The sequence below is a fragment of the Dokdonia sp. PRO95 genome (assembly GCF_000355805.1).
GTDB lineage: Bacteria > Bacteroidota > Bacteroidia > Flavobacteriales > Flavobacteriaceae > Dokdonia.
In genome coordinates, this window is the sequence record NZ_CM001837.1 from 2,589,114 (window position 1) to 2,646,784 (window position 57,671).

55 protein-coding genes (2 of these 55 cut by a window edge) are annotated in these 57,671 nt (G+C 37.7%); 29 read left to right on the forward strand and 26 right to left on the reverse strand.

Going from position 1 to position 57,671, the window contains the following annotated elements; translation table 11 throughout:
• Positions 1 to 658, forward strand: the 3' portion of a protein-coding gene (locus tag D017_RS11680) for a DUF2461 domain-containing protein (RefSeq protein ID WP_343215422.1). 59 nt of this gene lie to the left of the window's left edge; 658 of the gene's 717 nt are visible here — the last part of the coding sequence; the start codon falls outside the window, past its left edge; the stop codon is at positions 656 to 658.
• Positions 659 to 821: 163 nt separating this feature from the next.
• Here the strand turns inward: D017_RS11680 and D017_RS11685 are convergent, their stop codons facing one another.
• Both D017_RS11685 and D017_RS11690 read right to left on the reverse strand, forming a co-directional pair.
• Positions 822 to 1,241 (reverse strand): hypothetical protein, encoded by a 420-nt coding sequence (locus tag D017_RS11685; RefSeq protein ID WP_035336681.1) that lies wholly within the window; start codon positions 1,239 to 1,241, stop codon positions 822 to 824.
• Between the two features lie 139 nt (positions 1,242 to 1,380).
• Positions 1,381 to 2,676, reverse strand: coding sequence for an OmpA family protein (locus D017_RS11690; RefSeq protein ID WP_035336682.1), 1,296 nt, complete (start codon positions 2,674 to 2,676; stop codon positions 1,381 to 1,383).
• Between the two features lie 275 nt (positions 2,677 to 2,951).
• Between D017_RS11690 and D017_RS11695 the strand changes: the two genes are divergently transcribed.
• Positions 2,952 to 3,548 carry a nitroreductase family protein gene (locus tag D017_RS11695; protein ID WP_051583897.1) on the forward strand — a complete coding sequence of 199 codons (597 nt, stop codon included), beginning with the start codon at positions 2,952 to 2,954 and terminating at the stop codon, positions 3,546 to 3,548.
• 76 nt (positions 3,549 to 3,624) lie between these two features.
• On the opposite strand, the gene D017_RS11700 is transcribed toward D017_RS11695, so the two are convergent.
• From D017_RS11700 to D017_RS11710, 3 genes are read right to left on the reverse strand one after another with little or no spacing between them, the layout of a single operon-like run.
• Complete coding sequence (locus D017_RS11700; protein WP_035336684.1) at positions 3,625 to 4,089, reverse strand: hypothetical protein; 465 nt, start codon at positions 4,087 to 4,089, stop codon at positions 3,625 to 3,627.
• An 11-nt stretch (positions 4,090 to 4,100) separates the two neighbouring features.
• A complete protein-coding gene (gene raiA / locus D017_RS11705) occupies positions 4,101 to 4,406 on the reverse strand; it encodes a ribosome-associated translation inhibitor RaiA (RefSeq protein WP_035336685.1) in 306 nt (101 codons plus the stop codon).
• A 27-nt stretch (positions 4,407 to 4,433) separates the two neighbouring features.
• Positions 4,434 to 5,333 (reverse strand): mechanosensitive ion channel family protein, encoded by a 900-nt coding sequence (locus D017_RS11710; protein WP_035336687.1) that lies wholly within the window; start codon positions 5,331 to 5,333, stop codon positions 4,434 to 4,436.
• A 162-nt stretch (positions 5,334 to 5,495) separates the two neighbouring features.
• Here D017_RS11710 and D017_RS11715 point away from each other — a divergent pair, with 162 nt between their 5' ends.
• The 3 genes from D017_RS11715 (at position 5,496) to D017_RS11725 (ending at position 9,169) form a co-directional block, all read left to right on the forward strand.
• Positions 5,496 to 6,851 carry an NAD-dependent succinate-semialdehyde dehydrogenase gene (locus D017_RS11715; RefSeq protein WP_035336688.1) on the forward strand — a complete coding sequence of 452 codons (1,356 nt, stop codon included), beginning with the start codon at positions 5,496 to 5,498 and terminating at the stop codon, positions 6,849 to 6,851.
• Between the two features lie 466 nt (positions 6,852 to 7,317).
• Positions 7,318 to 7,818 carry a gluconokinase gene (locus tag D017_RS11720; RefSeq protein WP_035336690.1) on the forward strand — a complete coding sequence of 167 codons (501 nt, stop codon included), beginning with the start codon at positions 7,318 to 7,320 and terminating at the stop codon, positions 7,816 to 7,818.
• A 4-nt stretch (positions 7,819 to 7,822) separates the two neighbouring features.
• The gene (locus D017_RS11725) at positions 7,823 to 9,169 is read left to right on the forward strand and encodes a gluconate:H+ symporter (RefSeq protein WP_035336691.1); all 1,347 of its coding nucleotides are present in this window, start codon (positions 7,823 to 7,825) and stop codon (positions 9,167 to 9,169) included.
• A gap of 89 nt (positions 9,170 to 9,258) precedes the next feature.
• Here the strand turns inward: D017_RS11725 and purB are convergent, their stop codons facing one another.
• The 7 genes from purB to D017_RS11760 form a co-directional block, all read right to left on the reverse strand.
• Positions 9,259 to 10,602 carry an adenylosuccinate lyase gene (gene purB / locus D017_RS11730; protein ID WP_035336693.1) on the reverse strand — a complete coding sequence of 448 codons (1,344 nt, stop codon included), beginning with the start codon at positions 10,600 to 10,602 and terminating at the stop codon, positions 9,259 to 9,261.
• A 77-nt stretch (positions 10,603 to 10,679) separates the two neighbouring features.
• Positions 10,680 to 12,020 carry a DUF58 domain-containing protein gene (locus D017_RS11735; protein WP_081804686.1) on the reverse strand — a complete coding sequence of 447 codons (1,341 nt, stop codon included), beginning with the start codon at positions 12,018 to 12,020 and terminating at the stop codon, positions 10,680 to 10,682.
• Between the two features lie 2 nt (positions 12,021 to 12,022).
• Entirely contained in the window at positions 12,023 to 13,090 is a 1,068-nt protein-coding gene (locus D017_RS11740; RefSeq protein WP_081804687.1) for a MoxR family ATPase, read from the reverse strand.
• Entirely contained in the window at positions 13,090 to 14,307 is a 1,218-nt protein-coding gene (locus D017_RS11745) for a DUF4350 domain-containing protein (RefSeq protein ID WP_035336694.1), read from the reverse strand. The genes D017_RS11740 and D017_RS11745 overlap by 1 nt, the downstream gene beginning before the upstream one ends.
• Positions 14,304 to 15,086: a DUF4129 domain-containing protein gene (locus D017_RS11750; RefSeq protein WP_225969302.1), complete on the reverse strand. Its 783-nt coding sequence runs from the start codon at positions 15,084 to 15,086 to the stop codon at positions 14,304 to 14,306. The genes D017_RS11745 and D017_RS11750 overlap by 4 nt, the downstream gene beginning before the upstream one ends.
• Positions 15,087 to 15,102: 16 nt before the next feature.
• Complete coding sequence (locus tag D017_RS11755) at positions 15,103 to 16,044, reverse strand: hypothetical protein (protein ID WP_035336696.1); 942 nt, start codon at positions 16,042 to 16,044, stop codon at positions 15,103 to 15,105.
• Positions 16,045 to 16,047: 3 nt separating this feature from the next.
• On the reverse strand, positions 16,048 to 17,040 hold the full coding sequence (locus tag D017_RS11760; RefSeq protein WP_035336697.1) for a stage II sporulation protein M: 993 nt from the start codon (positions 17,038 to 17,040) through the stop codon (positions 16,048 to 16,050).
• 35 nt (positions 17,041 to 17,075) lie between these two features.
• On the opposite strand from D017_RS11760, the gene D017_RS11765 reads away from it, so the two are divergent.
• The 3 genes from D017_RS11765 (at position 17,076) to D017_RS11775 (ending at position 19,206) form a co-directional block, all read left to right on the forward strand.
• On the forward strand, positions 17,076 to 17,801 hold the full coding sequence (locus D017_RS11765; protein ID WP_035336698.1) for an RDD family protein: 726 nt from the start codon (positions 17,076 to 17,078) through the stop codon (positions 17,799 to 17,801).
• Positions 17,801 to 18,418: a trimeric intracellular cation channel family protein gene (locus tag D017_RS11770; RefSeq protein WP_035336699.1), complete on the forward strand. Its 618-nt coding sequence runs from the start codon at positions 17,801 to 17,803 to the stop codon at positions 18,416 to 18,418. Before D017_RS11765 ends, D017_RS11770 begins: the two co-directional genes overlap by 1 nt.
• 404 nt (positions 18,419 to 18,822) lie before the next feature.
• Entirely contained in the window at positions 18,823 to 19,206 is a 384-nt protein-coding gene (locus D017_RS11775) for a CoA-binding protein (protein ID WP_035336702.1), read from the forward strand.
• A gap of 45 nt (positions 19,207 to 19,251) precedes the next feature.
• Here D017_RS11775 and D017_RS11780 read toward each other — a convergent pair whose 3' ends face one another.
• Positions 19,252 to 20,685, reverse strand: a complete 1,434-nt coding sequence (locus D017_RS11780) for a sodium:solute symporter (protein ID WP_035336704.1) — start codon at positions 20,683 to 20,685, stop codon at positions 19,252 to 19,254.
• Positions 20,686 to 20,772: 87 nt separating this feature from the next.
• On the reverse strand, positions 20,773 to 22,008 hold the full coding sequence (locus tag D017_RS11785) for an ABC transporter permease (protein ID WP_035336706.1): 1,236 nt from the start codon (positions 22,006 to 22,008) through the stop codon (positions 20,773 to 20,775).
• A 554-nt stretch (positions 22,009 to 22,562) separates the two neighbouring features.
• On the opposite strand from D017_RS11785, the gene D017_RS11790 reads away from it, so the two are divergent.
• The 6 genes from D017_RS11790 (at position 22,563) to D017_RS15590 (ending at position 29,865) form a co-directional block, all read left to right on the forward strand.
• Entirely contained in the window at positions 22,563 to 22,946 is a 384-nt protein-coding gene (locus D017_RS11790) for a hypothetical protein (RefSeq protein WP_225969303.1), read from the forward strand.
• A gap of 178 nt (positions 22,947 to 23,124) precedes the next feature.
• Positions 23,125 to 24,507 (forward strand): histidine--tRNA ligase, encoded by a 1,383-nt coding sequence (gene hisS / locus D017_RS11795; protein ID WP_035336708.1) that lies wholly within the window; start codon positions 23,125 to 23,127, stop codon positions 24,505 to 24,507.
• A gap of 153 nt (positions 24,508 to 24,660) precedes the next feature.
• Positions 24,661 to 27,087 carry a YfhO family protein gene (locus tag D017_RS11800; RefSeq protein ID WP_035336710.1) on the forward strand — a complete coding sequence of 809 codons (2,427 nt, stop codon included), beginning with the start codon at positions 24,661 to 24,663 and terminating at the stop codon, positions 27,085 to 27,087.
• Positions 27,087 to 28,370, forward strand: coding sequence for a glycosyltransferase (locus D017_RS11805; protein WP_035336711.1), 1,284 nt, complete (start codon positions 27,087 to 27,089; stop codon positions 28,368 to 28,370). Before D017_RS11800 ends, D017_RS11805 begins: the two co-directional genes overlap by 1 nt.
• Positions 28,371 to 28,379: 9 nt before the next feature.
• The gene (locus D017_RS15585; RefSeq protein WP_343215423.1) at positions 28,380 to 29,129 is read left to right on the forward strand and encodes an oligosaccharide flippase family protein; all 750 of its coding nucleotides are present in this window, start codon (positions 28,380 to 28,382) and stop codon (positions 29,127 to 29,129) included.
• Entirely contained in the window at positions 29,119 to 29,865 is a 747-nt protein-coding gene (locus tag D017_RS15590; protein WP_343215424.1) for a polysaccharide biosynthesis C-terminal domain-containing protein, read from the forward strand. The genes D017_RS15585 and D017_RS15590 overlap by 11 nt, the downstream gene beginning before the upstream one ends.
• A 99-nt stretch (positions 29,866 to 29,964) precedes the next feature.
• Here the strand turns inward: D017_RS15590 and D017_RS11815 are convergent, their stop codons facing one another.
• The 4 genes from D017_RS11815 to D017_RS11830 all read right to left on the reverse strand — a co-directional run bounded on the left by D017_RS11815 (position 29,965) and on the right by D017_RS11830 (position 35,607).
• Positions 29,965 to 30,522, reverse strand: a complete 558-nt coding sequence (locus D017_RS11815; RefSeq protein WP_035336713.1) for a hypothetical protein — start codon at positions 30,520 to 30,522, stop codon at positions 29,965 to 29,967.
• 195 nt (positions 30,523 to 30,717) lie between these two features.
• The gene (locus D017_RS11820) at positions 30,718 to 32,907 is read right to left on the reverse strand and encodes a DUF4139 domain-containing protein (protein WP_035336714.1); all 2,190 of its coding nucleotides are present in this window, start codon (positions 32,905 to 32,907) and stop codon (positions 30,718 to 30,720) included.
• A gap of 93 nt (positions 32,908 to 33,000) precedes the next feature.
• The gene (locus tag D017_RS11825; protein ID WP_035336715.1) at positions 33,001 to 33,414 is read right to left on the reverse strand and encodes a thiol-disulfide oxidoreductase DCC family protein; all 414 of its coding nucleotides are present in this window, start codon (positions 33,412 to 33,414) and stop codon (positions 33,001 to 33,003) included.
• Between the two features lie 15 nt (positions 33,415 to 33,429).
• The gene (locus tag D017_RS11830; protein ID WP_035336716.1) at positions 33,430 to 35,607 is read right to left on the reverse strand and encodes a DNA mismatch repair protein MutS; all 2,178 of its coding nucleotides are present in this window, start codon (positions 35,605 to 35,607) and stop codon (positions 33,430 to 33,432) included.
• A gap of 118 nt (positions 35,608 to 35,725) precedes the next feature.
• On the opposite strand from D017_RS11830, the gene D017_RS11835 reads away from it, so the two are divergent.
• Positions 35,726 to 36,391: a uracil-DNA glycosylase gene (locus tag D017_RS11835; RefSeq protein WP_035336717.1), complete on the forward strand. Its 666-nt coding sequence runs from the start codon at positions 35,726 to 35,728 to the stop codon at positions 36,389 to 36,391.
• Between the two features lie 251 nt (positions 36,392 to 36,642).
• Here D017_RS11835 and D017_RS11840 read toward each other — a convergent pair whose 3' ends face one another.
• From D017_RS11840 to D017_RS11865, 6 genes are all read right to left on the reverse strand, one after another.
• Positions 36,643 to 37,494 (reverse strand): substrate-binding domain-containing protein, encoded by an 852-nt coding sequence (locus tag D017_RS11840; protein ID WP_035336719.1) that lies wholly within the window; start codon positions 37,492 to 37,494, stop codon positions 36,643 to 36,645.
• Between the two features lie 4 nt (positions 37,495 to 37,498).
• Positions 37,499 to 39,553, reverse strand: coding sequence for a polyphosphate kinase 1 (ppk1, locus tag D017_RS11845; RefSeq protein ID WP_035336722.1), 2,055 nt, complete (start codon positions 39,551 to 39,553; stop codon positions 37,499 to 37,501).
• A gap of 112 nt (positions 39,554 to 39,665) precedes the next feature.
• Positions 39,666 to 40,556, reverse strand: coding sequence for a nucleoside phosphorylase (locus D017_RS11850; protein WP_035336724.1), 891 nt, complete (start codon positions 40,554 to 40,556; stop codon positions 39,666 to 39,668).
• 3 nt (positions 40,557 to 40,559) lie between these two features.
• Complete coding sequence (locus D017_RS11855) at positions 40,560 to 41,489, reverse strand: hypothetical protein (RefSeq protein WP_035336725.1); 930 nt, start codon at positions 41,487 to 41,489, stop codon at positions 40,560 to 40,562.
• A 47-nt stretch (positions 41,490 to 41,536) separates the two neighbouring features.
• Positions 41,537 to 41,869, reverse strand: coding sequence for a translation initiation factor (locus tag D017_RS11860; RefSeq protein WP_035336728.1), 333 nt, complete (start codon positions 41,867 to 41,869; stop codon positions 41,537 to 41,539).
• Positions 41,870 to 41,871: 2 nt separating this feature from the next.
• Positions 41,872 to 42,822: a 2-oxoglutarate and iron-dependent oxygenase domain-containing protein gene (locus D017_RS11865; RefSeq protein WP_035336731.1), complete on the reverse strand. Its 951-nt coding sequence runs from the start codon at positions 42,820 to 42,822 to the stop codon at positions 41,872 to 41,874.
• Positions 42,823 to 43,073: 251 nt separating this feature from the next.
• Here D017_RS11865 and D017_RS11870 point away from each other — a divergent pair, with 251 nt between their 5' ends.
• Positions 43,074 to 43,712 carry an SDR family oxidoreductase gene (locus D017_RS11870; protein WP_035336733.1) on the forward strand — a complete coding sequence of 213 codons (639 nt, stop codon included), beginning with the start codon at positions 43,074 to 43,076 and terminating at the stop codon, positions 43,710 to 43,712.
• 103 nt (positions 43,713 to 43,815) lie between these two features.
• Here the strand turns inward: D017_RS11870 and D017_RS11875 are convergent, their stop codons facing one another.
• A complete protein-coding gene (locus tag D017_RS11875; protein ID WP_035336734.1) occupies positions 43,816 to 44,865 on the reverse strand; it encodes an NAD(P)/FAD-dependent oxidoreductase in 1,050 nt (349 codons plus the stop codon).
• 81 nt (positions 44,866 to 44,946) lie between these two features.
• Here D017_RS11875 and D017_RS11880 point away from each other — a divergent pair, with 81 nt between their 5' ends.
• From D017_RS11880 to D017_RS11930, 11 genes are all read left to right on the forward strand, one after another.
• Positions 44,947 to 46,950, forward strand: a complete 2,004-nt coding sequence (locus D017_RS11880; RefSeq protein ID WP_035336736.1) for an alpha-ketoacid dehydrogenase subunit alpha/beta — start codon at positions 44,947 to 44,949, stop codon at positions 46,948 to 46,950.
• Positions 46,951 to 47,171: 221 nt separating this feature from the next.
• Positions 47,172 to 47,333 (forward strand): DUF1328 domain-containing protein, encoded by a 162-nt coding sequence (locus D017_RS15210; RefSeq protein WP_013752004.1) that lies wholly within the window; start codon positions 47,172 to 47,174, stop codon positions 47,331 to 47,333.
• Positions 47,334 to 47,407: 74 nt separating this feature from the next.
• On the forward strand, positions 47,408 to 47,893 hold the full coding sequence (locus D017_RS11890; RefSeq protein WP_035336738.1) for a lipocalin family protein: 486 nt from the start codon (positions 47,408 to 47,410) through the stop codon (positions 47,891 to 47,893).
• Between the two features lie 35 nt (positions 47,894 to 47,928).
• Entirely contained in the window at positions 47,929 to 48,639 is a 711-nt protein-coding gene (locus tag D017_RS11895; RefSeq protein WP_035336740.1) for an OmpA family protein, read from the forward strand.
• An 85-nt stretch (positions 48,640 to 48,724) separates the two neighbouring features.
• On the forward strand, positions 48,725 to 49,843 hold the full coding sequence (locus tag D017_RS11900; RefSeq protein WP_035336741.1) for an FAD-dependent oxidoreductase: 1,119 nt from the start codon (positions 48,725 to 48,727) through the stop codon (positions 49,841 to 49,843).
• Positions 49,843 to 50,550: a methyltransferase domain-containing protein gene (locus D017_RS11905; RefSeq protein WP_035336743.1), complete on the forward strand. Its 708-nt coding sequence runs from the start codon at positions 49,843 to 49,845 to the stop codon at positions 50,548 to 50,550. The genes D017_RS11900 and D017_RS11905 overlap by 1 nt, the downstream gene beginning before the upstream one ends.
• Positions 50,547 to 51,599 (forward strand): type III polyketide synthase, encoded by a 1,053-nt coding sequence (locus D017_RS11910; protein ID WP_035336744.1) that lies wholly within the window; start codon positions 50,547 to 50,549, stop codon positions 51,597 to 51,599. Before D017_RS11905 ends, D017_RS11910 begins: the two co-directional genes overlap by 4 nt.
• 3 nt (positions 51,600 to 51,602) lie before the next feature.
• Positions 51,603 to 52,391 carry an SDR family oxidoreductase gene (locus tag D017_RS11915; protein ID WP_035336745.1) on the forward strand — a complete coding sequence of 263 codons (789 nt, stop codon included), beginning with the start codon at positions 51,603 to 51,605 and terminating at the stop codon, positions 52,389 to 52,391.
• Positions 52,388 to 52,822: a hydroxymyristoyl-ACP dehydratase gene (locus D017_RS11920; protein ID WP_035336747.1), complete on the forward strand. Its 435-nt coding sequence runs from the start codon at positions 52,388 to 52,390 to the stop codon at positions 52,820 to 52,822. The genes D017_RS11915 and D017_RS11920 overlap by 4 nt, the downstream gene beginning before the upstream one ends.
• Positions 52,822 to 54,093 carry a beta-ketoacyl-[acyl-carrier-protein] synthase family protein gene (locus D017_RS11925; RefSeq protein WP_035336748.1) on the forward strand — a complete coding sequence of 424 codons (1,272 nt, stop codon included), beginning with the start codon at positions 52,822 to 52,824 and terminating at the stop codon, positions 54,091 to 54,093. Before D017_RS11920 ends, D017_RS11925 begins: the two co-directional genes overlap by 1 nt.
• A gap of 54 nt (positions 54,094 to 54,147) precedes the next feature.
• Positions 54,148 to 54,396, forward strand: coding sequence for a phosphopantetheine-binding protein (locus tag D017_RS11930; protein ID WP_035336750.1), 249 nt, complete (start codon positions 54,148 to 54,150; stop codon positions 54,394 to 54,396).
• A 1-nt stretch (position 54,397) separates the two neighbouring features.
• Here the strand turns inward: D017_RS11930 and D017_RS11935 are convergent, their stop codons facing one another.
• Positions 54,398 to 55,156: a hypothetical protein gene (locus tag D017_RS11935; protein WP_035336752.1), complete on the reverse strand. Its 759-nt coding sequence runs from the start codon at positions 55,154 to 55,156 to the stop codon at positions 54,398 to 54,400.
• Between the two features lie 202 nt (positions 55,157 to 55,358).
• Here D017_RS11935 and D017_RS11940 point away from each other — a divergent pair, with 202 nt between their 5' ends.
• A complete protein-coding gene (locus D017_RS11940) occupies positions 55,359 to 57,215 on the forward strand; it encodes a DNA topoisomerase IV subunit B (RefSeq protein WP_035336754.1) in 1,857 nt (618 codons plus the stop codon).
• Positions 57,216 to 57,317: 102 nt separating this feature from the next.
• Positions 57,318 to 57,671, forward strand: the 5' portion of a protein-coding gene (locus tag D017_RS11945) for a hypothetical protein (protein WP_035336755.1). It continues 57 nt past the right edge of the window; the window shows 354 of its 411 coding nt (coding positions 1–354); it begins with the start codon at positions 57,318 to 57,320; the stop codon falls past the right edge of the window.

A 57,671-nucleotide genomic window follows, 5' to 3' on the forward strand; every position in this document is an offset into this window, starting at 1 on the left:
TTTATCTTTTCTTGAATCATTACGTGAGAATAATTCGCGTGAGTGGATGACAGAGCATAAGAAAGAGTACCAAGCTAGTGAGAAAGCCTTAAAGCAGGTTTATGCATCTATAGTGAATGGACTTAATGAAACTGACGAAATTGAAAAACTCAAAGTGTTTCGTATCAATAGGGATGTAAGGTTTAGTAATGATAAAACACCTTACAACGTGCATCGCTCAGCAAGCTTTAGTAGGGCTGGAGCACACCGTCGTGGTGGGTATTATCTGAGAATTGAGCCCGGTAATAAATCTGCAATAGCAGGCGGCTTTTTTAATCCAGAACCAGCAGATTTAAAGCGCATACGCACAGAATTTCATCTAGATGCTAGTGAGATACGTGAGATACTCTCAGATATCGCTTTCGCGAAAGCGTTTGGTGGCTCATTTGAGACACGGAATGCGGTTAAGACAGCACCTAGGGGCTTTGACGTAAATGATCCCAATATTGATCTCATAAGACTTAAAAACTTTGTAGTTAGGAAGAATTTTACAGACAAAGAAATCACCTCTCCAGATTTTACGAAGATTGCTTTAAATCACTTCAGACTACTGCGACCTTTTTTTGATTATATGAGTGATGTATTGACAACTGATCTCAACGGGGAGTCATTACTTTAGATTTATTTCTGTTTATTCTTATTTTTGACTCTTCTTCTATTTACGAAGTAGACTATAATTAATAGAATAGGTAAAATTATAAAAATAAAAAGCTCAATAGGCGATGAGGGATCTATTGGGCTATTATTTTGTGGTTTTGGCACATCAGTTGGTATTTGCATAATTATATGGTATCTGCTATTTCTTTAGGTTTATCAAAGAGTTGCACTTGACTAATAAGACGCTCCCTTATTAAGTTTGCAATACGCTTATTGTAGGCAGACGAGTCGCTATTATATTGCATATACTCATCTACAGTAAAGTGACCTACAATCATACCTCTTACACTATTGCGGAATTTCATATCCTTATTGACCGCATTTTCAATATAAGATAGTCGTTTTTCTAGACTTAAATTATGAAAGACATTCTTCCTCTTTACTATGTATGACTTAAAAACTTCGATTAGCAGCGGATTTTGAAGTTTTACAATGGGTCTAAGCGTAGCGTTCTGAAAACGCTCTTCATCACTCATGTGGTCATGTACTCTTGCCTTAGGTATTTCCGGTCTGATCCTTTTAATATCGTTTGGTCTATCATTCATAACGCTTTGTTTTATCTAAAGTTAAGGAATGATAGGTGGGGTAGCAATTGTTATCTTATAACTTCTCAACATATTATTAACGAGCAAAGCCCCCGATAAATCGGAGGCTCTGCAATTAACACTTAAAGTAATCTTTCGACTAGTTAAGTTTAAAAGTAACTCTACGTACTAACTGACGAGCAGGAGCAGAATTTTTATCTACTGATGCATCTTCACCGTTTCCAGTTGCAGTAAGACGGCTAGCAGAAATACCTGCAGCTACCATAATATCTTTTACTTTTTGAGCTCTTCTTTCAGAAAGACCTTGGTTAGATCCAGTGTTTCCAATCTCATCAGCATATCCAACTAATTGAGCAGATACATTTGAATTTTCATTCATGTACTTGATAAGGTAGTTAATAGACTCTAAGCTGTAAGTTTCTGGCTTAGTGCTATTAAATTGGAAGTATACGTTTACATATCCATCGTCGATAAGTTTTCTTATTACATCACCACCACTTTTGATTACTGGCTGTGTTGTGTTCATTTCACCTTTCTTAGCATAACGTGCATCTAAAGAAGATTCTAATTCATCAGGAACTCCGTTTGTGTTCTTGTCTACAGCAATACCTTTAGTATTTACAGCAACACCAGAAACAGTATTTGGCTCACGATCTAAGTAATCAGCAACACCATCTTGATCAGTATCGATAAGATCTGTTTCTACTTTAGTAAGACGGTTTTGTAAGTCTGTAAGCTCTTCTTTTGTAGTATTTGCACTAGAATAGAAATCTGCATGCTTCTCTGCTTTACCTAAGTAAATGTTAATACCAGCAGTAGCGTTTACATAAAAACCATCAAATCCCTTAGTTCCTCCAGCTTGAACACCATCAAATGTTAAGTCTTGACGTACATTACCTACTGCAGTAAAATCAGCAACAAGTGCGATTCTGTTTGAAAGCTTAACCTGTGGAGTTACACCAACCATGAAGCTTAACATTTGGTCTGCATCACCGAAATCTCTTTCAACAGCAGGAGCATCAGTTGTTAGTGCAGAATATCCCATACCACCATGTACAAGTACATTGAAAGTATCTGTCCATTCTCTGAAACCAAGAATGTTACCAGCATTTACAACACCTTCTAAAGAGAAGTTGTAAAGCGCAGTATCAAATTCGCGGCTTTCATCATCATTCTTAAAGCTGTTGTAAGCAACACCTCCTTTAAGTCCAAACTTTTCATTGAACATGTATCTCGCACCACCAGTAACAGTGTAAAGAGATGGAGTGTTAGAGAAAGCTCCAGAAGACAATGGTCTTACAGGTTTGTTTACACCACCAGTAAGCTCTACAGACCACTTATTAAAGTCGTTTGTAGGAGTATCAAGTGTTTCTTGTGCATTTGATGCTAATTGCATTCCAACAAGGGCAACTATAGCAAGTGAAATTTTTTTCATAATAAAGTATTTGTTTGAAATATTCAAGCTGCAAAAATAGGAATATTTATAACCTAGTCAAGGGATTTGGCAATTATTAACTGCTTATTATCACAAACTTAACACAAAGTATATATTTGGCTCATTGTGATAAAATAATCCGCTTTTTTTTGCATTATTTGTAATGAAACCCATAATTATTGATAGAGACTAAATTTAATTTTGATTTTTGTTAATTATTATTAAATATCTGAGCTATGTCGGCTCATAAAAATATTTTTGTAAAAAAAAGAATTATGAAAAAAGCAAATACCGAATTTGAAATACTTCCCATTTTAGCAAGTAGATGGAGTCCAAGGGTTTTTACTAATGACAAGATAAGCGAAGAAGAATTGCGCACAATGTTTGAGGCTGGTAGATGGGCTGCGAGTTCTAATAATTTACAACCTTGGTTAATTATTTGGGGTATTAAAGGAAGTCCTGCTTTTGACCGTATTTTTAATTGTCTTGATGAGTTTAATCAATCTTGGGCAAATAATGCTCAAGCATTATTTTTAGGAGGTTATAAAAAAACTAACGATGACGGTAAAGAGAGTTTTCATGCTTTACATGATTTAGGACTTTTTATGGGTAATGTTTCTGCGCAAGCCGAACATATGGGTATTGCATTACATCAAATGGCTGGTGTGGATTACAAAAAAGCAATGTCTGAATTTAATGTGCCAGATGATTATCATATTGCAACTGGTATTGCTGTAGGATATTATGGAGGGGATATTGAAAAACTTCCAGAAGATTTACAAGGAGAGGAGACAAAAACGCGTTCTAGAAAAAACCAGAAGTCTTTCACTTTTAATGGAAACTTTAATGAAGATACTTTTAAAGGAGAATAATTTTCAAAATTGTTCCTATAACTAAAAGAGCCACATATTTTAATATGTGGCTCTTTTTTATTTACTGCAAACTCAATTAATCAACTTGATGTTCGTTATCAGTATTTGAAGAAATCTCAGGGCTTTCGCCTAAATTGTGTTTTTCAAGACCAGCAGAGTCTACTTCAATAAATTGCATTGCCTGTGATGGTGTTGTAATCTGCTTTGCTCTTGTTCCTTGTATGAGTATAGGGTTTTGTATCGCATTTGGATTATTCTGTATAAATTTAATCCAGTGATCATCACTCATAGTTGCATCTTTTACAAAATTATCAACCTCAGGATGATCTTTAGAAACGAGTTCATTTATACTCACTCCTAGTAAATCTGCCACTTCACTCCACTGCGTTCCCGTAAGTCCTGCATCTGAGATGTTGATTAAATTTAATTTTGCATCGCTACTTTTTGCATAACCAAGCGTCTGTTTTGCAATACTTGATTCAGAAGAGTAGATTACTATTAATTCGTTATTGTCTGTTGCTAGTGTCATATCAGTTGGCATAGTGATTTATATTAGTGGTGAGACTGCATCTTTTCTTTCTTTTTTCTGAGTTGGCGGTCTACTTCATTTATCGCTTCTTTTAACGAAGGATAAAAATCGTCTGAGCTATGTTCGGCAAATAGCCTTGGACCAGGCATACTTATTTGTACTCCCGCTATTTTTCCAGTTTCATCACTTGAAGTGTTTTCGGTTTTGAAGAAAACATCTGCTCTGTGAGCAAATTGATATTTATCTCCTAATTTTTTTAATTCCGCTTTCGCGAAAGCTTCTAATTCTGCACTTGCAGTTACATCGTGGTATTCAAATATTACTTCCATAGTATTGATTTTTATTTATGATAATTATTATTTGTCAGAAAACTGACGAAGGCTAAGTGGAAATTCTTTCGCACCGCCATAGAGTTTAATTTCTTGTATATCTGCCGGCATGTAATATCCAGCATCTTCTAATGCTTCTTTTACATTACGCACCACATTTCCTTTTGTAATTAGTGCTTGTTTTCTAAAGTCCTTAGTATCTACCCAAAAGAAAACTTTTAAGTTTACAGTACTTGTTGCAAGCTCATCTTCAATAACAAAGTTTTCATGTATATCGTCGTTAATAACGCTAGATTCTTTGGCTAATGCTTCTAGTACTGTCTCTTTTGCTCCCTCTATATTATCTTCATAAGCTATTCCAATGATAAAATCCCATCTGAAAAAGCCGTCCTCTGTGTAATTTGTGACAGGTTCGGTAAGCACATCACTATTGGGTATGTAAACATCTTTACCATCAAAGGTTTTTAACTTTGTGTACCTAAGATCGAGGGTTTTTACTTTACCGAAATTTGAACCTATTTCAACAGTATCGTCAACATCAAAGGGTCTATTAAAAGCAAGAATAATTCCTGCAATAAAATTTTCGCCAATATCTTTAAAAGCAAATCCCAAGACAACAGCACTAGCTCCTGCTGCTGTAAGTATTCCGGCTGCTATACCTCCTAGACCTGCAGCTCTAAGTGCAAGCATTATTGCGATTATTATAAAGGTGTATCTTATGGCTGTTCCTAGAAATTTACTCATCAAAGGATCTTCTGTTCTAGCAGAAATTCTTTTTCTAGCAAATCGACCTATCCATCCAGCTATTAAAACTCCTAAAACCACGATAAGAATACCCATCGCAATCTGCGGGAGTTGATCTATAAAGTCGCTCACAGAATTTTGAAATGCTTCTGTAATGGTTGTTTTTGTACTTTGTAAGGGCATAGTTTTGATTGGTTACCTAAAAATACTGCTCTTAGCTGCATTTATTCTTAAAACCTTATCAATTCACATTTTGTTAAGACCTTTTAGTCCCCACAAGTTAAAATGCTCTTAACCTTTATCCTTAAACAATCTGCACGGAGTAACTTTATAAAAAAATGACCTATGAATATAGTATCTACAAATCCGTATGACGGAACAGAAATAGCCAAAATAAAAGCCCTTAACTTAAAAGAGATAGAAGATAAAATTGAAAATGCACAACAAACCTTTCTTTCTTGGCGTAATACCACTTTTGCAGAGCGTTCGGAACATCTTAACAATGTGGCAAAGGAATTAAGAAAGAATGCTCGAGAATATGCAGAAACAATGACTAAGGAAATGGGTAAGCCCATTACACAAGCCATTGCCGAAGTAGAAAAGTGTGCTTGGGTATGTGACTATTATGCAGAAAATGCACCATCACAACTAGCACCTAAAGAGATAAAAACAGATGCTTCAAAAAGTTATGTGAGATACGAACCTATAGGTGTTGTACTTGCCGTAATGCCGTGGAATTACCCATTCTGGCAAGTCTTTAGATTCATTGCTCCAGCTCTGATGGCAGGTAATATAGGTGTGTTAAAGCACGCGAGTAATGTTATGCAAAGTGCAGAAAATATTCAAAAAGTGTTTGAACGAGCAGGACTTCCTAAGGGGTGTTTTCAAAACATGGCCGTAGGCAGTGAGCGTATAGAAAATATCGTTCGAGATTCTCGTATTAAGGCAATAACACTTACTGGTAGTAAGCCAGCAGGAGCAGCGGTAGCAAGTACAGCAGCAAGCGAAATTAAAAAATCTGTCCTCGAGCTTGGAGGTAGTAATGCACTCGTAGTTTTTGACGATTGCAATTTTGAGGAGACGGTACAAACGTGTGTACAAGCGCGTTTTCAAAATACAGGGCAGAGCTGTATCGCTGGTAAAAGACTCATCATCCATGAAGGTATTAAAGACAAGTTTTTAGATGCTTTCGCGAAAGCGGTGACAGAATTAAAATCTGGTGACCCTATGGATGAAGATACCTATATTGGAGTAATGGCTCGTGAAGACCTTGCCGAAGAGTTAGAAGACCAACTAAATAAATCAATTGCCGAAGGAGCAAAAATATTAATAGGTGGGCACAGACAGAAGGCTTATTTTGAGCCAACGATAGTTACAGGAGTGACACCAGAGATGACAATATTTAAAGAAGAAACCTTTGGGCCTGTAATAGGAGTCACCGCATTTAAAACTGACGAAGAAGCGTTGAATCTAGTAAATCAATCTGATTTTGGTTTAGGCGTATCTATTTTTACAGAGAGTGAAGAACGCATGGAGACCTTAATACCGCAGTTTGAAGATGGTGCTGTATTTGTAAATGATATGGTCAAGAGTAACCCTAACCTTCCTTTTGGAGGTACAAAAATTTCGGGATACGGTCGCGAACTCTCCATAGATGGTATTCAAGAGTTTGTAAATAAAAAGACGGTATATATTAAATAATAGCCCGCTTTCGCGAAAGCGTAAAACATAAATAGCCGATTCATAATTTTATGAATCGGCTATTTTATTTTAAATAATGTACAATGAATTGTATAGATACATGAACGTTTTAAAGGTTTTATGGATGAGTTTATATATTTCTTGGTTTTAAAGTTGACAAAAGGAATCTAAATGGATTATATAAATAAGAGAGTTTAGCAAGGTGTGCTTTAACGGTGAAACACACGCTACTCAACTTATGGGATTTTTTTAAAAAGATAGATTTATAGTCGAAATGAAACGAAGTGGATAATTTAACTTTATCTCATTCAAGAGCTCTTTATCATCAGTAATCTTATATTAGCTAAACTTATGATACTTTTAAAGTAACACAATCAATACAAGAGATGCTGTGTTCATTATAACACTTCTAAGGAATGATGTTCGTCCTTTATTACATGGACGATCGAGTAAATACCGTATGTTAATGAAGAATGTATACATAGTTATGGGCGTTTCCGGTTGCGGAAAAAGCACCATTGGTAAGATGTTATCTAAGCAATTACGAGTTCCTTTTTATGATGCAGATGATTTTCATCCCCAAGTTAATGTAGATAAAATGGCATCTGGCATACCCTTACAAGATGAGGATAGATGGCCGTGGCTCGACAGTCTGGCTGGAGAGATACAGCAGTGGTCAAGTGATCAAGGAGCGGTTCTTGCTTGCTCAGCACTCAAGGAGATTTATAGGGAACGCCTATTTTCTCAATCTGCTTTTGAAAAAGCAAAACAAAACTTTATCTATCTTGATGCAAACTTTGAAGCACTGAGTAAACGGCTTGCTTCTAGGAAGAATCATTTTTTTAACCCTTCGTTATTACAGTCTCAGTTTGATACACTAGAAGTACCACAATATGGTATTCATGTGGCAGCTACTTTAGCAAAAGAAGACATCATAAAAAGAATACAACAAATTATAGAACAATAGGTTTATGGATTATCAACTACTACTAGCAGTAATTGCTGGGATTTCGGTCTTACTTCTTTTAATCCTTAGGCTCAAAATTCAGGCGTTTCTAGCATTGCTTATTACTTGTATTGTAGTGGGTGTAATTGCTGGCATGGAGCCGAAATCTATTCTCGATTCTGTAAAGAACGGAATGGGGGGAACCTTAGGTTTTGTAGCCACGGTAGTTGGGCTCGGAGCTTTATTTGGCGCTATTTTAGAACGATCAGGTGGAGCACAGCGACTAGCAGAATCCCTACTTAAGAAATTTGGAATAGATAAATCTCCTTGGGCAATAATGCTCACGGGATTTTTTGTCGCTATTCCCGTATTTTTTGATGTAGCATTTATCATTTTAATACCTATCGTTTACGCATTACAGAAGAAAACGGGAAAGTCGCTACTTCTATATGCTATCCCGCTGCTTGCGGGACTAGCAATCACGCATACCTTTATACCACCCACACCAGGACCTATTGCTGTAGCCGAAATTTTAGGAGCCGATCTTGGCTATGTTATAATATTTGGATTTTTAGCTGGTTTACCTGCGGCTGTTATTGCTGGGCCATTACTTGCACGGTATTTATCAAAAAGGATGGACATCACATCTCCAGAAGATATGGTAACCGAAATGGAAGTACCAGCAAATGCACCAAGTGCCGGAACTATTCTGTTAATAATCGCGATTCCTATTTTCTTAATCGTGTGTAATACCGTACTTAACAGTCCGCTATTTGAGGAAGGAGCTTTACCTAGTTGGCTCATTTTTGGAGCAGATTTACTTGGTCATCCATTTGTAGCGCTTATCATTGCAAATGTAGTTGCTTGGTACTTCTTAGGGATTAGAAAAGGATTTACTAAGGATGAGCTTCTTGATATTTCTACAAAATCTCTCTATCCAGCAGGAGTTATTATTTTACTAACAGGTGCTGGTGGAGCTTTTAAACAAATATTAATAGATACCGGTGCAGGCACAATGATTGCCGAAAGTTTAAGTGGCGACTTCTTTCCTCCTGTGGTTTTTGGTTTTCTAGTTGCAGCTATTGTAAGAGTGTTACAAGGTAGCGCAACGGTTGCTATGATTACAGCTGCTGGAATAACAGCTCCGTTGTTAGGACTAACGGAAACTAGCGCGCCACAGCTAGCAGTGCTTGTGATTGCAATAGCATCAGGAGCAAGTATATTTTCTCATGTAAATGACAGTGGCTTCTGGCTTGTAAAGCAATACCTAGGTCTCACAGAGAAAGAAACATTTAAGTCATGGACAGTCATGACCTCCCTTATCGCAATTGTAGGACTTATTGTCTCTACAATACTTTGGTTTATAGTATAGTTGAGATTTTCCTGATACATCAAAAAAAAGGGATAAGCACAATGCTTATCCCTTTTGTAATTTTATAACACTTTCGCGAAAGCGAACTACTATATTCCCGTATAATTTTGAGGAGTAATTGCTTTTAATTCTTTCTTAATTGCCGCGCTTACCTCAAGTGTATCTACAAACTCAGCCATAGACTTCTTTGTAATCTTACTATTTACCCTCGTAAGTGCTTTGAGCGCTTCGTAAGGATTAGGATATCCTTCTCTTCTTAAAATAGTCTGGATAGCCTCAGCTACTACAGCCCAGTTATTTTCTAAGTCGGCAGCGATTTTTTCTTCGTTTATTAATAGTTTGTTCAATCCTTTTACGGTAGAACGTAATCCTATTAATGTATGTCCTAATGGAACACCTATGTTTCTTAATACTGTACTATCCGTAAGATCTCTTTGTAGTCTTGAGATAGGTAGCTTTGCAGAAAGGTGCTCAAAAATAGCGTTTGCAATACCTAAGTTTCCTTCACTGTTTTCAAAGTCAATTGGGTTCACTTTATGTGGCATTGCACTAGAACCTACTTCTCCAGCTTTAATTTTCTGCTTGAAGTAATCCATAGACACATAGGTCCAGAAATCACGATCAAGATCAATTAAAATGGTATTAATACGTTTAAGTCCATCAAATAATGCCGCCATGTGATCATAGTGCTCTATTTGTGTAGTAGGGAAGGAGTGGTGCATTTTAAGCGTGTCATGTACAAATGATTTACCAAATGCTCTCCAGTCTATAGATGGGTATGCTACTTTATGTGCGTTGAAGTTTCCTGTAGCACCACCAAATTTTGCAGCACTAGGAATATCATTTAATAGATTAAGTTGCTCCTCTATACGAACCACAAAAACCTCAATCTCTTTTCCTAGTCGAGTAGGAGAAGCTGGTTGTCCATGTGTACGAGCTAGTAAAGGAACGTTTGCCCACTCATCTACAAGTTGTTTAAGGTGATCTACAACCTCCAATAGTTCTGGAATATATACTTGATTCATCGCGTCTTTAAGAGACATCGGGATCGCAGTATTATTAATATCTTGAGACGTTAATCCAAAGTGGATAAACTCTTTATATGATGCAAGATCGAGTGCGTCAAATTTTTCTTTGATAAAGTATTCTACCGCTTTTACATCGTGGTTTGTTACTTTCTCAATGTCTTTTATTGCCTGCGCATCTTCTGTAGTGAAGTCTTGGTAAATTTCGCGCAAAGCGGTAAAAACACTTTTATCTACATCCTCAAGTTGTGGGAGTGGTAACTCACATAGAGCGATAAAATATTCTACTTCTACTTTTACTCTGTATTTGATAAGTGCGGCTTCAGAAAAGAAAGGAGCTAAAGTTTCTGTTTTTGAAGCATAACGACCATCAATAGGTGAGATGGCTTGAAGTGGTGACAACGACATTTGTTGTGATTTTAGTTAAGGGACAAATATATATAGAAGACTTCGTCTATCCGAATTCTAATGCAAAAATCGACAGATTATAATAGGCCTCTTGCTTTAATTTCTAGATATTTATTAATAGTACTTACCGTGAGATCATCTGGCTTGGTTAATATGGTTTGAATACCGTATTGTTCAAGTCGTGCAACCATTACTTTTTTATCAAGATCTGCTTTTTGGGCAATCGTTTTATGATACACCTCTGGAAGTGTTTCGGCAGGTGTTGCAATAAGCTGATCGAGTTCCGTGTTTTGGAAAAAGATAACTACCAAGACATGTTTTCGCGAAAGCGCTTTTAAATAAGGCAACTGTCTTTCAAGCGCAGTTAGGTGCTCAAAATTTGTATACAATAGTAGTAAGCTGCGCTGTGTGATTTTACGTTTTACTTGGTTGTATAACGCACCATAATCACTGTCTAAAAACTTAGTGTCAATATTGTAAAGCACCTCTAGAATAGTCTGCAGGTGCGTTTTCTTACTACTCGCAGGAAGGTGATTTTTAATAGTCTCTGCAAAGGTGAGCATGCCCACTTTGTCTTTTTTCTTTAGAGCAATATTTGAAAATGCAAGCGTACTGTTAATCGCATAATCTAATAGCGTCAGGCCTTTAAAAGGCATCTTCATCACGCGGCTAGCATCTATGAGCGCATATACAGGTTGCGACTTCTCGTCTTGAAACTGATTTACCATAAGGCTCGCACGCTTTGCCGTTGCTTTCCAGTTAATAGTACGTGCATCATCACCAGGGACGTAGTCTTTAATTTGCTCAAACTCCATCGTGTGTCCCAGGCGGCGTATTTTTTTCATGCCGTGCATAGTAAGTCTATTATCTAGGGCAAGAAATGCATACTTTTTCATCTGGATAAAAGATGGGTACACCTTTACCATCTGATCTTTTTCAAAGCGGTAGCGACGTTTTACAAGTTTGAGCTTTGTGCTCACGTACACATTGAGATGCCCAAAGGTGTACTCACCACGCTCTGTAGGACGCAAAGAATATACAAATGACCTTGTTTCTCGTGCTGGTATCTCAATTACTTTACTAAAATCACGTTTTTGAAACTGCTCTGGTATTTCGTCTATAATATCAAGCGTAACTGCAAATGGGTATTTATTCTCAAGAACTACAGGAAGCTCGTTTGCATCACTGTTTGAGAATTTTTCTGGAAGCTCTCTTACACCTCTAATTTTTCCGCTTGCGCGAAAAAGAACTAATGCATCCACAAAAAATGCGAGTACCAGTACTAGTAGTAAGATATTAGTAATTCCAAAAAGGCTATTAAACCAATAGGAAATTAAATAAAGCACACCTATAAATGCCAGCGCATAGAATAAACGCTGGTGAACAAAAAAACCTTTTATAAATTTTATAATAGCCACTCTTAACGTGGTATTTCTACAGATTGAACAATCATGTCGATGACTTGCTCTGTGGTCATTCCTTCCATTTCACGCTCTGGAGCGAGTATAAGGCGGTGACGCATTACTGGTATAACCGCACGTTTTACATCTTCTGGAATTACAAAATCTCTACCTGCAATGGCAGCAAATGCTTTTGAAGCATTCATAATTGCTAGTGAGGCACGAGGAGATCCTCCAAGGTATAAATGTGGGTGCGTTCTAGATTTTACAACAATCTCTGCAACGTAGTTTAAAATTTTCTCTTCTATAAGTACTTCTTGCGTTTGCTTTCTAAAATCTGCTAGTTTTACAGGATTAAGTACGGCCTCAATACCTTTTTGTGGGGCACCACCTTTACGGTCATGATGGTTCTGCAGTATAGCAACTTCTTGTTCTAGCGTAGGGTAATCTACTTTGATTTTAAATAGAAAACGGTCTAGTTGTGCCTCTGGTAGTGCATATGTACCTTCTTGCTCTACTGGGTTTTGAGTTGCTAGCACCATAAAAGGAGGTTCCATAGTATACTTTGTACCATCTATAGTAATCTGGCGCTCTTCCATAGATTCAAAAAGTGCAGCTTGTGTTTTAGCTGGTGCACGGTTAATCTCATCTATAAGAACAATGTTTGAAAATATAGGACCTTTCTTGAATTCGAATTCGCTAGTTTTCATATTGAGAATCGAAGTTCCTAATACGTCACTTGGCATCAAGTCTGGTGTAAACTGTATACGTCCAAACTGTGTATCAAGAGTTTTTGCAAATAACTTTGCAGTTACTGTCTTTGCGATACCAGGAACTCCCTCGATGAGTACGTGACCGTCAGAAAGTAAAGCCACAATGAGGAGCTCTATAAATTCGTGTTGCCCAATTATAATTTTACCAAGCTCTGCCCGTATTGCTTCGGCGGCATTGCGCAGTTCTTCTAATGGAATCCTGTTAGTAAACGCGATTCCTTCATCTGTTTGATTTACATCTTGCGATGGAGTTGGAGTAGCATTAGTGGTTCCATCTGTTGTATTTTCTGGATCTTGTGGTGTGATATCGTCCATTATTTTTGATTTTTAAATGCTTCTATGCGTTTATTAAGTTCTAATAATTCTTCCTGACTTATAATTTGCTTAGCTCTTAAAGCCACCATATAATTAATCAATGATTTAGTCTGTTCTAGTGTATTGTCACTTTTAGATGCTAGCTTATTGATAAAACCTTCATTAATCACATTTGTATCAAGCGCATAATTACTGCGTATGAACTCTAGAAAATGACTTATTTGATGGCTCACGATGCTCTTGTGATCTTTCTTATCAAGATACATTCCCGCAATGGTCTTTGTAAATGTGAGTGTCTGGTTAGGTAGCGGTTTTATAATAGGGATGGCTCGCTGCTTGCGCCTTCCTTCAAAAACCACCCATAAAAAAGCACCTATAAGTAGGATGTAATATGCCCACTTCAAATATCTATTTTGAAAGAATATATACAACGGACTTGTATAAATAGTTTTACCATTCTTATAGTGATTATCCCAGTAGAGCACATCATCTTGATCTAGATACGAGAGTACATTTTTTGTGTATGTATAATTATCCTCTCTTAGTATAAAATAGTTAGTAAACGTCTCAGGCATAAGATGGATGACAATCTCACCTTTGCCAAAATCTTGTTTAACAAAATTTATTCTAGGTTCTGCTACAGTTATGGTGTCTTTATTAACCATAAGGCCAAATTCTCCTAAGGCAACCGTATTTGTGGTATCTACCTCTTCAAAAAAGCCAGCGGTAGTCTCAACGTCATGATAATATGGAGTTTCTCTACGTAAGCTTGGGTTTACAAGATTTACAAGTGGCTTGCGCTCAAAATTATCATAATCATAATAGAGATCAGTTTCTAGAGACAAGGTATCTAGTATAGTCTCTCCAATGCCTCTCGCTGCAATAAATAGCGTGTTACCCTCACTTACCCATGATAAAAGTTTGAGTGATTCATCTTCACTAAAAAGGATGTAATCATTTACAAACAAATATGTACCATGCGCATCCGTACTATCTGACATAAATTCATAAGGAGGTATGCGCACTTCCTTAAATTTATCCTCTTGCCAGTTATTTTCTAGTAGGTCATGTAACACATACGTTCCGTAAGGGATTTTATCTGTCTTTGTATAACTAGGATACCAGTTTATATCTTCCTTAGTACTTGACTCCATATAAATAACGAGTGCAAGAGCAAGTAGCAGCACACCAGCAATTACTTTAAACTTATTGCTCATAGCTGATTATTTATTTGGGTGAAAGAGGTTTTTGCTTTCGCGAAAGCGGTCTCATCGACCTCAAAATTTCCATACCAGATATAGTCGTAAATATCTGTCACTTTTCTGAACTGGCTTCTTAAACTAAGGTCTTCTATTTCAGACAAATAGTCATGATTTGTCTTTTGTACTTGCCAGTCTATAAGATCTTGTTCACTCATTTTCTGAAGTATACGTAGATAATAAAAACGCACAGCTAGTCTATAATTACCAGCAGCAATTGCCTGCTCAATGAGTTGGTCTAAATCTTGTCGCTGTATCAGTTCTTCATCATCTGATAGTAAGGTCTCAGGAGCTTTTATTTTTTCCATTAATAAGGAACCGCTATCTATTTTCATAAATAGCCATACAAAGAACACTAGTAAAGCTACGATGAGTATGTAGGGTAGTAGCTCTACTATAACTGCCCAAAAACCCGTAGCCTCGTTGCCACCAGTGAGCCAGCGTATGAACGCGTTATATAGATCGTTAATTTTTCTTTTAAAACGTGACCACCAAGTATCTTCTGGAGTCGCTTCTTTATAATTGAACTCATCGTCTTGTTTATATTTATCAAGACTATTTTCAGAGATGGGTAGCGGTGTTAGTTTTTCGTTGTCATAAGTGACAATACCACGAGGATCGTGATAGGTGTTTTCGGGATAGATTACTTCCTCTTCAGCGATTTCCTCTGCTGTAGTTTCTTCCTGAGTTTGTTGTATAGCGGTAGCTTTCGCGCAAAGCGAACACAAAAAGAGCATACATAGCAGCAATACTTTATGCATTATTGCTACCTATATTGTTTATTTGATCAAGACTTCCCGTCTGATTTTTACGCTCGTTAAGGTTGAAGTAAATGAAGTTTACGGAGATGGCGAGTATGGTGTATAAGATATAGTTCATTGCAGAGGCTAGGACCTGTAACACTAGGTAAACATTGTCAAAAAGTGCTGCTGGATCACCCATAGAGCCAGATTGTACACTACTTATGGTCTTGATAAGCGTATAAATAAGTACTGGAACTTGAAAAACGAAGCCAATTACCCCAATTAAAAACCCAAGGATGATTATCGTTATAAAAGTCATCCACCACTCGCCTTTAATTAAGTTTGCACTTTCTTTAATACTTTCTTTTATACTAAGATTCTTGTCTATAATAGCAGGAAAGATGACACTAAGCTTGACATAAACATAAAGCAAAGGAAAGATGGCTAGTACAACAACTAAGACGCCTATGGTTTCTGATCCGGTTGAAAATATGGCGCCACCTAATACAACTGGAACTAACGCTACTACTAGCACAATTAATAAGTTTGTAAAACCTAATCCTAAAAAAGTGCCAGTCTTGGATTTAATGGTATCTACCACTGCAGTGGTGTCTGGAACATCACCTCCAGCGATGTATGCTTTAATATATTCAGAAACGCTTCCGTAAAGCATTGAATTGTAAATTATACCTACAATGGCAAGACATGCAACAGAGATGAAGAAGCTACTCATATCAGATCCGTCACCAAAACTTGTTAAGAAATTTGCTCCCGCCGTCGCGTTCGTGTAGAACCCTACAGCAACAATGAGAAGTATGAACGGTATAGCACAAGTGCGTACAAGTACTTTGAGAAGTGGTTTTGCATTACGGCGTAAAAAGGTGAATGTATCACTTATGATCTGGCCAAGTTCACGCTGTTTTCTAAATTCCACTAGTTTAGTTAAGGTCATTAATTATAAATTTTCAAGATTAGGAACAAGCGCTAGTCTAGCAGCTTCTTCTTTATGTTTTTTAATAGGGTAGTACACGTAATAAAATATGATTAAAGCGAGAGAGCTTGCAATAATTACAATTGCAAGCCAGTCTGGCATTTCTGTATGTCTTGTTACAAACCCTTCTAGAAAACCTGCTATTACAAATAGTGGTATGGTGCTTACAACGATTTTGAGACCATTTTTCATTCCTCTTTTAAACGATTCTAGGCGCGTGTATGTCTGAGGAAATAAAATAGAATTACCTAGCACCATGCCTGCACATCCTGCTATGATTATCACTGAGATTTCTATAGTACCATGTATCCATATGGTACGCACAGACTCCCAGCCTACGCCTTGCTCAAAAAAGAAGTATTGAAAACTGCCTAGCATGATAGCGTTGCGCATGATGATATATAACGATCCTATTGTTAAGAATATCCCATAAACAAAAGCCATCAATGCTACTTTTATATTGTTAATGGTAATTCCTAAAAACATATTGAGTTCACCTTGCTTCTTATAAACACCCATGGGGTCTCCTTTCTCAATATTACTGAGTGTCATGTTTACATAACCATCACCCATAATACTTCTTACAAAAGAGCCATCATTTGCAGCACTATATGCGCCAATAAGGCTAAATAATAAAAAGGTTAAAAAAGCGATAAGCAGTTGTCGCTGGTAGCGATACATAATAAGCGGGAACTCCTCTGTAAAGAATGTTATAAAGCGCTTGCTTGACTCACGCTTTGTCTTGTATATGATTTGATGTGACTGAGAGGCAAGGTGATTTAAATACTCTAAAGTCTTGCTTTGAGGATAAAATGTTTGCGCATAACTAAGGTGATCTGTCACTTCCATGTAAAGACTAGATAGCTCATCTGGATGAATCTGATCTTTGTTGACCAGAACACTTTCGAATGTTAACCATTTATCCTTATTTTGCTTGACAAAAGCAGCTTCACGCATTTTCAACTTGTTATAGAGGTAAAGAAAAAGAATATATGGATAACTTTCAAATAGAAACCGCCCAAAATGTAAGTATTTATCAGAATGTTGCGAGTATAGGCGATCGCATTCTTGCATATCTAATCGATGGTGTAATTTTGATTGCTTATTGGATTCTTTCTTTGTTTTTGATTGCACAATTTGGGTTAGACTCACAGTCTATGGGTGATATATGGGCTTACTACTTAGTCTTGGGCTTACCTATTTTTCTTTATTACATTCTTTTTGAAACATTCTGGGACGGAAAAACACCAGGTAAAGCAGCCATGAAAATTAGAGTAGTCAAGCTAGATGGTTCAAAACCAGGTTTTGGAAGCTACTTTGTACGATGGATTATGCGCATTATCGATATTGCGGGTTCCTCTGGGGGAATTGCCGTGGTAAGTATACTTATAAGCGAGAAAGGGCAGCGCTTAGGAGATATGGCAGCAGGTACTACCGTAATAACAGAAAAGAAACGTGTAAGTCTTTCTGATAGTCTCATAGTAGATATTCCCGTAGATTACGTGCCTACCTATCCTCAAGTGACCGTTTTTAATGATAAAGATGTACAGCTTATTAAAACACTATTTTTAAATGCTAAGCGCAATGGTAATCACAATGTGATTGTAAAACTAGCAGATAGGCTCAGGGAGAAAATGGATGTAACTACTCCAGACGAGAATAATATTCAATTTGTAGAGCGTGTCCTTGCAGATTATAACTACTACACACAGCAATAATGGAGATTACTACAATTATTGATATTCTAGGTACGATCTCTTTTGCGATATCCGGAGCGCTCACGGCCATGCGTAAAAAGATGGATGTCTTCGGAATTCTTATTATAGCACTAGTCACCTCTGTAGGGGGAGGTACCTTGAGAGATATACTCATAGGGAAAACCCCTGTGAGCTGGATGCTTAACATGACGTTTGTATACGTGATTTTTGCTGCTACTATTGTAGCAATTATTTTTAGAAGTCAGCTTAAGTATGTGAGACGTTCTTTGTTCTTGTTTGATACCATTGGTATTGCTTTATACACAATGGCTGGAGTACAAATTGCAAGTGCAGCAGGGTTACATCCCGTAATCTGTGTAGTGCTAGGTACTATTTCTGCATGTTTTGGTGGTGTATTGCGTGATATATTATGTAATGAAATTCCTGTGATTTTCCATAAAGAGATATATGCCACTGTATGTATACTAGGAGGAAGTATCTACTTGTCACTTGAAACCTACGGCATGCCTAAAGTTTATGCTATGCTTGTTGCAGGTAGTATCACTATTCTTATAAGAACCCTTGCTGTAGTAAGGAAATGGAGTTTACCTAGTGTTTATAGAAAACAACACGCATAAAAAAAAGGTTTCTGCGCTAGCAGAAACCTTTTAAAACCTAATAGACTCTTTAGAAAACAGGTTTAAAATATTTTAAAGGCTAATTCAAATAATTTATAAAACCAAATACTAGTTCTAGTGTTGAGACTACAGTATATACTTATAGACGAGAAAAAGTGAGCAAAGTTTCAAGGCAAGGATTGAATTAACAATATTTTAACCAAGGAGGATGTATTTGGCCTGAAAAGCCATAAAAAACAAAATCCCGAGACTCGAGTTCTCGGGATTTCTTTGTTAGGTATCGTTTTTAATAAACACTAACCATCAAAACGAATTAAAAACGTTCCTAACAAATAAGTTAACTTACCCTATAGACGGTTTAAAAGAGTCAACGTTACACCACAATTATTATTTAACTTTACCTTATGTTAAAAGCAACCATGGTTATAGGCGCTTCATTGAAGCCACAGAGATATTCACATAGAGCAATCATACGTCTCAATGCTCAGAATCATCCCGTTATTGCGGTTGGTTTAAGAGGAGGAAAGGTAGGTGATATAGGGATTATCACTTTCGATCAAGCCTTAGAGGCAGTAGATGAGCTTAAAGAAGATTTAGATACTATTACACTATATCTTAATCCGCAGCGGCAAGAGGCTTATTATGACTTCATAATTAACCTGGCTCCTAAGCGTGTCATCTTTAACCCAGGAACAGAAAATCCTGTTCTTTATAAAAAGTTACAAGAGCACAATATCGAAGTTGATGTTGCTTGTACACTAGTATTACTAGCCACAGACCAGTATTAAATTTTTCTCGTTTTTATACGTACGCTTTCGCGAAATCGTAATAAACTACTTTCTTATAAATAATAATCCTAAAAAGGTCAAAGCACCGTTTAAGATTAATATAAAGAACCCAAATTCAAATCCCACACCTGCCGAAAGCGTACTTATGATGTATGCAAGAATAGGCGATGCAATGGCAACTACTGGGACAAACTTGTCTTTTACATTCCATTTTGTAAAGAGTCCGTAAGCATACAGGCCTAAGAGAGGTCCATATGTATATCCAGCAAACGTAAATAGTTTTGCGATTACTGTAGCATCTGCAATTACGTATTTAAATATGATGATCACGGCAATGAGTAAAAGCGACATTACAATGTGGATGCGTTTGCGCACTGCTACTTGCTTTACGGCATCATATTTTTTTTCGATGTCTAGTATGTCTATACTAAAAGACGTGGTAAGTGATGTAAGTGCGCTATCTGCACTTGAATATGCAGCTGCAATTAATCCCAGTAAGAAAACAATAGCGAGTCCTATTCCCAAGCCGCTATTTACAGCAATTGTAGGGAAGAGTTGGTCTTTGTGAGCATCGATTCCATTTTGAGAAGCATATACAGTGAGTAATAATCCTAGTGCTAAGAATACAAGATTTACAATGGTAAGTACGATAGTAAACCAAAACATATTTTTTTGAGCATCACCTAGATTACGACAAGTAAGGTTTTTTTGCATCATATCTTGATCTAGCCCTGTCATTACAATAGAAATAAAAGCTCCAGATAAAAATTGCTTTACAAAGAAGTCACCACTTTTCCAGTCGTCAAAAAAGAATATCTGACTCATATCACTTTCAGAAATAAGATTGACTAAGGCACTTGTACTTAGTCCCATCTGGTCACTTACAAAGTAAATAGCCACACCTACTGCGATAAGCATAAAGAGTGTTTGCAAGGTATCTGTCCACACAATAGTTTTGATACCTGCTTTAAACGTATATAGCCAAATTAAAAGTATAGTAATCGTTACGGTTACAAAAAACGGTACACCCATCTCATCAAAAACGAGTAGTTGCAACACGTTTGCTACTAAATACAATCTAAAACTTGCGCCTATAATTCTGCTCAATAAGAAAAAAGAAGCTCCTGTTTTATAAGAATAAGAACCAAATCTTCCTTCAAGATAAGTATAAATAGAAGTAAGATTCAGTTTATAGTAGAGTGGTAGGAGTACAAGACTTATGACTGCATAACCCACAGTGTAACCAAGTACGACTTGAAAGTAACTAAAGCTTGATGCCTCAATCCATCCAGGTACAGATATAAAAGTAACTCCAGATAGTGAAGCTCCTATCATCCCAAAAGCAACAAGGTACCAAGGGGATTGCTTTCCAGCTTTAAAAAAATCTGTGTTAGAATCTCCTCTACTTGTAAGGTAACTTATAAGCATTAAGACACCAAAGTATCCTCCAATGAGAAGTAAAATATGAATGGGTTGCATACATGAATCGTTAGGTCATACGAATATAGCCTTTTGATAAATAATTGCAGATTGTAAGAATAAAATTATCTAGATAATTACTACGCACTACTCATAACGCAATGACTCTACTGGGTCAAGCTTAGCAGCTTTTATAGCAGGAAATAATCCGGATAGAATAGCAATGACAAAAGTTATAATTGTCGCCGCAATGATTGCTCCCCAAGGGGTTGTAAATACAAATCCAGCAACAGAGGCTATTAGTGCTCCTATACTTATACCAAGTATGATTCCTAGAAGTCCGCCTAGTTGTCCAACGATAATTGCTTCATATAGAAACTGAGCAGCAATTACAGATTTTTTAGCGCCAAGTGCTTTTCTCACACCTATCTCTCTTGTACGCTCTGTTACAGAAACGAGCATAATATTCATAAGGGCGATACATGAGCCAAAAATGGTGATAATACTAATTACCCAGGCGGCAACACCTAGTACACCAGTAATCTCACTAATCTGATTAATCAAGTCATCGCTACGGCCTATACCAAAGTTATTATCCTCTACAGGTGAGAGACCACGTATGTTTCTAAAAGTGAGAATGGCTTCTTCTTCAGCGCTGTCTAGAAGTTCTGTGTCTTCTACCATTACACTTACATTATAGTTGATATTAGCTTGCGTAAACATAGTTCGTGCTACTTGTATAGGGATAAGTACTCGTAAATCTTGATTGTTCCCAAAGGTGGCACCCTTTTCCTCTAGCATCCCGATTACGTTAAATTTGGTACCACGTATACTTATGGTTTTCCCTATAGGGTTATCATCCTTAAAGATATTCTTATAAAAATCACTTCCTAGTATACACACTCGTGTGTTGTTATCGATATCGAAAGAGGTAAAGTTTCTTCCTTTTTCTAGTTTGAGTCCAGAGTTGTTTAAAAAGTTTTCATTCACACCTACCACACTTGCTTCTGGATCTGTTTTGTCACTTTCGTACTTCACCTCAGCACTACGCGTTCCTTGAAAAGAGATAGCCGTAAGCGCAGTAGGGTAGTTATATTGTTCTGTAAATTCTTTTACTTGACGATAGCCTATAATCGGGTTAATGACTTGCTTCTCATCAGAGCGTCTAGAGGTAAACTCATAACGTTGCAGGTTAAAGGTATTACTTCCCATACTTGCAAAATCTGAGCTTATTGTATTCTCAAGCGCCTTTACAAGGCTAAGTATACCTACTAAAGCCGTAATTCCTATTGCAATAATAAAAACGGTTAAGACAGTTCTAAGGAGCTGACTTTTGATACTATCAAAGGCAATACGAAGATTCTCGCGGAAGAGTGAAAACATATTTTTAGATCAGAATTGGTTGGAACAATTTACAATAAGACTATCAAGTAGTCAAAACGTTACCATTATTTCTAGATTCTTTTCAGTTTTAGCCATAAGGAGCATAAACGGTAGTGTGTATTTGCGATCGTTTCTTCCCGCTTTCCGTTGCAATTCCTCAGCATGGCCACGCCATTGCTTGCGGGATTTACACTACAATCGGGGCTATAGAGCACTGTTTTTGCGTAGCGACTCACATGAGAAGAAGATAATGAAATAAGAAGTCTTGTCAAAGTTTCAAAATCTTGCTCGCAACCCCTCATTTTTTAAGATATTTGTGCAATGCCGTTTGGTAATGTTGGTAGTGGATTTGCAGAGATTTGACGGTAAACATCTTCTCAGCAATGATTAATTTAAAATAGCTTTTGGTGGATGTTTATCACATTTTCGCGAAAGCAATAATAAGATTGCTTTTCTCCATGAGAATAATGAGAGACATAATACTGGGAATTAGTTTTGGAGTGTCTATTGCTTTTTTATCCTGGATTGTAGGTATGATAGTGAACTTAATCCTTATGAAAACAAGGTTTTATTCGAAATTATCAAATCTCAATTTTATTACAAGTGAAAAAATTAATAGAAAAATTGGAATTAAAAATATCAAGTGGGTTATTGAAAATACTTTCTTTAAATTTTTTAATCAAAAAATAAAGATTAAAAATAGTAAAACTGATTTTTTCGAAATAAGAGAAGAAATGACAAGAGCAGAAATTAGTCATTTAATGGCATTTATTTTTGTGCTTTTTTTTTGCTTCTATTATAGTCTGAAGATTAATATTGTCTTTGGTTCTATGATTTTTATTATAAATATTTTGATGAACCTTTATCCATCACTATTACAACAACAAAACAAAAGGAGAATCGATAAGTTTACTAAGAGGCACTTATTACGTGAATAATTGAGGATGTACAATTAGTAAAAGTGAATGCAACAGTATTTCTCTATGAAGAGAGAGTCGTGGATGAAAGCAAGAGCAATAACCTCTATAATAAGTAAAGTGTAAGGTGATATTCAAATAGAATCAATTACCAGATTACCAAAATATAAACGTAAAGGATTAACGTCTAACATATAATATGAGTACAAAACCTTCTATACCTAAAGGAACCAGAGATTTTTCACCAGAAGAAGTTGCAAAGCGCAGCTATATTATGAACACCATACGCACGCAGTTTCAGCGTTTTGGTTTTCAGCCTATCGAGACGCCTAGTTTTGAAAACAGTAGCACATTGATGGGAAAGTACGGAGAAGAAGGTGATCGCTTGATATTTAAGATTCTTAATAGTGGTGACTATTTACGTAAGGTGAAGGATGACGCTTTCGCGAAAGCGGACTCAACAGCACTCACACCACAAATCTCAGAAAAAGCACTTCGTTACGATCTTACGGTACCTTTTGCGAGGTACGTAGTACAACATCAAAATGATATTGTATTTCCATTTAAGCGTTTTCAGATGCAACCCGTATGGAGAGCAGACCGCCCACAGAAGGGACGTTTCCGCGAGTTCTATCAGTGTGATGCAGATGTGGTAGGAAGTGATTCTCTATGGCAAGAAGTAGAGTTTGTACAGTTGTACGATGCTGTTTTTAGCGCGTTAAAGCTAGAGGGAGTGACTATCAAGATGAATAATCGCAAGGTACTTTCTGGTATTGCAGAGGTGATAGGCGCGAGTGATAAACTCATAGATTTTACCGTAGCGCTAGATAAGCTTGACAAAATAGGAGAAGAGGGCGTGACTAAAGAAATGCTTGCCAAAGGCATTACTCAAGAGGCGATAGAGAAGGTAGCACCGTTGTTTACACTATCTGGCACTTTTGGTGATCAGCTAGCAACACTTAAAACCTTGCTCGCAGATTCTGAGATGGGAATGGAGGGAATTAACGAACTGCTATTTATCAATGATGCCATTGAGAACTTAGGTTTACAAACCGCAACACTACAACTAGACGTAACCCTAGCTCGCGGACTCAATTATTACACGGGAGCTATTTTTGAAGTAAGTGCTCCAGAAGGTGTAAAGATGGGAAGTATAGGTGGCGGTGGTCGCTATGCAGATCTTACAGGTATTTTTGGGCTTAAGGATATGAGTGGTGTAGGAATCTCTTTTGGTCTTGACCGTATTTACCTTGTAATAGAAGAGCTAGGCTTATTTCCAGAAGAGGCGACAGAAGGTGTAAAAGTGTTTTTTGTAAACTTTGGGGATCAAGAAGCGGGTTATGCAATGCAAGCGATAAGCAAGCTACGCCAATCAGGAATCTCAGCCGAGTTATATCCAGATGCTGTGACTAGCAATAAGCAAATGAAAAAGCAAATGACGTATGCAAATCGTCGTAATATTCCTTTTTTAGTACTAGCTGGAAAAGAAGAGATGGATGCAAAACAATACACGCTCAAAAATATGGCAGAAGGCTCACAAGAGACTGTAAACATAGATGAGCTAGTAGCAGCTTTGAAATAAAATTTTTATTTCCCCAGCCCTAAAGGGAGTGAAAATTATAATGAATAAACCGAGCCACCCTTTAGGGACGGGGAAAGCTCGGTGAGAAATTAAAACAGAGTCACCCTTCAAGAACGGGAAGCTCGGTGACTAACGACTATTGACATAACACCTATGAACATCGATTTTAAAAAACTCCTTCCGCATATTCTAGTTGTACTTGGCTTTATAGTCGTGGCGCTGGTTTACTTCAATCCGGTGTTATCTGGAAAGCGCATTTATCAAAATGATATCAAGCTCTATGAAGGGATGGCAAAGCAACATCGTGATTTTAGAGCAGAGACGGGTGAGGAGACCTACTGGACTAATAGTGCCTTTGGAGGGATGCCTACCTACCAGATGGGAGCGAGGTTTGAGTATGATATGATGGATAAGTTGGACCGTGTGATTCGTTTTTTACCACGCCCAGCAGATTATCTTTTTCTATATTTTATTTCTTTTTATGCGTTAATGCTTGTGATGCGCGTTCCTTGGAAGCTTGCTGTAGTTGGTGCGCTTGCCTTTGGCCTGTCTACCTATCTCATTATCATTATAGGCGTAGGGCATAATTCAAAGGTGCACGCCATAGGTTATTTTCCGCTCGTACTTGCGGGTATTATACTCACGTATCAGAAACGATATCTCTGGGGATTTTTACTCACTGCCGTTGCAATGGGGCTAGAAATACAGGCTAATCACTACCAGATGACCTATTATCTAGGGTTGCTTTGTGTGATTTTAGGGATTGCATACCTCATAGATGCTATCAAGAAAAAACAACTTCCACATTTCTTTAAAGCTTCGGGAATACTAGTAATTGCTGTACTATTAGGTCTCGCTACAAACGCAACCACCTTACTTGCTACTGCAGAGTATGCAGAGACAAGTATACGTGGCGAGCAATTATTAAAAGATGACCTAGCCAAAGACGCAGTAGAAGACGGTCTTGGTTTTGATTATATCACGCAGTGGAGTTATGGTAAGCTAGAGTCTCTCAATCTCATCGCTTCAGATTTTATGGGAACTGGTACTGCTGCCGATTTGGGTCGTGATTCCGCTTTCGCGAAAAAGTTAAGCGAGTTAGGAGTTCCTCCTAATGAAGTAAGTTACTATGCCCAAGGAACGAGATTGTACTGGGGAGAACAACCCTTTGTAGAAGCTCCTCCATATCTCGGTGTAACCGTTTTTGCACTTGCATTATTAGGACTGTTTCTAGTAAATGGAAGATTGCGCTGGTGGTTACTAGCAGGTATGATTGTTTCCTTAGTACTGAGTTGGGGAAAGAACGTAGAAGGAATTACACGTTTCTTTATTGACTACATTCCGTTATACAATAAGTTTAGGGCGGTTACGAGTATACAGGTGATTTTAGAATTACTATTACCTATCGCTGCAATGGTAGGTTTACATAGGTTTTTAAACGACCGAGTAGATCAAGCCGAAAAGCAAAAGAAGTTACTCATCGCTATAGGTTCGCTAGCAGGTCTTTTTGTGATACTCTACCTTTTTAGCGGAAGCTTATTTAACCTACGCTCTGCCGCTGAAGGACAGATGGCCATCGAGCAACCAGAAATATTAAATGCCATAAAAGAAGATCGCCTCGCTGTATTAAAAAGTGATGTGTTGAGGTCTTTACTATTTGTGCTTTTTATAGGGACCGCTTTGTGGTTAACGCTTAAGAAAAAGATTTCAGAAAACATTGCAATAATCACCATTGGTGCGCTCATAGTTTTTGACCTCGTAGGTGTAGATAGACGTTCTGTAAATGAAGAAAACTTTATCACTCAGCGACAGTATGATCAAAACTTTCAGATTACTCCCATAGATGAAGAAATCAGAAAGGATGATAGCTACTTCCGCGTGATTGATCTTGCTCGAGGATTTAATAATAGCCATACTTCATACTATTTCAATTCGCTTAACGGTTATTCAGCTGTACAACCGCGTACGATTGATGATTTATACAATCAGCAGATTGCTCAGGGTAATGCTGAGGTGCTTAATATGTACAATGTAAAATACATCCTTCAAGATAGTGAGCAGGGTATGGGGATAAGCAAAAACCCAGAAGCAAACGGTCCAGCTTGGCTTGTAAATGAGATACAGTACGTGCCAGATTATAATGCAGAGTTTGATGGTCTCACAAAAGTAGACACAAAAAATACAGTACTCATCCGTGAAGAATATCGTGAGGAACTAGGAAAATTCCAGCCTCGTAGAGATAGCACAGCTGTGGTACAAACTAAAGAGGTACAACCTAACAAACTCGTGTACCAAGTAGAAAATGGAAGCGATGGCTTTATGGTCTTTGCAGAGAACTATTACAAAAATGGATGGACTGCAACCGTAGATGGTGTAGAAACTACCATTTTACCAGTAAACTATGCCTTGAGAGGTATAAAGGTGCCTGCAGGCGCTCACGAAGTGGTGATGACTTTTGAGCCACAAGTGGTAAAAACCGGAGGGATGATTATGCTAGGCAGTAGTTTATTACTTTTCTTACTAGTTGCGGGCGGAATATTCTATACGGTAAAAAACCGTGATACAGACGCACAGGCTTAATGAATAACAAGGTACTCATCATCGCATATTATTGGCCACCCGCTGGTGGTCCTGGTGTGCAACGATGGCTCAAGTTTACAAAGTACCTGCCAGAATTTGGCATAGAACCTATTGTTTACGTTCCAGAAAATCCTAGTTACCCTATCATAGATGATTCATTGGTTGCTGAGGTTTCAGATAAGGTGACTGTGATTAAACAACCTATTAAAGAGCCGTATGGGTGGGCGAGTACGCTTTCGCGAAAGCAAACTAAAACCATCTCATCGGGCATTTTACCTAAGGAAGGAAAGCAGAGCTTGTTACAAAAAGCGATGCTCTACGTGCGTGGAAACTTCTTTGTGCCAGACGCAAGAGTAGGGTGGGTAGCACCTTCTGTGGAGTACTTGAAAAAGTACGTCGAAGAAAACGATATTGAAAAAATCATCACTACAGGACCTCCGCACAGTCTACATCTCATAGGCAACCAACTTAAAAGCTGGAAACCCAACCTAACTTGGTTAGCCGATTTTAGAGATCCGTGGACGACTATTGGGTATCACGACAAACTCCTAATGACCGCCAAAACAAAAGCGCGTCACAAGCAGTTAGAAAAGCAAGTACTCACCACTGCAGATCATATCATTGTAACCAGCCCAGGAACAAAAAGAGAATTTCAAGCGATTACCGAAAGACCTATTACCGTTATCACAAATGGGTTTGACGATAGAGTAATCACTCCGCATCAACCTACAGAGCGGTTTGTACTATCTCACATAGGTTCTTTACTCTCAGACCGTAATCCGCAGTTGTTGTGGAAGGTGTTGAGAGCATTATGTGATGAGTTACCAGCCTTTTCTAAAGCGTTAGAAATACAGCTTGTAGGGAAAGTAAGTCAAGAAATCATTGACACAATAACGGCAGCAGGTCTAGAGTCACAATTGAACCTTGTAGGTTATGTAAGTCACCAAGAAGCACAGCGATTACAAGAACAAGCAAATGCCTTGCTCCTCATAGAAATTAACGCCGAAAAGACGAAAGGCATCATAGCCGGAAAACTTTTTGAATACCTAAGCGCACAGCGACCAATAGTTGCTATAGGTCCAAAGGGAGCAGATATAGGAGCTATTATTGAAAAAACAGCAACAGGTAGTTTTGTAAATTACAGTCAAGAGAAAAAGTTGAAATCAGTAATTGAAGCGTTATTTACTGGTGACTACAAGTATGAAAGTAATACAACCGAAGTAGCCAAATACCACAGGAGAGAGCTCACAGCACAACTGAGTTATTTAATAGCGCAACTATAAAAGAAAACTGTGGGAATCGTATTAAAACAATCTTTTCAGAATCTTATCACAACCTACTTAGGTTTTGGTCTAGGTGCCGTAAATACACTGTTTTTGTACGTAAATTTTATGAGCGACACCTATTATGGGTTAGTGAGTTTTATTCTTTCTACGGCTTTTATTTTAGTGCCTTTTCTGGCTTTTGGGGTTCAAAACACGATAGTGAAGTTTTACTCATCTTTTGAGGGAGAAGATCAAGATCGTTTTTTAAGTTGGATGCTGGTTTTACCACTATTTTTAATTATTCCCATTACTGGAATCACGTATTTCTTACATCAACAAATTGCAGATTTCCTTTCGTCAAAAAATGAGATTGTTTCTGGCTACGTGTGGTATATCTTCATTATCGCCTTGTCGTCGGCTTATTTTGAGATATTTTTCTCTTGGTCTAAAGTGCAGCTCAAAAGTACGTTCGGTAATTTTTTAAAGGAGGTTTTTCATCGTTTGGGCGTGACCTTACTTCTTGTGTTACTGGCTTTTTCTATCATAAATGTGGATACTTTTCTAGTGCTTACGGTTGCAATCTATGTAGTGAGAATGATTGTGATGCTGCTCTATGCCTTTGGACAACGAAAGCCTGTTTTTACGCTTTCGCAAAAGCGTAATCCCTCAAAACTTGATAGACAGCGCACCGCTATTATAAAGTACTCCACGCTTATCATAATTGCGGGTTCTGTGGGCGACTTTGCTTATCGATATAGACAAGTTTATGATAGGTAAATATGTGGCGATAGAAAATGTAGCTTACTATGCAGTTGCTATCTACATCGCAACGGTGATAGGTGTGCCTGCGAGGGCAATGCACCAGATTACATACCCGATGGTGGCAGGGATGCTCAATAATAAACAGTGGGAGGATATGCGCATTCTTTACAAGAAAAGTAGCCTGAGTTTATTAGTGATTTCTGGCTTGTTATTTTTACTGATTTGCTGCAACATTAAAAGCCTTTATCTCATTGTAGGTCCAGCTTATGCGACGGCAATTTATGTAGTACTTTGTATAAGTGCTTCAAAACTTTTAGATAACTGTCTCGGTATAAATAATGCTATTGTATTTAATAGTGATTATTATCGTATTGTACTGGCAATAGGTGTTATGGCGGTAATTGTAGCAGTAATTTTAAATATGGTGTTGATTCCCACACTGGGTATAAATGGTGCTGGTGTGGCAACGCTTATCGCAACGGTAGGCTACTCGCTTGCCAAATTACTTGTGGTGCAAGCCAAATTTAAAATGCAACCATTTTCTAAAAAGTCGCTATTAACCTGTGGAGTGATTGCTACCTTGTTTTGTGGATTTTACTTTTGGGATTTTTCTTTTAATCCGCTAGTGGCAATTGTTGTAAAAGGCACTATGTTGGGAAGTATATACCTCATACTTTCTTATAAGCTTGAACTTTCTTTAGATATTAATAACGCGATCGATAGCTTGCTTGGTAATGTGTTTAAAAGATAGAAATTTTACTTAATAACATAGAAAAACCCCGATTTACAATTGTAAATCGAGGCTTTAACAAACCAACCAAAGTTATCGTTAGTATTTGAGGATTAACATTTATCCTCGTACACGTATTTTTTTATTCTTCTTAATCTTTATATTTCTTCCGTTTGCACGCTGTGCTCTGTGTATACGGTAGTTATAATCTACAAGATCTACAATACGACCTCTTCTATTATAAATCACTTTCATATCTCCTACACGATCTAGACGACCATTTGTATATCTTAAGGCAACAGAACCTATCTGTCTTACTTTACCACGACGGTTGTAATCTATGAGATTACGACCTACTTTATAAATTTCACCTTGACGGTTATACTTTACAAAAGTGTTATTTCTGTAAGGATATGTTACACCGTAGGCGTGTCCTGGCGTACCTTGATTAAAACCTCTGCGCCCTTGTGTGCGAGTTTGATATCTATTACCACGTTGTGTAAAATCAAACTGTCCATTTGTATATACCTCAAAGGTGATACCTCGCTCAGTAAATGTGATAGACTGTGGTACATTGTAACGTGGCCCTCTTTCTGTAGTGTGATCGAGATCTGTCACTGTGTTTGCTTGTGCAGTCATTCCTCCTAGAAACAATACTGCGATTAATAGCTTTTTCATAATATAAAAGTATTAGGGTTGATACGTTACCGTCTTTCGGTGTACGCTTGCTAGTTAGTTTGCAATCAGCGTGCCAGAAATAGAAAAACCTTGTTACGTACAGTGTTTATAGGTGTTTACGCTTTCGCGAAAAGGTGAGATGAATTATACATTTAGCAGTCTATTATATCTGAGAGGTACGTATTTTTATAATTACTAAAGATTTACTCTTTTATGTTTAGGATATTTTAGTTCGTAACTGAATTCCTTTTTAGAGCTATCTGATGGAGCAAGGTTTATAGTCCATTCGAGCAAACCTGTGTCTTTATCGTAAGCCGCATCTGCGGTTTCGATATCATCTACTTTGATTTCCTTGTTTTGAGATACAGGAACGCGATCTACCATTTTTAGGTTGATAGGTGTATTTTTATTATTTCTCACTGTTGTTGAGTATGCCATATCAACAATACGTTGCGAACCTATAAAAGAAGTCGACTTAAAATTATCTAGCTGTTTACGCTTTACGACGATATTAGGATCTACGCCAAGTGATACAGATAACTCCTCTGTAGTCTCTAGCGGATTGATATACGTCTTACCAGAAAAACTACCTTCAAAGTAAATATTTGCTTCTCCAGGAAGTAAACTATAACGCACCCAGTCTTTTATTGAAGCTGTAAGAAATACATTCTCATTTATAGCTGGAGCGACAAAATATTCATAGGTTGCTGGTACTTCAAACTTATCAATTTCTATTACGGTCACATCTCCATCGGAGTCAATTGAGTATTTTTTATTGATTTCAAAAGTTGTGGTGGTTATTCCTTCTGTTTTGGTGTCTCCTGTGGCTGTTAGTTTTGAACTTTCAAATCCATTCTTGGTTTTAATAATTACTACTCCATTTCTCGCCTTAGCACCATAAATCGATGTAGCGCTTAGACCTTTGAGTACGTCTATATTTTTTATGTTACTAGCATCAATTTCATTGATTTCCCTAATTGATTTTTGAGAACTATATGGAATTCCATCAATAATAAATAACGGTGGATTACTTGAATTTATTGACGAATAGCCTCTTATAACAACATTTGTCGAGCCACCAGCCAATCCTGATGTGTTATTTATTGCTACACCCGACGCTTTACCTGAAAGAATATCATTAAGTGTATAATCTTCTTTCTTTGCAGGTTTTGGTGATTGCCCCCTTAGAGACCCAGATGTACCATAAGCAGTAATTACCACCTCTTCAAGTGCATTATCTATTTCTAAGTTTGCATTAATAATACTAGCGTGAATAGGAATTTCCTTAGTTTTAAAGCCTACAAAAGAAAACGCTAGCGTTTCTCCTTCATTTACTTGAAGAGTGTATTTTCCATCAAAGTCAGTTTGCGTCCCGTTTGTTGTTCCTTTTACTATAACATTTGCGCCAGGTAACGGTCCATTATCTTCAGTAACTATTCCTGTGATGGTTTTAATAGTAGGGTTGTATTTATAGTTGTATGCCTTTGTAGCATTACTATTGTTACGGTAATTACGATTTACAAAACGTAAGTATTTTGTGTCAATAGTTGGCTTAAGGTTGTTTGTATTAGGATCTCCTGTTGATAATACAAGGTTGACATCATCCCATTCTATTCCTGTTTTTTGATATAAATGGGCTTTGTATGATAATTGTAAAGGTGCATCGGTAGCAATTGCTTTTAAGTCATATTCTGGATACCAGCCTGCTTCGCTTACATTATAGGTGATTTTAAGGTTCAAAGTCTCTTGCTGTTCACCGTTAAGTTTAAGTGTAATCTGACCTTTGCTTTTTTCTTCTGTGACGTTTAGTTCGTTAAATTGCTTCGTAAGGTCATTTACACGACGTTGTAAGGTTGTTTTTTCAATTTCGGCATCTAGAATTCCATTTTTAATTTCAGTTACGCGTTTTCTGTAGTAAGTAGATAGCTCCTTGATTTTAGCTAGATCTATTTCTGTGGTGTTGCTACCTAGTCGTTGGTTTGAAGTAATTACTTCTTCTTCTTTATGTAAACCACTCATAAGACTATTAAGCTTGAGGATATCTGTCTCAAGTTTAGTTTTTAAACTTCGTAAACTGTCTACTTTCTTTGTATTGAGTTGTTCTGTGAGATAGTTAATCCCGAAATTAATAGAGAGTATCGAGGCGTCTTTTAAGCCAGAAATCTGGATGCTACTTTCATCAATATCGTTTGAGAGATTATCAAATAGAAAGCTATTTGTTCCCTCCATAACCATAACTTCAGTAGTACGTTCTATTTGTGCGCCACTTAGGTAGACAGTTACTTTAGATAGGTTAGTACTTTTAGTTTGTGGTGGGGTAGAAGACGCTTTCGCGAAAGCGTAACTCATCAAACATAAGGCGAGTAATAATGTAGTTCTTTTCATTGGTGTGATTTTTATAGTTGGTCAAATCTATAAGCACACCTATGAAAATAAAATAGGTATTGAGTGAGTGAGTTATCTCAATGAGTAAACTAGCTATTTGGGCTGTTCATAATCCAGAAACTTACTCTTAAGCTCTGGAGTAGGGATCATACAGGCTTCTTTTTTGCCAAACCATTTATAGCGATTACGGGCAATAAAATCATAAACCCCATCACGCAAGAATCTCGGAAGAATTAAAAACACTGCAAGCAAAGGCCAGCCCGCAGATAATTGCTTTGCAATGTGAAGCGCCGCCGTAGATTTTGCATAGGCTTTGTCTTCAGTCACTAAAATGATAGAGTCTATCTTATCAAGATCTATATGATGTTTTGAAGCAAGTTCTTTTCCTATCTCGCTTTGCAATGGAGCATATCTAAATAGATCCTTCTTATCACGCTGTATGATAAAGGTGATGGCCCCGTTGCATAAATTGCAAACTCCGTCAAAAAGGATGATTTTTTTAGTCATACTAATGATAGGCTATTACTTAGCATTCTTCTTTTTGCGTTGTACGAGCTCTAGTTGTTCTAGAGAAACATTTGTGGTAAACATCCCGTAATCTACGGTGGCTTTGCCTTTTTCTATACTATCTATCACTCCCACAGCCTTACCATCAAACATACGCACGCGATCTCCTTCTCTTAAAATAACCTTTGGTTTTACAACCTCTGGTGCTGCTTTCTTAGCCTCTTTCTTTTTCTCACGTATAACTTTTACGTGCTTTTCGGCTTCTTTTTTTGTGGCGATTGCTTTGGCTTTTTCTGCTTTGGCTTGTTTTGCACTTTGTTTTTTACGCTTACTATTTTCTATCTGTACGATTTTCATAAACTCGGCTACGAGTTCGCGTTTTTTCTTATCGTGATAGAATTTCTTGCTTATGCCATCTAGCTTTGTACCTAAGTAAATCAAGCGCTGGTTGCTGTCATACAGTTCTTGGTAAGCCTCTAGTTTGCTTTGTACCTTCTCGTTTATTTCGGCGAGTTGAGCTTTTTCTTTTACGGCTTGTTGTTCTTTCGCTTTAAGCGAACTAGTAGTTTTTGAAAGTTTGCTGCGCTCCTTTTGTAGGTTTGCAATACTCTTGTCAAAACGTATTTTTCCACGCTCTACCTTTTTCTTAGAGCGGTTTATAAGCGAGTAGGGGATGCCATTTTTTTGTGCCACCTCAAAGGTAAAAGAGCTTCCCGCTTCTCCCATATGTAGCTTAAATAGTGGCTCCAGTGTGCGTGCATCAAAAAGCATATTTGCATTTACAATCTCTGGCGTCTCGTTTGCCATCATCTTGAGATTTGCATAGTGCGTTGTGATAATACCAAAGGCCTCACGCTCGTGAAAGACCTCAAGAAACGTCTCTGCCAGCGCACCACCCAGCTCAGGATCTGATCCCGTACCAAACTCATCTATAAGAATAAGCGTGTTTTTATCACACTTCTTAAGGAAGTAGTTCATATTTTTAAGGCGGTAGCTATAGGTACTTAAGTGATTTTCTATACTCTGGTTATCACCTATATCTGTAAGAATCTTATTAAACAGGCACATTCTAGAATACTCGTGTACCGGAATAAGCATACCACTTTGTAGCATTACTTGCAACAGCCCTACGGTTTTTAAAGTGATACTCTTACCGCCGGCATTAGGCCCAGAAATCACAATAATGCGACTCCCTTGATCTAGGTGTATATCTTGCGGATACGTCTTCTCATTTTTTGCATTGTTATTAAGAAGAAGTAGCGGGTGATAGGCATCTTTTATGGTAAGTTCTCTATCTGTAGTAATTTTAGGAAGTAAGCCATTCAGCTTTTCGGCATACTTCATTTTTGCGGCAATTACATCTATGTCGCTCAGTAGCTCTTGATACTCCTCAAATAGTGGGATGAAAGGACGCATCGCATTAGTAAGTTCTTTAAGAATACGTTTTACCTCCTCATCTTCCTCAAAAATAAGATTGTTAAGTTCGCGCTGCGCCTGTAGCGTAGCTTCTGGTTGTATATAAGTGATGCTCCCCGTCTTTGAGCTACCCATAATAGAACCTTTTACCTTACGTCTATGCATCGCAGTTACAGCAAGTACACGCACATTATCTACTATAGTCTCGCGTATGTCATCTAGATAGCCATAACCAGCATACTGCCCTAGTGCGCTAGAGAAGCTTGAGTTTATACGACCCTTAGTTTGGTTAATCGCTCGGCGTAAAGTGCCTAGGGTAGGTGTTGCATCATCGCGCACCTCACCATATTTATCTATAATTCTTGTGACAGCATCTATAATCGCTGTGGTATACTCTGTTTCCCTTACTGTATTATAAAGCGTAGGGTAGAGTTCTTCAAACTTTTTAAAAAACTTGAGGTGAATATTTACCGTTTCAGAGATGCTAGATAGTTTTTTAAAACTCCCCTTCTCAAGGGTACTATCTTCTATGGCTAGGTATTTTAACTCGTGGTCAAGACTATCAAAGCCGTGATTAGGTATCGCACTATCTGCCGTTCTAGAAGACAGATACTCATTAGTCTGATGAAGGCCAAAAAGCGCTTGCTTAGGTGTAGGGTAGGGCTCTATGGTGAGCGCTTTTGCTTTACCTTTTTCTGTCGTACAACGCTCAGAAACCTGCTCACAAACAATATCAAATTCTAAGTCTTGAAGTGTCTTTTTATTGATTTTTATCATAGGGATCTCGCTTTCGCGAAAGCGTAATAGAACCACAACGGCTCTGTAATTATTTCTTTTTTCTCTAGCTTTGAGTTGTCTAATAGCAATGACAAACTCTTATACAAAAATACGGATTATGCACGTAAATATAGAAGACAGCTGGAAGCAAGAACTCACTGCCGAATTTGAGAAGCCTTATTTTAAATCGCTTACCAGATTTGTAAAGGAGGAGTATGCTACACACACGTGCTATCCGCCGGCTGGGGAGATTTTTTCTGCCTTTGATCATTGCCCTTTTGATAAGGTAAAAGTCGTGATTATAGGTCAAGATCCTTATCACGGAGCTGGACAGGCTAACGGACTTTGCTTTTCTGTGCAAGATGGCGTAGCGCATCCTCCATCACTTAAAAATATCTTTAAGGAGCTAGAAACAGATATGGGACCACCTACACCAGTATCTGGTAATCTAGATAGATGGGCAGCACAAGGAGTTTTACTTCTCAATGCAACGCTTACAGTAAGAGCAGGCGAAGCAGGATCTCATCAAAAGCAAGGCTGGGAGCAGTTTACAGATGTGGTGATAGATACGCTTTCGCGAAAGCGTGAAAACATCATTTTCTTACTCTGGGGAGGATTTGCCAAAAAGAAAGGTAGAAAGATAGATGCGTCAAAACATTTTATCCTACTCTCTGGACATCCATCACCACTAAGCGCAAACCGTGGTTACTGGTTCGGTAATAAGCATTTTAGTAAGGTAAATGAGATTTTACTGAGCAAAGGAGAAGCGCCAATAAACTGGTAAAACAAGACATAAAAAAAACGACGCCGAAAATTTGAATTAGCTTTCAGCGCCGTTTACTTTAAAGGTTGAATATTATTCTTCTTCCTCTGCTTCAGGTTCTGCAACTTCATTGCATGAAAATTGCAATAGCAGGAAATTGATAGCAATTAGGATTGCCATCACAATAAAAAAAATGGTCATTAAAAAAAATAAGTAGTTTGTTACCTATAGATACATATCAATGGGAAAGGTTGCGTGCGTACTTAATAAAATTAGAGAGATTTCTTGAAAAGACTCGCATCAAGCTGATTATCTATCATTTTTAAATCTGATAGTCTTGATTGAATACGCACAATTTCCTTGTCTGTAATCTGATCTTGGGACCAAGTGGTCATTGTGAGCCATTTTTGAATATCTTCTAGCTGCTGCTCATATCTATTTGCAAGTGTGCGGTCTATGGAAGGTATATTTTTAAAATCTGCAGATACTGTATTAATAGTTTCTAGTACGACTTTGATAGCATCATTGTTTTCAGAAACAAAATCTTCTCTACCTGCGATTACAAAGCAACTCCAAGGTGTAGGAAAATCACCCAGTCTTTTGAACACTCCTTTATCTACAATAGGTTTTGTAGTAAAGTGTTCCCACATGAAATAATCTGCAGTACCTTCTGTAAGTGCTGTAATAGCGCCATCTAAGGTGTTTATTACTTCAAATTTGAGCTCGTCTGTATTCCAGCCTCTTTGCTCTGCTTGAACGTGAGCCATTACGTGAGATCCAGAGCCATAGCGGCTTATTGCACATACTTTGTTCTCAAGTTCTTCTATGGATTGTAAGGTGCTATTACCAGCAACATGCACCCCCCATTGTAGTGGAGAAGAGACAAATATTTGTAAAATCTTTGATGGATTACCATTTGCGATATCCTTAATGATCCCGCCAGTTAAAATAACTGCTAGATCAATCTCGTTATCACGCAAAGCTTTATTCATAGCACCTGTACCTTCTGGAAAATCTATCCACTGTACATCTACTCCCTGTTCTTTAAACATTTCATCTTCTATTGCAAGATGCCAAGGAAGGTTAAAATGTTCTGGTACTCCACCTATTCGTACTGTAGTCATATGCTTAATTGTGCTTCGCTTTTAGATAGTCAAAAATAGCATATTGTGATCTAATTTTTGGTGTTTCTTTTTCTGCTTTCGCGAAAGCGTTATTCTCTTCTTTATTTTGAATACGAGCCTTTACATTATCTGAAAGCTGAATGTTAAAAATCTCCATCAACTCTTTACGACAATCAGCATCTGTAATGGGCACAAGAACTTCAATACGTCTATCTAGATTTCTTGTCATCCAGTCTGCACTTCCCATAAATAGTTGCTCGTCACCATCATGATTAAACCAGTAAATACGGCCATGCTCCAGATATCTATCTAAAATTGAGGTCATGTAGATATTCTCACTTAGGCCTTTTACTCCAGGAATAAGCGCCGAAAAGCCGCGCACAAGCATTGTGATTTTTACTCCAGCTTGACTTGCTTTGTAGAGTAATTTAATCATATCCTTATCCTCAAGACTATTCATTTTTATTTTTATCTCTGCATGTTTGCCAGACTGAGCAAAATCAATCTCATCATTAATGAGCTTTTCAAAAGTGCGTCGTGTTGTAAAAGGAGAGACAAGCAAATGCTTGTTACGAGGTACAATGAGGTCTCCTTCTAGTACTTTAAAGACTCGGTTTAATTCCTTGCCCAGTTTCTTATCTGCCGAAAAGAAGCCATGATCTGCATAGATTTTTGAGGTTTTTGCATTAAAGTTACCAGTACCTATATAGATGTATCGACGGTTTTTTCCTTCCTCTTTGCGCTTTACAAGTAATATTTTAGAATGTACCTTGATACGCGGGTAGCTATAAATAACGGTAGCTCCTTTCTCTTCAAAAGTGCGTCCCCAAGTAATGTTATTCTCTTCGTCAAAACGAGCTTTTGCTTCTATAAAGATGAACACCTTTTTACCATTATCTAATGCCTTAAGTAGCGCCGAAGTAAGTGGAGACTCACTTGCTACCCGATATAGGGAAATCTTTATTTCTGTTACATCTTTATCTTCTGAGGCTTGCTCTATAAAACGCTCCACATAATTAAATGACATAAACGGAAAATGCACCAGATGATTTCTGTCTCTTAATACCTTAAAGTAATCTGTAGCATTTTCTAGAGCATTATGTTTTATTAATGGCTTTTTTTTAAAATGTAAATCAGGATTTTCGGTAGGATCGGGAAAAGCAAAAAAGTCATTAAAGTTGTGATAGCGACCGCCTGGCATCATGTCTACCTTACCTACACGCAAGAGTTTTCGTAATTTCTTTGCATCATCTTTATCCATAGATGCATCATAAAGTAACCTCGTAGGTTGCCCTTTGTGTCGTCTCTTTAAAGACTCATAAATACGGTCTGCAAGAATACCATCTAGCTCATCATCTAGATATAACTCTGCATCTCTAGATATCTTTACTTCAAAAATGCCACGTATTTCCTCATTAGGGAAAATTGTGTCCATTTTATAGTGGATAATATCGTCTATAAAAGTAAGATAATGCTCTCCACTTTCCTTGAGTAGATGTACAAAGCGATCTACTTTATGAGTAGGGATTGTTACAAATCCCACCTTTGAGTTGTCCTTAAAGAGAACGTAAAAGTATAGTGATTGGTCTTCTAGAAAGATATCATTCTTTGCTCCAATATCAACCTTTTTAATATCAATATGCTCTCTTATGGTAGAAGCGTACCAGCCATCTGCAAGAATTTTGTGCTTGTCTGTATAGGTTTTTGAGGTAAGGATGTGGATATGGTGCTTTTCTAGCTCTGGGATAATCACTTTTCTAAAAGTGTGGCCAAAACGTTGCTGTTGCTCATGCACCGTTGCTTTGATCTCCTTAACAATCTTATTAGGTTTAAGGGATAATTGCTTTCTAATTTCTTTTTTTACTCTTTTGAGTTGGCGCAATTGTGACACGCGAACTCTAAAAAACTCATCTAGATTAGTCGAGTATATCGCTAGAAATTTGAGACGCTCATACAGCGGATTATTCTCTACATCTTCGGCTTCTTGAAGTACACGCTCGTTAAAACTAAGCCAGTTTAAATCTCTATGTCTAAAATTTTCGTCGGTAAGTTTAATCATCTCAGAGTATTTACTCAAATGTACAAAAGCACTCCCCTGAAAGGATTAAGTCTATGTTAAAAGAGGAGCAGTAAATGCTCCTCTTAATAAAATGATATTAACCTAAAACGTATTAATCTTTTGTGAGTGCATCAAGTGTATATTGGATAAGAGCTTCGGTTTGCTCTGTAGGTTTTTCGCTAAAAGTCATATTTGCTCTATTGGCAATAATACAATTGAGAGATACAGCACGGTGTCCTAGTAATTTTGCTAGGCCATATATTCCAGAAGTTTCCATCTCTAGATTAGTAACCTTAAGCTCTTTGCTAGTTGCGCTTTCGCGAAAGCAAAAAGTTCCTAGCTTCTCATTCATGGTAGCGTCTGTTGTTTTGAGTCTTAACACTCTTCCCTGTGGACCATAGAATCCAATGTTTGTAGCAGTAAATCCATCCACCATTGTATCTGAAACAAATTTTGCTGCAAGTTGCTCATCACAAGAAACTACGTAAGGTTCACTCTTTTCTGGAGCCCATGACATGTGCTCTATAAAAGCTTTTTGTATTGCTGGATGCTGTACGTGTTTACTATCATAAAAGTGGAGTAGGGCATCCAGACCTATCGCATAACGGCTCATTAAGAAGGAGTTTACAGGTATATCTGCTTGAATAGAACCACTTGTGCCTATGCGTACAATATTTAAGCTAGTATGCGTTTCGTTGATCTCTCTTGTTTCTAGGTTAATGTTAACCAGCGCGTCAAGTTCGTTGAGTACAATGTCAATGTTATCTGTGCCTATTCCAGTAGAAATAACTGTGATTTCTTTTCCTTTATAAGTTCCGGTGCTTGTTTTGAATTCGCGTTTTTGTGTGGTAAAACGCACACTATCAAAGTATTTTGTCACCGTATCTACACGGTCAGGATCTCCTACTGTTATTATGGTAGTTGCTAGGTGTTCTGGTCGTAAATTAAGGTGGTAAATACTACCGTCTGGATTAAGTATAAGTTCTGATGGTGCTATTGCCATGTATTAAGTTTTTGTGAGTTGATGGTTATCGTCGTTGTAAACATATTCATATTTTGATGCACCTCCTAATGTGCAGGAGTACTTCATTTCTTTAAATACATTAATTGAATTGTCTAGAATGTTATTTGCCTTCTCTGTTAAAATGAGGCGATTGTCTATGTTTTCAAAAAATGGAGACATACGAGTTATCATTTTCTTGATTTGTATATCACCGAAGCCATAGTACCCTTGATAATTGAGCATATAGCCACATAATTGATGTTCTGTCTTGATGTTGTATGTCCTTATGAGTCTAAGCATATTTGTCTCTAGCGTATTGAGACCTGTAATTGCGCTAGGAAAACGTTCTTTATGAGCACTTATGCAATTAGATAAGTAAGTAAAATTAGAATCTTTGGCTCTTTTTGGATCTAACTTAAGTGGGTCTTTACCACAATAAAGTCTCCATAAATCATCTGCAATAAAAAGATCATGATTAGTAAGAAGTACTTTATCTTTATAATGAATCAGTAACTGCTTTTGAGATAGTTGAGATAGGGCAAATAGTTCCTTTTCTCCAGAAACCCTGCCGCTACATACTAGGTAAACATTTGCTTTGTACCCTTGAGATTTTATAAAACTTATGCACGCAAGCATATTTATATGACAAAAAAGATCATATTCAAACCACAATACAATCTCTTCATATTGATGAGCATCTGCAATAATGGCTAGCTGACTACCAAATATTTCGTCATAACCTCCTGCTTGGTCAGGGTAGTTATTTTTAAAAAAATCAACACGTGCTTTTCTAAAAGCCCTACTTGTAAGATCTACTATAGTTTTCCCCTCACAAAGCATCTCTCTCCATACTGCATAATCTCCCTCTATTTTCATGGTTAATAGGCGGTCATTAAGACTGTCACCATTAGTAACGTGCAACGTTTTTTTCATAATACGGAGGGATAATTAAAAAATAAAAACAGTTAAAAATAGATTTATTAACCGCCTACACGCTTTGTTTTAAAGCCTTTCTCTTTTAAAAAGCTCATAATGCGATCTCTATAATCGCCTTGAATGATAATACTTTCATTTTTAAAACTTCCACCTACACCGAGCAAGACTTTAATCTCTTTAGCAAGAATTTTAAAATCTGATGTAGCTCCAGTATAACCTTCAATGATTGTAATGGGCTTACCTTTACGTTTCTCATATTTACAGATGAGAGGATCGTCTTGTATCCAAAGCGTATCTTCAATATCAAGATTTTCGATAGGATCTTTTTCCGGAGTATGATCCGGAAAAAGATTCTTTAATTGATCGCCTAAGTCCATAATTATTCTTTAATCAGTCCTATTTCTACTAGGCGCTGGTGTAAAAAGTCTCCAGCAGTAATATCCTCAAAGGCCTTAGGGTGTTCTTCACTCACACACTCATCAAGACAATTCAGTTTCATGTCTGATCTTGGGTGCATAAAGAAAGGAATACTGTAACGAGCGGTTCCCCATTCTTCTTTTGGCGGATTTACCACTCGGTGTATTGTAGAGCGTAGTTTGTTATTAGTATGGCGCTCTAGCATGTCACCTACATTTATTACTAGCTCATCTTCATTAGGAATCGCGTCTATCCACTCTCCGTCTTTGCGTAACACTTGAAGCCCTCCAGCAGATGCTCCCATTAATAAAGTAATCAAGTTGATGTCTCCGTGTGCTCCTGCACGTACCGCTCCCTTAGGCTCTTGACTAATAGGTGGGTAATGAATAGGGCGCAAGATGCTATTACCATTATTTGCCCAGTGGTCAAAATAGAACTCATCAAGGCCAATGTATAATGCAAGTGCTCTTAATACGTAAATACCTGTCTTTTCTAGCATGCGGTATGCTTCCATACCTTTTTCATTAAATTCAGGTAATTCTTTTACTTCAATGTTTTCTGGATACGCTTCGGAAAGGTTTGCGTCTTCGTCTGCTTCTTGACCAAAATGCCAGAATTCTTTTAAATCTCCCTCTTTCTTACCTTTTGCATGTTCTTTACCAAAAGAAATATACCCACGCTGGCCACCGCCTCCTTCTATTTCATATTTTTTCTTAGTATCCTCTGGAAGTGCAAAAAAGTCCTTTACATTTTTATATAATCCATCTACAAGTTGATCATCTAGAAAGTGATTCTTTAATGATACAAATCCTATCTCTTCGTATGCTTTTCCTATCTCTTGTACAAACTTCTGTTTACGAGAGTTATCCTCGCTTAAAAAGTCTGCTAAGTCTACACTTGGTATATTATTCATCATTATTAATTTACTGTTGTCTTACGAAGATAGTTAAATTTAGGGGGTTAACGGCGTTATTGACAATTTGGGATGCAAAATTGTTAGTAACTTTTTGTGCGCTTTCGCGAAAGCGTATTAAGTCAACTTTAAAGCTATACTATGTTAAATTTATTAGTAATTGATAGTCAAAAAGATAGTTTCATATTAAATCCAAGTTAAACCAAATGCTCTTATGAAGTTAGAGCCTATTATCTTTCTATCTTTAGGTTATGGAAAAGATATTAGTAGCAGGTGCCCACGGTACCACAGGAAAAAAAATAGTTAACCTTTTAAATGAATTTCAATACTTCACACCGATTGCAATGGTGCGTAAAGAGGAGCAAAAATCCTTTTTTGAATCGCAAGGTGTTGAAACAGTTATGGGAGACCTAGAAGAGGATGTAAGTCCAGTTTTTAGTCAACCATATGATAAAGTACTCTTTGCAGCAGGATCTGGTGGAAAAAAAGTAGTTGCAGTAGACCAAGAAGGCGCAAAGAAAATGATTGATGCTTCAAAACAGAATAACATCAAGAAGTTTGTAATGCTAAGCTCCATGGGAGCAGATAATCCAGAAGAGGCAGAAGACTTGCAGGATTACCTAAAGGCAAAACATAATGCAGATGTGTACCTTAAAGAAAGCGGACTCAATTATGCGATAGTGCGTCCAGGAAGCTTAACAAATGATGAGCTTACAAATAAAATTGAGCTACAAGAAAAGCTTGGAAAGCACGGAGAAATAAGTCGTAATGATGTAGCTCAAACGCTGGTGCGCTCTCTTAATGACGATGTAGCAAACAGAGAAACTTTTGAAATTATACAAGGCGATACGCTCATAGCAGATGCCTTAAATAAAGTAGCAGTAGATTAAAAAAAAGTACAGCGGATTATAAAAATGCGACTCCCTTCGGTGAGTCGCATTTTTTTTGCTTTTAATTTCTGGTTATAATTTTTTGTCATGTTTGAGGAGCTCATTAAGAGCTTAATCGTTCTATAATTTTATCAGCAGTTTCATTTGCCGATGAAATTGCACCATCCATATAACCCGGAAAGTTTTTTGCACTTTCTGAACTTGAAATAAATAAATTGTCGTCCCATAGAGACTCTCGAAACAAAGGATTTCCATTATTTTGATGCGGAAATAATGGACTTTCAGATACTACATGAGTGTGTGACTCCTTGCTCCATACACATTCATGGTATGCTGTATACTCTTGAGCACTTGTGCCAAAAACACTCACCAGCTGATTTATAACTAGTTTTTTACGTTCTTCGTCACTCAGTTTTTTATAAGAGGTATTTATAAAGCCACTGAGAGCAAATTTTGATTTTTCAACATTTTCATGATTGTAAAATTCTGTAACTGGTCCTATGTTGCTAAAAAGTGTACTAGGCTTTTGCGCTGCTTCCCAGAATGGAGTAGGGTATGTGATTGCAACCTTTATAGAGTCTTCCATCCAAGTATGTGTTTGCAGTGCGAGCTGCGACAATTGAGATGGTAATGGTGGTGTAAAAGCAATTTGTGAGACCCATAACTTAGGAGGTAAAGCGAGAATTACTGCATCTGCTTCAAAGGTATCTTTACTTAAAACTAGAGCCTTATTGTTTACATACTGCACAGATTTTACAGATTGGTTGAGTAAGATATTTGTACTATCAAGCTTGTTGTAAATTGCGTCAATCAATGCAGAGGTTCCGCCTGCTATTCTATAGCTAGCAGCTTGTGGTGGGATTTCTATTTGCTGAGCTCCATTACTCCCTACGGGTTCGTAAAAAACAGTAGCATCCATGTGCTGTTTAAACCTCGAGATGTTTAACTCTTCTAGGAGACTTACAACCTCTGTGTGATAATCGCCAAACCACGTTGCGCCCATTTCTACGGGAGCTTGCTCTTCATTGTAAAGAGTGTGGATTCTACCGCCTATGCGAGATCTTGCCTCCAGAACGGTATATGGTATTCCTTGTTTTTGTAATCGATATGCAGTAAGTAACCCTGATAATCCAGCTCCTATTATTATAACCATAACACAAAAGTAGAGAAATCATAATCACTAGCGCTTTCGATGACTTAATTTGCTACATTTGAGGTAATAGACAACAACCTAATGGCGACTACAACAAAATCTAACATACCCTTTACTTACAATAGAGCATCTTTAGAAAACGATACCTTACTTAAACTATATAGAGCAATGCTTAAACCTCGTTTGATAGAGGAGCGCATGCTTATTTTACTAAGACAGGGAAAGGTGTCAAAATGGTTTTCTGGTATAGGTCAAGAAGCAATCTCCGTAGGAGTCACTGCTGCGATGAAGCCAGAAGAGTACATATTACCAATGCACCGTAACCTCGGAGTTTTTACTACTCGTGAGATTCCTTTATATAGATTATTTACACAATGGCAAGGAAAGATGAGCGGCTTTACTAAGGGGCGCGATCGTAGTTTTCACTTTGGCACGCAAGAATTTAATATTGTGGGTATGATTTCTCACCTAGGCCCACAACTTGGTGTAGCAGATGGTATTGCCCTTGCACATAAATTGCGCAATGAGAAAGCAGTAACCGCTGTTTTCACTGGGGAAGGAGGTACAAGTGAGGGAGATTTTCATGAGGCTCTCAATGTTGCATCTGTATGGCAATTACCTGTACTATTCTGCATAGAGAATAACGGTTATGGATTATCTACACCTACAACGGAGCAATACAATTGTGAGCATCTTGCAGATAGAGCAAAAGGTTATGGGATGGAATCTCACATCATTGATGGGAATAACATTCTAGAGGTTTACACTAAGATTTCAGAAATTACAGAAGATATACGTAACAATCCGCGACCAGTTTTAATAGAGTTTAAAACCTTTAGAATGCGCGGTCACGAGGAAGCAAGTGGTACCAAGTATGTGCCTGAAGACCTTATGGAAGCATGGGGAGAAAAAGACCCTTTACTTAATTTTGAAAAGTACTTGATGCAAGAAGAAATTCTTTCTCAAGAGACAAAAGATTCTTACGAGCTTTCTATTAAAGAAGAAATCACAGAACACCTAGATAAAGCATATGCAGAGAAGAATATTACTCCTAATCTAGAAACAGAAATAGCAGATGTGTATTCACCGTTTAGCTTTCGCGAAAGCGTACCAAGCAAAGACACAGAAGAGCTTCGCTTGGTTGATGCAATTTCCCAAGGACTGAGACAGTCTATGGAGAAGTATGATGATCTTGTCATCATGGGACAAGATGTAGCCGAGTATGGAGGTGTTTTTAAAATCACAGATGGTTTTGTGGAGCAGTTTGGTCGCGATCGTGTGCGTAACACACCTATATGTGAGAGCGCCATTGTAGAGACTGCTATGGGTCTTGCTATCAATGGTAAAAAGGCGCTGATGGAAATGCAATTCTCAGATTTTGCAACTTCTGGCTTTAATCCTATTGTAAACTACCTTGCAAAATCACACTATCGCTGGTCACAACCAGCAGATGTAGTGATACGTATGCCTTGTGGAGCAGGAGTAGGTGCGGGACCTTTTCACTCGCAAACTAACGAAGCATGGTTTACTCATACACCAGGATTAAAAGTTGTGTACCCAGCGTTTCCTGCAGATGCAAAAGGATTGCTAGCGACTGCGATAGAAGATCCTAATCCAGTCCTGTTTTTTGAACATAAAAAATTATATCGAAGCATCCGTCAAGAGGTGCCAACTAACTATTATACATTACCATTAGGCAAGGCATCTTTAATTAAAGAAGGAGAGCAAGTAACTATTATCACTTATGGTGCGGGCGTACACTGGGCAATTGAGTTGCTTGATAGCATAAATGTCTCTGCAGATCTACTAGACTTGCGCACTTTACTGCCGTTAGATAAGGAAGCTATTATTACTTCTGTACGTAAAACGGGAAGAGTGTTACTACTTACAGAAGACAGCGCCTTTGGATCTGTAATGTCTGATATTTCGGCAATGATTATGGAAACGTGTTTTGAAAGTTTGGACGCTCCAGTAAGACGAGTTGCAAGTATAGATACTCCCATTCCTTTTGATTCTGAACTTGAGAAACAGTATTTACCTGTAGAGCGATTAGCTACCACACTTCAAGAGTTACTAGATTATTAAGACAAGGATAAAAAAATTAAAAGCCCCTAACTACGTCATGTAGTTAGGGGCTTTGTTTTTATACGATGATGTAGGATGTTAATATTTTAAGCAAAAACCAATGTTTGCTATTATTATTGGCGTATTGTTAACAGATACTAGTTAAAAGCTGCTAAAGCATAAAAATAAAACGGTGTATCCAGATACTTTTACATCATACTAATCAATAAAAACAATATATTATGTTACGCTGGACAGTTATTTTTATCATCATTGCAATCATCGCAGCAGTCTTCGGATTTGGCGGAATCGCTTCAGGTGCGGAAAGCATTGCAAAAATATTATTTTTCATCTTTATTGTACTCTTCTTACTTTCTTTAGTAAGTAGATTATTTAAAAGATAAGACTATCTAAACATACTTAAAACGCAGCCTTTCACTTATGAAAGGTTGCTTTTTTTAATTTAACCCTAACTATTATGAAATATATAAAATCAGTAATACTCGTTCTTTTAGTTGCTACTATAGCAAGCTGTGGACCATCTCAAGTGGTAAAGCAATCTAAAAAAACACTTAAAGGAACTTGGACGCTTAACGAAGTAAGTTATGATCGTCAAGGAACTTTTAATATCAACCTTTTTAATGACGCATCACAAGAATGTATGGAAGGAAGTACATGGCGTTTTATTCCTAATAACAACTTTGGAAATTACGAACTTTCTGGAGTAGGCTGTGATACAGAGAAGCGTTACTTCGTATGGAGTATTCCAGATAATGAAGGTGATGATATGAATTATAATATTCTTGTGAAGCCAACGGATGCTAAAATGAAGTCTGAAACTAACGCTGGTTTTAGAGTAGCGCTTTCTTACCTTTCTGAAGACCAATTACAAATGTCACAAACAGTAAGTGTAGAGGGGAAACCTTTCAACATTACAATGAATTTTACCAAAATTGCAGAATAGTCTGTAGTTAACAATCAACCTAAAGAATTAAGATTATGAAAAATATAGTAAGAAATATTACAGTAATAGCACTAGGAGCAGCAATGCTTACAGGTTTCACAAGTTGTGAGGCTACCAAAAATGCAAACAATAAACAGAAAGGTGCTGTTATAGGTGCAACTGGAGGAGCTATCCTTGGAGCAATTATAGGGAATAATGCCGGTAAAGGTGGCAATGGAGAACTAGGAGCTGTTATAGGTGGTGTAGTAGGTGGTGGAGCAGGTGTCCTTATTGGAAACAAGATGGATAAGCAAGCGCAACAAATCGAGCAAGAACTTCCAGGAGCAACTGTAGAGCGTGTAGATGATGGTATCGTAGTAACTTTTGATGAGAACTCAGGAGTTTATTTTGATACAGCAAAATATAACGTGAATCCAGCTAGTCAGACATTACTTAATAAAATGTCTAATATAATGAAGGAGTATAACCAAACTAACGTAATTGTAGCAGGTCATACAGATAGCGTAGGATCTGATGTAAATAACATGACGTTATCTCAAAACAGAGCAAATGCTGTGACTAACTATATGGTAAGTACAGGATTATCTGCAGGAAGATTTACAACGGTATGGTACGGTGAAGCGCAACCAGCAGCTAGTAATGATACCGCAGAGGGACGTGCTCAAAACAGACGTGTACAACTTGCTATTGTTCCTAACGAAGAGATGAAGCAGGATGCCATGAAAGAAGCAAACGGAGGGAACTAATTCCTTCTGTTAAACAGAAATCACAAAATCCTCAAAACTTATGTTTTGGGGATTTTTTATGCGATCTAATCTGTAAATTCACATAGTGGAACAAGATTGCGATATCATAATAATAGGTGGGGGTCTTGCTGGACTCACAGCCGCTGTACACTTACTGCAAGCTGACTTCTCTGTGATGCTTATTGAGAAAAATTCATACCCTAAGCATAAGGTCTGCGGTGAGTATGTTTCAAATGAAGTATTGCCATATTTAGACGCGTTGGGTATTTATCCCATAAACAATTGCGCTAAGAAAATAAATCGTTTTCAATTTTCTGGACTCACTGGCAATGCACTTGAAATCAAACTTCCTTTAGGAGGTTTTGGTATCAGCAGGTATGCACTAGATCTAGCCTTGTATGAACGAGCTATAAGCCTAGGATTGGTATTTGAGCAAGCAACCGCTACAAATGTTACTTTCGGAAGAGAGCAATTTGAGGTTACCACAAAAGATAAAAGTTTTAGAGCACCCTATGCTCTTGGAGCCTATGGTAAGAGGAGCGGATTAGATATTACGCTTTCGCGAAAATTTATAAGTACAAAATCCCCTTGGATGGGTGTAAAAGCACATTATGCTGGAGAATTCCCAGAAGATTTGGTGGCATTACACAATTTTTCAGGAGGTTACTGTGGATTATCAAAAGTGGAAACAGATGCAATAAACGTTTGTTACCTCGCAGATGTAAATTCATTTAAGAAGCATAAAGATTTAGACACATATCGAGTTGAGGTATTAGAGCAGAATCGTTATTTAAAAGAATTTTTCGCGCAAGCGGAACCAATTTTTGAAAAACCACTCACCATTAGTCAGATCTCATTTCAAGATAAATCTGCGGTGGAGAATCACTTATTAATGATAGGTGATAGTGCAGGACTCATACATCCTTTATGCGGTAACGGTATGGCAATGGCAATTCATAGCGCAAAGATTGCAAGTGAGTGTCTTAGTAACCATATAAGTACTTCAAAAAAGCGGGAGCAGCTAGAAAAAGAATATACGAAGCAGTGGAAGCGAACCTTTGCGACTAGAATGCGCAACGGGGCGCTTATACAACGTGGCTTGCATAACGCAACAATAACTAGACTAGGAGTAGGAATACTTCAAAAATCACCTAGATTATTGAGTAGCGTGATACAGTCAACACATGGAAATCTTATAACATAATGAATTTTAAAAATCGTAGTACTACTCCTGAGTTAATGGATGATCCCAGTCTTCCAGAGGTAGACTTACATCTAGCATTAAAGGATCTCGCTACGGTAAATAAATACCTAGGTGGTAATCATATTACGATAACAGCGCTAGAAGATTTAATAAGCGCACATCCTGCGAAAAAGAAATGGAACGTTGTAGATGTGGGCTGTGGTGATGGAGAAGTATTAAGACACATAGCAAAGCATTTTAAAAATAGTGCTGTTGATATTTCATTTTTTGGGGTTGACATTAATGATAAAAGTATTGATAGTGCCCGAGAGAAATCTAAGGACTTTGATAACTTAAGCTTCAGCCGTCAAAATATATTAACGATAGATGATACTACGTTTGAATGTGATGTGATTATCTGTACCTTAACAATGCACCATTTTTCTGATGAACAACTACTTGTGTTTATGGAGAAATTTAAAAAATTGGCAAGTATTGGTATCATAGTAAACGATTTACAGCGAAGTAAGATAGCGTACCGTTTATTTCAGCTTTTTAGCGGTATATTTATGAAAAGTAAGATTGCTAAATACGACGGAAGAGTGAGCATTGCCCGCTCTTTTAGAAGAAAAGAATTAGAAACCTATTCAAAACAACTTGCACTAGACGACTATTCCATACAATGGAAATGGGCGTTTAGATATTTGTGGGTGATAAAAACTATATGAGCGTAACCATTACGACGGTAGCAAAACAGTTACCACAATATTCACGTACTACAGCAGAGATAATGCCTTTTCTAGACATATGGCTAGATGGGCAAGAAGATCGTTTTAAACGAAAGGTTAAGAAGATTTTTGGTAATGCAGCAGTAGATAAGCGCTATAGCATTATGGCGCCAGAAGAGGTATTTACAGATACTAGTTTTCAAGAGAAGAATGACATTTATACTCGTGAGGTTGTAAAGCTAGGAGAGCAGGTATTATCTAAAGCGCTTACTAAAGCTTCATGGGATGGTACTAGCCTTGACTATATTATTACGGTAAGTTGTACGGGTATTATGATTCCTTCGCTAGATGCATATTTAATTAATGCGCTCAAACTACGCCAAGATATTGTACGATTACCGGTAACGGAGATGGGTTGTGCTGCTGGAGTAAGTGGTGTGCTATATGCAAATGAATTTCTTAAAGCAAATCCTGGAAAACGAGCAGCTGTTATAGCGATAGAAAGTCCTACGGCTACTTTTCAACATGATGATTACTCGATGGTAAACGTGGTGAGTGCAGCTATCTTTGGAGATGGTGCGGCTTGCGTTCTCATGTCAAGTAAAGAAGAAGATAGCGGACCGCAAATAGTGGATACAGAAATGTATCACTTCTATGATGCGCAGGAAATGATGGGCTTTAAGCTTGTAAATAGTGGTTTACAGATGATTTTAGACCAGCGAGTGCCACAACAGATAGCAGATAAGTTTCCAGATATAATTCATCCTTTCTTAGAAAAGAATGGATATAGTATAGAAGATGTAAATCATCTCATATTTCATCCAGGAGGGCGTAAGATTGTAGAAACGGTTGAAGATCTTTTTGGTAAGCTTGGTAAAAATATAGATGATACTAAAGAGGTGCTTAAATTATATGGAAATATGAGTAGTGCTACTGTGTTGTACGTTTTAGAACGTTTTCTTGATAGAGAATGTGAGGAAGGTGACTTAGGAATTATGCTAAGTTTTGGTCCAGGATTTTCGGCGCAACGTGTATTATTAAAATGGTAAGTGATGAGTCAATCTTATAAAAATAAATACGCAGTAATCTTAGGAGGTAGCTCAGGTCTTGGGCTAGCCACCGCAAAGAAACTAGCGCATGAGGGAATGAACATTATTATCATTCACAGATCTCGTCGTAGTGTGATAGCAGCTTTTGAAGACGCTATGCGCGAGATGGAAGTTTCTGGAGCGATCATTTTATCATATAATACAGATGCCCTTAATGCAGATAAGCGTCAAGCAACTATTTCAGAAATTAAAAATACAGTTGGCGTAGGAGCAATAAAAGTAGTGGTGCATAGCATCGCGCGTGGTAATTTAAAGCCATTGTATTCAGAAGATAGTGCCACACTTAGCAATGAGGATTTCAAAGGTACTCTAGACGCCATGGCGGTAAGTTATTATGATTGGGTATCCGCTTTCGCGAAAGCGGAATTATTTACCCCATCTGCTAGAGCCATTGCATTTACAAGTGAAGGTAGCAGCAAAGCATGGCCACAATATGGCGCAGTTGCTGCAGCCAAAGCAGCTCTTGAAGCCATTTCTAGAGGGATTGCATTAGAGTTTGCGCCACTAGGACTTACGTCTAACTGTATTCAAGCAGGAGTGACAGATACAGAGAGCTTACGCCTCATACCAGGTAGCGAGCATATGAAAGAAATGGCACAGCAACGTAATCCTTACAAGCGGTTAACACTGCCTAAGGACGTTGGTAATGCTGTGTATTTGTTAACACGTGATGAAGCAGCCTGGATTAATGGCGCTGTGATTCCCGTAGACGGAGGGGAACACATACGATGAGTAGTGAAGAGATCATAGCGTTATTGCCTTATACGGCGCCTTTTCTATTTGTAGATCAAATAGAAGAGCTGGGCGACTCATATATTGTTGGTTCTTACACATTTTCTAGAGCATCTTATTTTTATGAAGGACACTTTAAGGGTAATCCTGTTACACCTGGCGTGATACTTACAGAATGCATGGCGCAAATAGGTTTAGTAAGTCTGGGTATTTCTAAGTTGGCAGATCAAGATCTAGCTGCTTTAAAAGTTGCCTTTACTAGCGCAGATGTCGAGTTTTTAAAACCTGTGATGCCTGGCGAGAAAGTGACCGTTGTGTCAGAAGAAGCCTATTTTAGATTTAATAAATTAAAATGTAATGTGAAGCTTCTTAATGCACAAGATGAGGTCTGTGTAAAAGGAACACTTGCAGGAATTTTTAGCACTAAATAATGAAGCATAGAGTAGTTATAACTGGAATGGGCGTTTGTGCACCTAATGGAATAGGGCTCAAAGCATTTTCTGATGCCATTTTCTCAGGTAAAAGTGGAATTAAATTTCACCAGAAACTAGCAGACCTCAATTTTGGGTGTCAGATTGCTGGACAGCCAGAAATTCCGGAAGGAATGCTCGAAAACTACTTTACAGCCTTGCAACTTAGAGATTTACAGAGCTCTGGCATTGAGTACGGAATGATAGCTGGAGTAGATGCATGGACGGATGCTGGACTCGCGCCTACAGATAAAGATACTGTCGATTATGATAGCGGAATCGTCTTTGGAGTTTCTTTACTAGGCGCCGAAAAATTTAGAAGTGCTATTTACCTAACTGATGAAGGCAAAGTACGCCGCTTAGGTAGTACTTCTGTTGTTCAAACGATGGCAAGCGGCATTAGTGCATATCTAGGAGGGTATCTAGGTTGTGGAAACCAAGTCACTACAAATTCTAGTGCCTGCACTACAGGATTAGAAAGCGTACTTATGGGGTATGAACGTGTGCGCAACGGTGATGCAGTGCGAATGCTTGTGGGCAGTTGTAATGATAGCGGCCCTTACATTTGGGGAGGTTTTGATGCGATGCGCGTACTCACAAAAAAATATAATGAAGATCCAGAAGCTGGAAGTAGGCCTATGCAAGAAGATGCAAATGGTTTTGTGCCAGGCGCTGGAGCCGGAGCATTAGTGCTAGAAACTCTCGAAAGTGCACAACAACGAGGGGCAAAGATATATGCCGAAGTTTTAGGTGGCGCAGTAAATAGTGGGGGACAGCGTAATGGTGGTACGATGACTGCTCCTAATAGTGAGGCTGTACAGCATTGTATTAAAACCGCCGTAAAAAATGCAGGAGTATCTGCGACGGAAATTGATACCATAAATGGGCATCTCACTTCTACTGGGATGTGCCCAACAGAAATTGCAAACTGGAGTGAAGCTCTTGAATTGAAAGGAGAGGATTTTCCTTATATCAATTCGCTTAAAAGCATGACTGGACATTGTCTCGCGGCGGCTGGGAGTATTGAGACCGTAGCAACTGTTTTAGAACTTGAAGAAGGTCGTATTTTTGGTAATATCAACTCGGCTCATATACATCCAGAGATACTAGAACGAGTAGCCCAAGATAAAGTACTTGCAAAAACTATTGATATGCCTGTAAAAGTAGCGGCAAAAGCTAGTTTTGGTTTTGGTGATGTTAATTGCTGTATGATTTTTAAGAAATTTGAATAACTAAAGATTTAAAACAACACACTGTGGTAATTATCACAGCTTAAACATAAAATTATGAATAACGAGCACTACGAAGCACTAAAGAATATCATCAAAATTTACTTACCAGAAGACGTGTCTGTAGATGATATAAAACCCACAAGTCACTTAACTCAAGAGCTTAATGTAAACTCTGCAAACCTTGTAGATATCGTGCTTGACGTAGAAGATCACTTTGATATTACCATAGAGGACGATGAGATAGAAAAAATGGAAACGGTACAGTCTGCTATCGAGGTTATCGATGCAAAAGTACAGTCTTAGGTTACTTTATTTCATAATTAGAGTAGTCGTAATCTGCTCTTAGATATTGTCTCACTTTTAAAGAATCTGTGCGGTAACTAGTACGCTTTCGCGAAAACTGGAATCCATCAACCTCAGTCATTTCATTATTAATGACGAGGCTATAATGATCTGAAGTTTGCACCCAGTAACCGAGCCATGTAAACGTTGTTGGCTCGTAATAAAGGCTCCAGACATCCTTGCTGCCTGTAAATGTAACGACCAGTTCATGTGCTTTTGCGCCTTCAAAATCTTGTAAGCCATTGTATACTTTTGTCGAACTATCACTGTCTAAGGTATAAGGCAATCCTAAAACGAAGGTTGCTGCATTCAATTTATTTTGTAGTGCAATTTTGGTAATAGTAGTGTCTGGGATATCATTTATAGTCTGGTATAAGTCTGTTCCTCTCTGTATGATTTCATACTTTCTCTCACCCGAAAACCAACTTATGCTGCGACGAGTATCATCGCTAAAGTCATAATCATGTAACTCGGCACGATCTATTTCTACCGTTCCGTCTTCTTGGTATAGATGAAAAGATTTTTTAAAACTTATGCTTTTTATGTTGTTGTAACGTTCTTTTTCGCCACTGACTTTCATTACTGTTTTCAATAAATCTTCGGCAGTTTTGATATGAGGTGATGCTGTTTTTTGGTCTCTATAAATGAGTAATATAGTTATAGCGCCGCCAACAAAGGCAATTAATAATAATCTGCGATTTAATCCATTTAGTACTGCCATTAAATTTAAATTTGTAAGGAGAGAAAGGTACAAATTGAATGATATTTAAAGAAAATAAGAGGAAATAATTCAATCAAATTTTCGCGAAAGCTTAAAGAATTAGGTAATCAACAAAGCCAATTTTAAAATTGTTAATTATTTCTCTATTTTGAGGTTCTCTAACCCATCGCAAGTCCTTATATTAGCGACTCCACGACATTTTATGGCTCAAGAAACACAATACAACGAAGATAATATACGCTCCCTCGACTGGAAGGAGCATATCCGTATGCGTCCCGGGATGTATATAGGTAAACTAGGCGACGGCTCAAGTGCAGATGATGGTATCTATATCCTTGTAAAAGAGGTGCTGGATAACTGTATCGATGAATTTGTAATGGGTGCGGGTAAGACCATTGAGATTTCTATACAAGGCGAAAAAGTAATTGTACGCGATTACGGCCGTGGGATTCCGCTAGGAAAAGTGGTCGATGTGGTTTCAAAAATGAACACGGGTGGTAAGTATGACTCGCGTGCATTTAAGAAATCTGTAGGACTTAACGGTGTAGGTACAAAGGCGGTAAATGCACTTTCTAACTATTTTAGAGTAGAGTCTACAAGAGATGGGAAGTCTGCAAGTGCAGAGTTTGAGCGTGGAGAGCTCACAAATCAAGATTTACTAGATGAGACCTCGCGTAGGCGCGGGACTAAGGTTTCTTTTGTGCCAGATAGTGAGATATTTAAGAACTTTAAGTTTCGCTCTGAGTATGTAGAGCGCCTTATAAAGAACTATGTATACCTTAATCCGGGTCTGACCATTGTTTTTAATGGTGAGAAGTTCTTTTCTGAAAATGGATTAAAAGATTTACTATCTGAGTCTATAGCAGAGGGTGATAGACTATATGATATTATTCATCTTAAGGGTGAGGATATTGAGGTTGCTATAACACACAGTAAAACGCAGTACTCAGAAGAGTATCACTCTTTTGTAAACGGGCAGCATACCACTCAAGGAGGTACACACCAAGCTGCATTTAGAGAGAGTATCGTGCGTACTATACGAGAGTTTTATGGTAAAAACTATGAAGCTTCAGATATTAGAAAGTCCATTGTTTCCGCTATAAGCATCAAAGTAATGGAACCGGTTTTTGAATCGCAGACAAAGACCAAACTAGGTTCTACAGATATGGGAGGAGACTTACCTACGGTAAGAACCTACATAAATGATTTTTTAAAAACCGCCCTTGATAATTTCTTACACAAAAATCCGCCAGTGGCAGATGCTTTGCAACGCAAGATTTTACAAGCAGAGCGTGAGCGTAAAGACCTCTCTGGAATAAGAAAACTTGCAAAGGAGAGAGCAAAAAAAGCGAGTTTACACAACAAGAAATTAAGAGATTGCCGTATACACCTTACAGATAGTAAGAAAGCCCGAAACCTAGAGACTACACTGTTTATCACAGAGGGAGACTCTGCATCTGGATCTATAACAAAGTCACGAGATGTAAACACACAAGCGGTATTTAGTCTTAAGGGTAAGCCTCTTAATAGTTACGGTCTTTCTAAAAAGATTGTATACGAAAACGAGGAGTTCAACCTATTACAAGCAGCACTTAATATAGAAGAGTCTATTGAAGATTTGCGCTATAACAATATTGTAATCGCTACTGATGCCGATGTAGACGGTATGCACATACGCCTGTTGCTAATTACATTTTTTCTTCAGTTTTTTCCTGAAGTAATTAAAGAAGGACATCTGTATATACTAGAGACGCCACTTTTTAGAGTACGTAATAAGAAAGAAACGATATACTGCTACAGTGATCAAGAAAAGGCAGATGCGATGGCAAAGCTAGGCGCAAAGCCAGAGATTACACGATTTAAGGGACTTGGTGAGATATCGCCAGATGAGTTTCAGTTTTTTATAGGAGAAGATATTAGGCTAGCACCAGTAATGCTTGACAAAGCACTTATGATAGAAGATCTTCTCTCTTTCTATATGGGTAAAAACACCCCAGATAGACAGAAGTTCATTATTGAGAATCTCAAGGTAGAACTAGATAGAGTAGTAGAGGAGTAAAAGAATAACGCTTTCGCGAAAGCGTAAAAAAAATGATTGAGGCAACCATTATAAGTTTTTAAGCGTCTATAGTTATAGAAAGAACATTAAAACAAACAAGTTATGGTTAAGAAAATTGCAGTTTTGGTTAGTCTAAGTATACTATTATATGGATGTACGACCGTAGGGTCGTTAGTTGGAGTGAATACAATAGGTGAAAAGCGTATTGCAAAGGAAATTATAAATACTAAGATTTCAGACACGGAAATAAACGATTTTGATATCTCTGATTCTTACAAGGAATATATTAAAAGTCCTGAAGGACGACAATATTATGAAAACGTAAGAGATGAAATGGGGTCCTTGGAAAAGATGAAAATACTAGCGGTTGTAAAACCTTCGAATGATACACTTATTCATGTTTTTAAGGGATATTTTGAAAATGCGGAAACTAATTCTAAAGTTGAAATAACTAGA

Bases quoted from the DNA above. Each gene is read 5' to 3' on its own strand.
- D017_RS11920 (WP_035336747.1), top strand. From the start codon at position 52,388: ATGAGTAGTGAAGAGATCATAGCGTTATTGCCTTATACGGCGCCTTTT.
- D017_RS11815 (WP_035336713.1), bottom strand. From the start codon at position 30,522: ATGAAAAAGCTATTAATCGCAGTATTGTTTCTAGGAGGAATGACTGCA.
- D017_RS11740 (WP_081804687.1), bottom strand. From the start codon at position 13,090: ATGGACGATATCACACCACAAGATCCAGAAAATACAACAGATGGAACC.
- D017_RS11790 (WP_225969303.1), top strand. From the start codon at position 22,563: ATGAAAACAAGGTTTTATTCGAAATTATCAAATCTCAATTTTATTACA.
- D017_RS11755 (WP_035336696.1), bottom strand. From the start codon at position 16,044: ATGACCTTAACTAAACTAGTGGAATTTAGAAAACAGCGTGAACTTGGC.
- D017_RS11820 (WP_035336714.1), bottom strand. From the start codon at position 32,907: ATGAAAAGAACTACATTATTACTCGCCTTATGTTTGATGAGTTACGCT.
- D017_RS11875 (WP_035336734.1), bottom strand. From the start codon at position 44,865: ATGGTTATAATAATAGGAGCTGGATTATCAGGGTTACTTACTGCATAT.
- D017_RS11835 (WP_035336717.1), top strand. From the start codon at position 35,726: ATGCACGTAAATATAGAAGACAGCTGGAAGCAAGAACTCACTGCCGAA.
- D017_RS11880 (WP_035336736.1), top strand. From the start codon at position 44,947: ATGGCGACTACAACAAAATCTAACATACCCTTTACTTACAATAGAGCA.
- D017_RS11685 (WP_035336681.1), bottom strand. From the start codon at position 1,241: ATGAATGATAGACCAAACGATATTAAAAGGATCAGACCGGAAATACCT.
- D017_RS11690 (WP_035336682.1), bottom strand. From the start codon at position 2,676: ATGAAAAAAATTTCACTTGCTATAGTTGCCCTTGTTGGAATGCAATTA.
- D017_RS11710 (WP_035336687.1), bottom strand. From the start codon at position 5,333: ATGCCCTTACAAAGTACAAAAACAACCATTACAGAAGCATTTCAAAAT.
- D017_RS11935 (WP_035336752.1), bottom strand. From the start codon at position 55,156: ATGGCAGTACTAAATGGATTAAATCGCAGATTATTATTAATTGCCTTT.
- D017_RS11840 (WP_035336719.1), bottom strand. From the start codon at position 37,494: ATGACTACAGTACGAATAGGTGGAGTACCAGAACATTTTAACCTTCCT.
- D017_RS11760 (WP_035336697.1), bottom strand. From the start codon at position 17,040: ATGCGTGAAGCTGCTTTTGTCAAGCAAAATAAGGATAAATGGTTAACA.
- D017_RS11800 (WP_035336710.1), top strand. From the start codon at position 24,661: ATGAACATCGATTTTAAAAAACTCCTTCCGCATATTCTAGTTGTACTT.
- D017_RS11940 (WP_035336754.1), top strand. From the start codon at position 55,359: ATGGCTCAAGAAACACAATACAACGAAGATAATATACGCTCCCTCGAC.
- D017_RS11750 (WP_225969302.1), bottom strand. From the start codon at position 15,086: ATGCTCTTTTTGTGTTCGCTTTGCGCGAAAGCTACCGCTATACAACAA.
- D017_RS11775 (WP_035336702.1), top strand. From the start codon at position 18,823: ATGTTAAAAGCAACCATGGTTATAGGCGCTTCATTGAAGCCACAGAGA.
- D017_RS11825 (WP_035336715.1), bottom strand. From the start codon at position 33,414: ATGACTAAAAAAATCATCCTTTTTGACGGAGTTTGCAATTTATGCAAC.
- D017_RS11850 (WP_035336724.1), bottom strand. From the start codon at position 40,556: ATGGCAATAGCACCATCAGAACTTATACTTAATCCAGACGGTAGTATT.
- D017_RS11700 (WP_035336684.1), bottom strand. From the start codon at position 4,089: ATGCCAACTGATATGACACTAGCAACAGACAATAACGAATTAATAGTA.
- D017_RS15210 (WP_013752004.1), top strand. From the start codon at position 47,172: ATGTTACGCTGGACAGTTATTTTTATCATCATTGCAATCATCGCAGCA.
- D017_RS15590 (WP_343215424.1), top strand. From the start codon at position 29,119: ATGATAGGTAAATATGTGGCGATAGAAAATGTAGCTTACTATGCAGTT.
- D017_RS11930 (WP_035336750.1), top strand. From the start codon at position 54,148: ATGAATAACGAGCACTACGAAGCACTAAAGAATATCATCAAAATTTAC.
- D017_RS11890 (WP_035336738.1), top strand. From the start codon at position 47,408: ATGAAATATATAAAATCAGTAATACTCGTTCTTTTAGTTGCTACTATA.
- D017_RS11720 (WP_035336690.1), top strand. From the start codon at position 7,318: ATGAAGAATGTATACATAGTTATGGGCGTTTCCGGTTGCGGAAAAAGC.
- D017_RS11695 (WP_051583897.1), top strand. From the start codon at position 2,952: ATGAAAAAAGCAAATACCGAATTTGAAATACTTCCCATTTTAGCAAGT.
- raiA (WP_035336685.1), bottom strand. From the start codon at position 4,406: ATGGAAGTAATATTTGAATACCACGATGTAACTGCAAGTGCAGAATTA.
- D017_RS11925 (WP_035336748.1), top strand. From the start codon at position 52,822: ATGAAGCATAGAGTAGTTATAACTGGAATGGGCGTTTGTGCACCTAAT.
- D017_RS11860 (WP_035336728.1), bottom strand. From the start codon at position 41,869: ATGGACTTAGGCGATCAATTAAAGAATCTTTTTCCGGATCATACTCCG.
- D017_RS11745 (WP_035336694.1), bottom strand. From the start codon at position 14,307: ATGAGCAATAAGTTTAAAGTAATTGCTGGTGTGCTGCTACTTGCTCTT.
- ppk1 (WP_035336722.1), bottom strand. From the start codon at position 39,553: ATGATTAAACTTACCGACGAAAATTTTAGACATAGAGATTTAAACTGG.
- D017_RS11855 (WP_035336725.1), bottom strand. From the start codon at position 41,489: ATGAAAAAAACGTTGCACGTTACTAATGGTGACAGTCTTAATGACCGC.
- D017_RS11870 (WP_035336733.1), top strand. From the start codon at position 43,074: ATGGAAAAGATATTAGTAGCAGGTGCCCACGGTACCACAGGAAAAAAA.
- D017_RS11865 (WP_035336731.1), bottom strand. From the start codon at position 42,822: ATGAATAATATACCAAGTGTAGACTTAGCAGACTTTTTAAGCGAGGAT.
- D017_RS11725 (WP_035336691.1), top strand. From the start codon at position 7,823: ATGGATTATCAACTACTACTAGCAGTAATTGCTGGGATTTCGGTCTTA.
- D017_RS11910 (WP_035336744.1), top strand. From the start codon at position 50,547: ATGAGCGTAACCATTACGACGGTAGCAAAACAGTTACCACAATATTCA.
- D017_RS11770 (WP_035336699.1), top strand. From the start codon at position 17,801: ATGGAGATTACTACAATTATTGATATTCTAGGTACGATCTCTTTTGCG.
- D017_RS11905 (WP_035336743.1), top strand. From the start codon at position 49,843: ATGAATTTTAAAAATCGTAGTACTACTCCTGAGTTAATGGATGATCCC.
- D017_RS11895 (WP_035336740.1), top strand. From the start codon at position 47,929: ATGAAAAATATAGTAAGAAATATTACAGTAATAGCACTAGGAGCAGCA.
- D017_RS11915 (WP_035336745.1), top strand. From the start codon at position 51,603: ATGAGTCAATCTTATAAAAATAAATACGCAGTAATCTTAGGAGGTAGC.
- D017_RS11780 (WP_035336704.1), bottom strand. From the start codon at position 20,685: ATGCAACCCATTCATATTTTACTTCTCATTGGAGGATACTTTGGTGTC.
- purB (WP_035336693.1), bottom strand. From the start codon at position 10,602: ATGTCGTTGTCACCACTTCAAGCCATCTCACCTATTGATGGTCGTTAT.
- D017_RS11765 (WP_035336698.1), top strand. From the start codon at position 17,076: ATGGATAACTTTCAAATAGAAACCGCCCAAAATGTAAGTATTTATCAG.
- D017_RS11785 (WP_035336706.1), bottom strand. From the start codon at position 22,008: ATGTTTTCACTCTTCCGCGAGAATCTTCGTATTGCCTTTGATAGTATC.
- D017_RS11715 (WP_035336688.1), top strand. From the start codon at position 5,496: ATGAATATAGTATCTACAAATCCGTATGACGGAACAGAAATAGCCAAA.
- D017_RS11805 (WP_035336711.1), top strand. From the start codon at position 27,087: ATGAATAACAAGGTACTCATCATCGCATATTATTGGCCACCCGCTGGT.
- D017_RS11830 (WP_035336716.1), bottom strand. From the start codon at position 35,607: ATGATAAAAATCAATAAAAAGACACTTCAAGACTTAGAATTTGATATT.
- hisS (WP_035336708.1), top strand. From the start codon at position 23,125: ATGAGTACAAAACCTTCTATACCTAAAGGAACCAGAGATTTTTCACCA.